Raw genomic sequence first — 56,857 nt, forward strand, 5'->3', positions numbered from 1 at the left:
CGGGAGTGCCGTCCAGGGTCCAACTGCCGTCGCCGGGGCGCAGATGGCCGCCCTTGGTGGCGACCAGCACGTCGGCGCCCCGGGGGTGGGAGGCGAGCGCCTTGGCGATCAGGGACTCGTTGTGGCCGACCTCGTCGGCGTCCCGGTGGTAGGCGTCCGCGGTGTCGATCAGGGTGACACCGGCGTCGAGGGCGGCGTGCAGGGTGGCGATCGAGCGGGCCTCGTCCGGGCGCCCCTCGATGGACATGGGCATTCCGCCCAGTCCGATGGCGCTGACATCGATGTCACCAATACGGCGGGTCTGCATGGGGTCGTGTCCTCTTCCGGTTCCGGCTCGTCCGCGGTACGGCTGGGTGGTCCCGGCCCGCCGGGGGGACGCGGCCGGGACGCACTCCAGCCTGACGGTCCCCGGCGCCGCGGGTCCAATAGAGGAACGAGAACGCATTCATCGGCGGCGGCGCTGAATCGACAGCGGCGCTGAATCGACGGAGACCCGCGGCGCCGGTGCGGCGCCGCGGGTCGGGTGACCCGCCGTCAGGCGGGCCGTCGGACCGTCCGGGTCACTTCGAGGCCAGGTACTCCTCCACTCCGGGCGCCTCGTGCGCGTCCTCGACGATCACCATGGCGCCGACCGCCTTGGCGTCGGGCTTGAGCACGTAGGTGGAGGAGCTGGCGGGCTTGGCCTTGTCGGAGAAGTTCTGCGGGGTGCCGAGACCGGCGTCGGCGTCGCTCTGCGAGCGGTGCGCGGCGACCACGTCCTCCCGGGCGAGGCTGCCGTCCTCGCAGGCCTTCTTCAGGTCGGCGCCGATCAGCTGGGCCGCGTTGTAGCCGGAGAGCACACCGGAGTCGACCAGGGCCCCCGGGAACTTCTTCTGGTAGGCCGCCACCATCTTCTTCACCCCGGGTATGTCCGAGGAGACCGCCGGGGCCGCGCTCACCACGCTCAGCATGGCCTCCAGGGCCTTGGCGGCGGGCGTCTCCATCAGCTGCGGGGCGTAGCCGGGGGCGCTGCTGACGACGGGCACCTGGAGTCCGCGCGAGGCGGCGACGCCGACCAGCGAGGCCGTCTGGGCGGGGCCGGCGCTGATCAGGATCGCCTTGACGCCCTCCTTGCGCAGCGCCGAGACCTGCGCGGACAGGTCGGTGTCGGTGGCCTTGATCTTCTGGTCGACGACCGTCAACCCGGCCTTCTTCGCGGCCCATTCGGAGCCCTCCAGGGCGTTCGCCCCGTAGTCGCCCTCGAAGTAGACGTGGCCGATCTTGTCGCCCTTGGCCACACCCTTGGTGCGGGTGAGGAAGTCGACGGCCGCGATCATGTCCAGGTCGTAGGTGGTGCCGAGGACCTGCACGGAGTCCTTGCCGAGCAGCGAGGCGGCCCAGGCCTGCGGGAAGGTGAGCACCTTGTCCCGCTCGATGTCGTCGAGCAGCGCGGCCACCACCGGCGAGCCGATGACCTGGGGCAGCGCGACCACGTCGGGGGCGATGTCGGCGTAGGCGGTGACGGCCTTCTGCACGTCGTAGCCGTGGTCCTTGACGACGATCTCGACCTTGCGGCCGCAGATGCCGCCCTTGGCGTTGGTCTCGTCGGCCCACATCTGCTGGGCCTGCACGATGGACTTGCCGAGGGTCGCGTACGGGCCCGTCAGGTCGGTCAGCGCGCCGAGCTTGATGGCCTTGTCGGTGACGCCGGGCCCGGCCTTGACGCCGTCGGCGCCGTCCGCGGCGCTGTCGCTGTCCGCCTTGGAGCTGCATCCGGTGCCTGCGAGGAGCAGGGCGGTCAGGGCGGCGGCCAGGACCGTCCTGGTGCGGTGCGTGGGGTGGTTCACGGTGTCGGCTCCTTGGCTCGTACGGCTGAGGCGGATGTGAGGGGCTGGGTCGCGGGGTCCGCGCCCGTGGGGGTCTTGCGCCGGCCCTGGAGGCGGGCGCGGGTGCGCCGGACCAGGCCGTGCAGTCCGTCGGGGGCGAAGAGCAGGATCAGGACGATCGCCGCTCCGTAGAGGTAGCGGGCGGCCTCGGTGGGGCCGACCGCGCCGTCATTGGTGCCGGGGGTCGCCACCAGCGGCAGCTGGTCGGCGTACCGGGTCATCAGCAGCGGCAGCGCGGTGACGAACACGGCTCCCGCGGTGGCTCCGGCCACCGAGCCGAGGCCGCCGATGACGATCATGGCGAGGTAGTCCACCGAGAGGGCGAGCCCGAAGTAGTCCGGGACCACCCGGCGGAAGGCGAGCGCGAGCATCACCCCGGCGAGGCCCGCGTACATCGAGGACACCACGAAGGCCGCCGAGCGGTAGCGGGCGACGTGCACGCCCATCACCGCGGCCGCGGTCTCGCTGTCGCGCAGGGCGACCAGGGCCCGGCCGGGCCGTCCGCGCAGCAGGCCGCGGGCGGAGAACCAGGTGAAGGCGAACAGGGCCAGGCTCAGGTACCAGAGGCGTTCCTCGGCACCGAACGGGATGCCGAGCAGGGTCAGTTCGGGGTCGGTCTCGGTGAAGGTGAAGCCGCCCAGTTCCAGCGGTGGCACCGAACTGCCGTTGAAGCCGCCGGTGACGGAGTCCGCGGTGAGCAGGACGTGGTGGCCGAGGAAGACCAGGGCGAGGGTGGCGACGCCCAGGTAGATCCCGCGCACCCGGCCCGCGACGGGGCTGAAGAGTCCGCCCGCGGCTCCGGCCAGCAGGACCGCGAGGACCATGGCGACGGCGGGCGGCAGGCCCGGACCCGGCTCACCGGCCAGCCAGACGTAGCCGTAGGCGCCGACCGCGAGGAAGAAGGCGTGGCCGAGGGAGAGTTGGCCCGCCGTGCCGGAGAGCAGGCCGAGGCCGACGGCTCCGACGGCCGCGGCCATCGAGAACAGGCCGATGCGCAGCCAGAAGGCGTCCAGGTAGAAGGGCAGGACGCACAGCACGACGACGAGCAGGACCGACCAGACGCGGTAGCGTCGCAGCAGCTCAGACACGGGCCGCTCCCTTCGCGCCGAACAGCCCGTTGGGCCGCACGAGAAGGACCAGGATCATCACGGCGTAGGGGGCGACGTCGCCGAAGCCCTCGCCGAGGACGTGCAGGTCGGACTGGTAGCCGGCGACCAGGGCCTCGGTCAGGCCGATCAGCATGCTGCCCGCGAGGGCGCCGGGCGGCGAGGCCATGCCGCCGAGGATGGCGGCCGGGAACGCCTTCAGGGCGATCTGTCCGGTCGTGCGCTCCAGGCCCGGCGCCGGGAACGCGGCGAGGAAGACCGCGGCCAGCGCGGCCAGCGCGCCGGCCAGGCACCAGGCGAGGGTACGGATCCGCACCAGGCGTACGCCCATCAGCGCGGCCGCCTCCATGTCCTCGGCCGAAGCCCGCAGCGCCAGGCCCCAGTTGGTGTACCGGAAGAGGGCGAAGACACCGCCGATGACGACGGCGGAGACCACGATCGCGGCCAGCCGGCTGTCTGCGACGGTGATGGGTCCGAGGCCGCTGACCGAGTCGCCCCAGGGGTCGCCGAGGGAGAGCAGGTCTCCGCCGATGCGCCGGGACAGGTCGGTGAGCAGGACGATGTCGACCCCGATGGTGACGATGGTCTGCACATGGGAGGAGTGCGCGTCCTGCCCCCCGGCCTGGAGCAGGAACCGGTCCATGAGACCGGCCACGGCGGCCGTGACGAGGACGGCCACCGCGAGGGCGCCCGCGAAGCCGAGGTCCTCGTGGAGCACGGCGGTGAGGTATCCGCCGAGCAAGAGCAGGGAGCCGTGGGCGAAGTTGATGACGCCCGAGGCCTTGAAGATGATGACGAACCCGAGGGCGACCAGGGCGTAGACGGAGCCCAGGGCGAGGCCGTTGAGGACGTTGTCGAGGAAGCCGGTCATGCCGCGTCCTCCCCGTTCGCCCCGTTCGTCGCGGTCGTCTTTGACGTCTCGGACGTCTCGGACGTCTCGGTGCCGAGGTAGGCGCGCAGCACCTCGGGGTCGCTGCGGACCTCGTCGGGGGTGCCGTGGGCGATGACCCGGCCGAAGTCGAGGACGGTGACCTCGTCGGCGAGTCGCATCACCAGTCCCATGTCGTGCTCCACCAGCACCACGGACAGGCCGAGTTCGGCGCGCACGGCGCGGATCGTCTCGGCGGTGCGGGCCCGTTCGGCGGCGTTCATGCCGGCCACGGGTTCGTCGAGCAGTAGCACGGAGGGCTCCAGACAGAGGGCGCGGGCGAACTCCACGCGCTTGCGGTCGCCGTAGGACAGCAGGCCGACCGGGGAGTCGAAGTGGGCTCCCAGGCCGGTCAGTTCGGCGATCTCCCGGGCCTTCGCGAGGTGCTCGCGCTGTTCGCGCACGGCGTGCGGCAGGCGCAGGGCGCTGGCGGCGAAGCCCGCGCGGGAGAGGAGGTGGCGGCCGAGCATCAGGTTGTCGGCGACCGTGCCCTGGGTGGTGACGATGTTCTGGAAGGTGCGCGCCATCCCCAGGGCGGCGATGCGGTGCGGGGCCAGGCGGGTCAGCTCGGTCTCCCCGAGGCTGACGGTGCCGGAGGCGGGGCGGTACAGGCCCGACAGCACGTTGAAGCAGGTGGACTTGCCCGCCCCGTTGGGTCCGATGATGGCGTGCGCGGTGCCCGGGGCGACCGTGAAGGACACGGAGTCCAGGGCGGTCAGCCCGGCGAACCGGACGGTGACGTCCCGTACGGCGAGCACCGGCGGAGTGGTGGTGCGGTCGTTCACGCGGCCCCCTGACCGTCGGCGGTCTCGCCCAGGTACAGACGGCGTACCGCGTCGGTCCGGGCGAGTTCGTCGGCGTCACCGGAGAGCCGGACCTCGCCGACCTCCAGGACGTAGGCGCTGTCGGCGAGGGACAGCGCCATGCCGGCGTTCTGTTCGACCAGCAGCACCGCCGTGCCCTGGCCGTTGATCTCCTTCACGACCTCGGCGATCCGGGCCACCATCTGCGGGGCGAGGCCGAGGGACGGCTCGTCCAGCAGGAGCAGCCGCGGGGCGGCCATCAGGGCCCGGCCGATGGCGAGCATCTGCTGCTCGCCGCCGGAGAGCAGGCCGGCGGCCTGTCCGGTCCGTTCGGCCAGCCGCGGGAAGAGGGAGAACACCCGGTCCCGGGACTCGCGCACCAGGGCGGGGCTGCGCCGGCTGAGCCCGAGGCCGCCGGTGCGCAGGTTCTCGTCGACGGAGAGTCCGGCGAACACCCGCCTGCCCTCCGGCACCTGCACCACACCGGCGCGCACCGCGGCGACCGGGTCGCGGCCGTCGAGTGCCGTGGTTCCGTAGCGGATGTGCCCGGCGGTGATCGCGCCGCGGTGCAGGCGCAGGGTGCCCGACACCGCGCGCAACAGCGTCGTCTTGCCCGCGCCGTTGGCGCCGAGCAGGGCGACCACGCCACCGTGCGGGACGCTCAGCGACACGGAACGCAGGGCGGACAGGGCACGGCCGTAGGTGACGTCGAGTCCCTCGACGTGCAGGGCCGGATCCTCGTCCGGTGGTGCTTCGGGCATCACGGCTCCTCGGGTCCGTGCCGCTCGGGCACGGCGCGTTTGGGGAAGGGGAGCCCACGACAGCACGTGCGCGGGCGGGCGGAACAGGTCTGCGGGCGGGGTCGCTGCGCGGTCCCAACAGGTGCGGGCGGGGTTTGTGCGGCTGCCCAGGTCTCACCGGCGCGAAGGTTCCGCACCGGGCGCGCGGGAAGTCAGGGAGGCGGGGCGTACCGGCTGGGGACGCGGGGCGTAGCGGCTCGGCGGGACGCCTCCCGCCCGCGGTCCGCGCGCCCGGTCCGCGCGCCCGGCCCGGCGCCCGCGCCCGCGGCGGACAGGGCGCTGGGAGTGGTGCCGTTACGCGGAAGGGCCCCGGGACATGAGTACGGCGCCCGGGTGGGGGCCGGGCGCCGTAGGGGCGTGCGGTGAGGAGGGAGGGGTCAGCGCAGGAGTCTGCGGGCCGTCAGGGCCAGGCTGATCTCCACCACGTCCAGGGGGCGGGCCAGCGAGCGCCCGGTGAGCTGCTCGCAGCGGCGCAGCCGGTTGAGCACCGTGTTGCGGTGGCAGTACAGGCGCTCGCCCGCACGCTGGGCCGAACCGTCGCAGACCAGCCAGGCGGAGAGCGTGTCCAGGAGGACGTCGCGGTCGGCCGGCTCCAGGCGGAGCAGGGGGCCCAGGACCCGGTCGGCGAGGGTCGCGCCCAGCTCGGGGCAGGACACGACGAGGGCCGCCGGGAGGTGCTCGGCCAGCCGGATCGTGCCGCCCTCCGGCGGGCACATGGTCAGGGCGAGGTCCGCCAGCCGGCGGGCGTCGCCCACGGTGGCCAGGCCCGAGACCACGTTGCCGATGCCGATCCTGCCGCCCGGGGCGGACAGGTCCAGGGCCTGAACGGGGTCGTCGTCGCCCTCCGGGTCCTCGTCGCCGACCAGGACGATGCCGTAGTCCACTTCCCCTCCTGGGTGCCAGTGCACGCGGGTGCCGGGCGGTACGGCGACGGCGCGGGCGCCCGCGGGGCCCGTGGGCCGTCCGCCGGTGACCGCGACGACCACGTACCGGCCGTGTTCGGGCAGGTCCAGGGCGTCGGCGGCCTCGGGCAGGTCGGCGATGCGGCTGGTCCCGTCGAGCAGGGCCGCGGCGAGGAGCCGTACCCGGTTCTCGCGCCGCCAGGCCAGTTGCCGTTCGGCCTGCCGGTAGGCGTCCGCCACGAGGGTGCAGTGCTCGTCGACGAAGTCCCACACGTCGGTCGCCACATGGACCAGCAGCCGGACGTCCTCGGGCGCGGAGCGGGAGGTCTCCTCCACCAGCCGCTGCCAGACCAGCGAGCCGCCCAGCCGGTAGGCGTGCAGTACGGCGTCGAGCGGCAGGCCCTGCTCCGCGCGGCGGATGCCGATCTGCCAGGAGCAGCGGTGGGCCGCGTCCCGGTTGCCGCGCGGGTCGAGCAGCGAGAGCACACTGTGCCGCAGCGAACGGTTCACCTCCTGCCAGGTGGCCGCGTAGTCGCCCTCCATGGCCGTGCGGTAGGCGGCCTCCTGCTCGCGCAGCAGCGCCACCAGCCGTTCGGTGAGGTCCGGCAGACAGTCGAGAAGCACGCGCGCGGCCCGGTGCAGGACGACCAGTGCGTCGGCGTCGATGAGCGACCGGCCGCGCCGCCCCCCACGCGGCTGCGCAACGGGCGTGGGCCCGGTGCGGATCATCGCGCGTGTCCGTACGGCAGGATGCATCGCGGTCCTCCCCCAACCTCGGACTCCCGGCGGTGCGCCCGTACCGGGAGGCTCAACGGTGTCCGGTCGCCCGCGTCGCCCGTACGGCGGCGGCGGCCGCCCGACTCGTCCTGCCCCGAAGGATGACATACCGTCCGGTCGGTCCCTAGGGTCGTGCACCGGTCTTTTTTCCCGCCCCCACTCCCGGTTCCGCATGCCGGCCGTCACCGGCCCTGCTGATCGACCATGCGCGCCAGCTCCATCCGGGACCGCACCCCGAGCGTGGCGAAGACATTGCGCAGGTGGTAGTCGACCGTGCGGGTGCTGACGGCGAGGCGCTGCGCGACCTCCCGGTTGGTGGCGCCCTCGGCGACATGCCGGGCGATCCTCAGCTGCTGCGGGGTGAGCCGCCCCAGCTCGCCGCCCGCGCACTCCGGTCCGGCGGCCCCGTTGGCCCGCAGTTCGCCGCGCGCCTGTTCCGCCCAGGCCCGCGCGCCGCACCGCTCGAACCCGACCAGGGCGGCCCCGAGGCGGGTCCGGGCCTCCCGCAGCCGCCGCCGGCGCCGCAGCCATCTGCCGTAGAGCAGCTCGGTGCGGGCCCGTTCGAAGTCGCCGCCGGTCGCGTCGTGCCGGGCCAGCGCCCGCGTGTACAGGGCGTCGGCGCGGTCCCCGGGGGCCAGCAGGGCCCGGCAGCGGGCGAGTTGGGCGTGCGCGTGCGGATCGGCGCCGAACTCCGCCCACAGCGCGAAGTCGGCCACGACGGACCGCGCGTCGTCCCCCCGTCCGCCGAGGACCGCGGCCTCCACGAAACAGGGCACGGCGAGCATCCAGACCGCGAAGTGACCGCGCCTGACCCCGGGGAGCACGAGCGGGCCGAGCCGGTCGGCGGCGTCCAGGGGCCGTCCGCAGCCCAGGTCGGTCCGGGCCAGCGCCCATTCCGCCAGCGTCGCCGCCTGCGCCAGGCCGTGCCGGCGGGCGGTGGCGAGGGCGGCCGTGGCGTGGACCGCGACGGTGGCGGTCTCCCCGCCGATCGAGGCGGCCAGCGCGAGCATGGCCCGGTGGTGCGCGGCCGTGTTGCGCCGCCCGGCGCGCTCCGCGGCCCGTACGCCCTCCTCGGCGTGCGCGCGGGCCTGGGCGTGCCGTCCGGCCCGCAGTTCGGCGTAGGCGAGGTATTCGAGGGCCCGGGACCGCAGCGCGGCGGAGTCCTGGTCCCGGGCCACGGCGAGGGCGCGGGCGCCGGCCCGGCGGGCGGCGACGACGTCCCCTAGGAGCAGGGCGGCGGACACCGCCCGCAGTACGTCCTCGGGGCCCTCCCCGGTCTGGTCCGTCACCCGGCGGAGCGGGCCCGCCGCGCTCTCGGGGCGCAGCTCCATCAGGGCCCGCATGCCGACGCCGTAGTCCCCCACCACCGGGGCCAGGGCCTTCAGACATGCCTCCGGGTCGCCCGCGGCCCAGGCGGCGTCCGCCGCCGACAGCCGCGCGGCCTGGGCCTGTTCCGGGTCCTCGGCCGCCAGCAGGGACGCCGCCAGCAGCAGCGTCTCACGGGCGTCGTCCACTGGTCCGTCCGCCAACTGTGCTCTGCCGCGCGCGAGTTCGGATCGCCCGCGCTCGGCGGTCGACACGCTCCGGTCACCGCTCATTCCCGGGACGTTACTTGGGCGTAACGCAAGGCGGAAGGATGTCGACGAAGCGGTTCCGGTCCGGCATCCGGCCTGTGACCTGCGGTTCTCCATCATGTGACGGCTCAACGAAATGTGCCGCCGCCCAGTGGAACCGGGCGGCGGCCGTGCGGGGGCACAACGGGGTCAGGAGTGCGGGCAGTTGCCCCGGTACTCCTCGATGGTCAGGCTCGGGCGGGGCAGCGGGCACAGGAACTGCTCGTAGCGGGTGTCATTGTCGATGAACCGCTTGAGCCAGGAGATGCTGTACTTCGCGATCGTCGTGTTCGACGAGTTGGGCGTGAAGTGGGTGGCCCCGTTCAGCTCCAGATAGGCGCGGTCCGTGCTGGACGGCAGGCTGGAGTAGAAGGGTTCGGCGTGGCTGCCGACGGAGGCGATCGTGTCGCCGTCGGCGCCGAAGATCAGCGTGGGAGTGGTGACCTCGGGCCAGGTCTTGTCGAGGTTCCACGGGGTGAGCGGGATCGCCGCCTGGAGCGACGGCCGGGACTTGGCCGCCTCCAGGGTGCCGCCGCCGCCCATGGAGTGGCCCATCACGCCGAGCCTGCTGCTGTCGACCCGGGTCCGCACCGAGCTGCGCTCCGTCAGGTAGTCCAGCGCGGCCAGCAGCTGGCGGCCGCGGGAGTCGGGCTGGTCGAGGGTGGTGAGGGTGTCGATGGTGAAGACCACGAAGCCCTGGGAGGCGAGGCGCGGGCCCAGCCAGGCGATCGAGGACTCGTAGGCGGTGTACCCGGGCGAGATCACCACGGCGCCGAAGGTGCCGTCACTGGTGCTGGTCGGGTAGTAGATCGTGCCGCCGCCGAACCCGCTGACGAGCAGGGAGGAGACGGACGTCTGGGAGACGGAGTACGAGCCGCGCGACGCCTCGATGCTGGCGTTGGTCGGCGCGGGGCCGCGCTCGTAGGGGTTGTCGGCGGCCTGGGCGCCGGGTCCGGCGAGGGTGCCGAGGCCGAGGACCACGGCGAGCGCGGCCGCGGCCGTCGCGAGGCGGCCGGCCCCGCGGGGCCGGGTGTGGGGGTGGTGGGACTGCACGACGAGTCGTCCTCTCTGTCGTGGCGGAGGTGCGGCACGGGAGCACCGCGCCGGCGGGCACCGCCGTTGAACGGGCGGTGCCACTGTGGGCGCGCGGCCCGGCCGCGGGGACCGGCAATGTCACCGGTCTCCGCGCGACCTCTTTCGGACGGACCCGGGCGGCCCGCCCTGCCCTCGGTCCGCACCGGTGTGAAACGCTCGTAGTCCCGCGACGGCGACATGGAGAGGCGGCGGTATGCGCATCGGACTGCTCGGCACCGGCCCGTGGGCCACGATGGTCCACGCCCCGGCCCTGGACGGGCACGCGGAGGTGGACTTCGCCGGGGTGTGGGGCCGCCGCCCGGACGCGGCGAAGGACCTCGCCGGCCGGTACGCCGTCCCTGCCTACGACGACGTGGACGCGCTCCTCGCCGACGTGGACGCGGTGGCCGTGGCCCTCCCCCCGGCCGTGCAGGCCGAGCTGGCGGTGCGGGCCGCGCGGGCGGGCCGCCATCTGCTGCTGGACAAGCCGCTGGCGACGACCGCCGAGCAGGGGCGCGCGGTGGTCGCGGCGGCGACGGAGGCGCAGGTGGCGTCGGTGGTGTTCTTCACCAGCCGGTTCCAGCCGGAGACGCACGCGTGGATCACCGAACAGGCTGCCGCGGCGGGCTGGTTCACCGCGCACGCGCAGTGGCTGGGCTCGGTGTTCAGCGGCGGCGACAGCCCCTTCGCGAACTCGCCGTGGCGCCGGGAGAAGGGCGCGCTGTGGGACGTGGGGCCGCATGCCCTGTCGGTGCTGCTGCCGGTCCTCGGCGAGGTCCGGCGGGTGGCGGCGGCCGCGCACGGTCCCGGGGACACCGCGCATCTGGTCCTGGAGCACACCGGTGGGGCGTCCAGCACCCTGGCGCTGAGTCTGACCGCGCCGGCCGCCGCCGCGGGGACGGCGGTGGAGCTGCGGGGTGCGGCGGGCGTGACGCGTCTGCCGGTGAACGGGCAGGGGGCGCTGCCGGCCTTCGCGCGGGCCACGGATGCGCTGCTCGCCGCGGTTCGCAGCGGGCGGCCGCATCCCTGCGATGCGGGCTTCGCGCTGCGCGTCACGGAGATCCTCGCGGAGGCGGAGGGACTGCTCGGGGAGCGGGGCTGAGGCGGGCGGAGCCCGTCGAGTGGGGTGCGGGGTAGTGGGGCGGGTGCGGCGGCGTCGTGGCTTGTCGCGCAGTTCCCCGCGCCCCTGAGAGCAAAAAAGCTCACTCCTCGTTCCAGCGGAACCAGGCCCGGTCGCCCTCGATGTGCAGGAGGAACTCGGCGACCGGGCCGTCCGGTGAGCACAGGGTGACGCGTCGCTCGATCTCGCCGTAGGCCGCCTCCCACTCCTCCACGTGTTCGTCGACCCGTTCCAGCAGGGCGAGTTCACGTGCGAAGAGGTCGCGTACGGAGGCGTAGCCGGGGCCCGGGGCGAAGTGGCCGGACAGCCAGGGGAAGTCGGCCTCGTCGATCGTGATCCTTCCGACCGACTCGTCCCCGCTGCGGACCTGCCACACCGTGCCGTCGAATCCCACCGTGCCTCCGTACGCCGTCCCGTGCCGTCAGTGCCGGATCAGCATGTCACCGGGCACCGACAGCGCGCGGGTCACCGGGTGACGCCGGGGATGTGGAAGTTGATCCGTTCCTTGACCACCGGGTGGCCGGCCTTGGCGAAGTTCGCGGCCATCGGGAAGTTCCCCTGGTCGGTGGCTCCGCTGATGAACTCGGCGCCCTGCTCGACCAGGAAGCGCGTGCACTCCACGAGCAGGTCGTAGGCGTAGCCGTGTCCCCGGTGCTCCGGCAGGACGCCGATGAACCCGATGACGGGGGAGGTCAGGTTGCGGGCCGGGATGTGGATACCGGCCAGCTCGCCCCGTTCGGTCCGGGCGACCTGCCACCACTCGCGCGGGGAGGGGCACCAGTGGAAGAACTCCATCTCCTCGCGGGCGGCCTGGTCGACGCCGCCCTCCTTGATCGCCTTCAGGGCGTGCGCGTCCAGCGTGACGGAGTGGATGCGGCGCAGGGCGTCGTGGAACACGGCGTCGTCGGCCTCGGGTTCGAAGACGAGCCGGCCGGGCCGCTCGGGGAGCCCGCACTCCGGGGTCCAGCGGTACAGATAGCGCTCGACGAGGAGTTCGTAGCCGGCCGCGCGGGCGGCCGCGAAGACGGTGTCGGCCGCCGCGCGCACGGCCGGGTTCTCCCGGCCGCGGGCGGGCAGGTTGATCTCCAGCTCGACCTGCCACGGGGCGGAGCGCAGGAGTTCGGCTCCGGCCTCCTCCTCCCCCTCGGCCACGTCGAACCAGTTGATGTTGAGGGGTTCGGTGTCGTCGGGGCCGCCCCACCAGGCACCGCGGGCGACGACCTTGCCGTCGCGCAGGGCCACCCGCTTCCACTCGGGGCGGTGAACGGTGGCGCGGTGCCCCTCGGCCGCGCCCAGCGGATCGGGCAGGGCGTCGAACAGGTGCGCGTCGTGGGTGTCGAGCGTACGGATGACCAGATCGGTCATGGGTGAATCCTCCGGTACGAGCTGCGAGAAGCGCTCCCGGTCGGATCAGCCGAAGCACGCCGGGACAGCGGTGAAGGGAGCGCTGGAAAGGGTGAACTGCACGGCACTCGCCTCCTTCCGTCGTCTCAAGGCGTGATGATCACACCGTAGGCGATCATCCCCGGGTGCGTCCACGGCTTTTCCCCGGCGGGCCCCGGTTAGGGTCGGCCCCATGACCGACACCTCCCTGCGCTCCGTCTCCGTCGAGCGGACCTCCACCGGCCACTTCACCGCCGTCAACGCCCGTGGCGGCACCCTCGCGTTCGGCACCGAGGGCACCGAGTTCACGCCGGTGGAGCTGCTGCTCGCCGCGATCGGCGGCTGCTCCATGGCGGACGTGGACGTCGCCACCGCCCGGCACTCCGAGCCGGACCGCTTCACCGTCACCGTCAAGGGCCACAAGGTGAGCGACGAGCAGGGCAACCGGATGACGGACCTGGAGGTCACCTTCTCGGTCGCCTTCCCGGAGGGCGAGGGCGGCGACCGTGCCCGCGCGATCCTGCCCCGCGCCGTGAAGTCCTCCCACGACCGCCTCTGCACGGTCAGCCGCACGGTCGAGTCGGGCACCGCCGTCCGTACGGTCGTCGAGGACGTCTAGGACGCGCGAGCCGCGCCGATAACCCGTTGCGGCCGCCCCGCCCGGCACCCGACCCTGTCCGCATGCCCTACCTCGTCCGCCCCGCCGGCCTCGCCGACGCGCCCGCCGTCACCGAACTGCTCAACCAGGTCGACGTCTTCGAGATCGGCCGCCCGGAGACCGACCTCGGCACCGTCGAGGCCGATCTCAAGCACCCCGAGACCGATCTGTCCCAGGACTCCTGGCTGGCCTTCCACGAGGGCCGGCTGGTGGCGTACGCGCTGCTGTGGGACGAGTCGGGCGGGGAGCGGATCGACGCCGACCACTACGTCCTGCCCGACCACCAGGAGGCGGGACAGCGGCTGTTCACCGCGCTGGAGACCCGGGCGCTCGCCAGGGCCCGGGGGAACGGCGCGGAGCGTGCCGTGGTCCATCTCCATCTCAACATCGCGCCCACGCTGGACACTTCGCTGATAGAGAAGCGCGGCTGGTCCGTCGTCCGGCGCTACCACGTGCTGCACCGGCCGGTGGACCCGGCGGCGAACCCGGCTCCGGTTCCGCCGGCCGGCGTGCGGCTGCGGGCCTGCTCCGACGAGGCCGACCGCCGGCGCGTGCACGAGCTGTACCAGACCACCTTCGCCGAGCACTTCGACTTCCAGCCCCGCGGCTACGAGCAGTGGCTGCACGACATCGACGCCGAGGCGCTCGACTGGTCCCTGGTGTGGATCGCCAGCACCGAGGAGCACGGGGACGCCGGATTCCTCCTCGCCCGCGACGACCGCGAGGCCATGGGCTGGATCCGTTCGGTCGGGGTGCGGAGCGAGGCGCGCGCCCTGGGACTCGGCGGACTGCTCCTGCGGCACGCGTTCGCCGCGTTCGCCGCCCGTGGAAGGGACACGGTGGGCCTCGGGGTGGACACCGGCAACACCACGGGCGCGCCGGGCCTGTACGCCCGGCACGGGATGACGGTCCGCTACGCGGTGGACACCTGGGAGGCGGTTCTCACCTGACGGTGCCCCGCACCTCGGTCTCAGTACGAGCGGACCGGGTAGTGCGGGTCGGACCAGCGGTCGGGTCCGGAGAGACCGATCAGCCGTACGCGGTGCAGGAGTTCCTCGGGTACGTCGAGGGCGCGCAGCCGGTCGGGGGCGTGCCGGACGAGCCAGTCCGCGAGTTCGGCCCGCAGGGGCTCCGGGTCGTCGTGCCAGTGCGGGTCCCAGGGCAGTTCGTCCCCGAGCAGCTCGTACTCCCACGCGGCCGCCGCCGTCGCCAGGTGACGGGAGGCGACGGGGTGGTCGAGGGCGGCCCACACGTCCAGCCACGGGGTGAGCGTGCCGGACGCCTCCGCGCACAGGGCGAACAGCTCGTGCGCGGGGACGGCGGGCTCGGGGTCCAGGAGGCAGGCGGCCCACCAGGCGTACAGGAACTCCCACACGGCGTCGCTCTGCCGCACCGGCCACGCGCGCCAGTGGCCGCGGGCGAAGGACCGGCCGACCTCGTACATGCCGGACATCGGCTCGACCCGGCCGGCGACCAGTTCCCTGCCGAACTGGGGCAGGACGCGGCGCAGCACCGCGCCGTGGTCGTGCCAGTCGGGGGCGTCCCAGGTACGGCGGAGCAGGTCGGCGTCGAGTTCCACGTCCGGCGTCTTGAGCAGGCGCAGTTCCTCGTCGCTGCCCCAGTGGCACCAGCACTGGGTCTCGTCGGCGGCGGCGGTCATACCGCGGAAGGTGACGGCCAGGCCGTCCAGCGCGCCGCGCAGCCGGAGACGGGCGGGCGTGTCGTCGGGGTTCATACGTGCGGTCCTCGGGGGACTCCGGGCGGCTACCGCCGGCCGAAGATCGCGACCTTACCCTCTGGACGGCCGTGCGGCACCCCCTTTGTCCACGGGCGGGCCGCGTCTGTTCACGGGCGGGCCGCGTCGGTCCGCCCGTGCTCCTCCTCGCCCTCCACGTTGATGTGCGGGAGGATCCGGTCCAGCCAGCGGGGGGTCCACCAGGCGTGCGCTCCCAGCAGGGTCATCACCGCGGGCACCATCAGCAGCCGTACGACGGTCGCGTCGATCAGCACGCTCACGGCGAGGCCGAGGCCGAGCATCTTGACCACGATGTTGTCGCTGACGATGAACGCCGCGAAGACGCTCACCATGATCAGCGCGGCGCAGGTGATGACGCGTGCGGTGATCTCCAGCGCGTGGGCGACCGACGCCTTCGCGTCGCCGGTGCGCAGCCAGGCCTCGTGCACGCGGGAGAGCAGGAAGATCTCGTAGTCCATGCTCAGCCCGAAGATGATCGCGAACATCATCATCGGCACATAGCTCTCGATGGGCACCGTGCCGTTGACGCCCAGCGCGGGTCCGCCCCAGCCCCACTGGAAGACGGCGACGACCACGCCGTAGGAGGCGGCGATCGACAGGACGTTGAGGACGGCCGCCTTCAGGGCCACCAGGATGCCGCGGAAGACGGCCAGGATGATCAGGAAGGCGAGCGCGACCACCACCGCGATGATCAGGGGCAGGCGTTCGGCCACGATGTCGCGGAAGTCGACCTGGGCCGCCGTCGTGCCGGTGACGTAGCCCTTGGCGTCGGTGCCGGACAGCGCGTCCGGGAGCGTGTCGTCGACCAGGCGGTTGGTCAGGTCGGTGGTGCCGGCGTCCTGCGGGGAGGTCTTGGAGTAGACGGTGGAGATCAGGACGTCGCCGTCCGAGGTCGCGGTGAGCGGGGTGGCCACGGCCGCCCCGGACACTCCGTCGAGGCTCTTCTGCACCGTCGAGGACAGGTCCGAGCGCTGGGAGTCGGGCACCTTCGTCTGGTCGACCACGACGGTCAGCGGGCCGTTGGAGCCGGGGCCGAAGGAGTCCGTCATCAGGTCGTAGGCGCGCCGGTCGGTGAAGGAGGTGGGGTCGGCGCCGTCACCGATGTGCCCGAGCTGGATGGAGAAGAGGGGGATGGCGAGGACCGCGACGGTCACCACGCCCGCGGTCAGGTAGCGCAGCGGGTGGCGGGCCACCCGCTGCGCGTAGCGGTGCCAGGTGCCCTGCGGCGCGGCGCCCGGTTCGGCGTCGGTCTCGGCGACCGGCTTGCGCACCCGGTAGCGGTCGATGCGGCTGCCGATGAGGCCCAGCAGGGCGGGCACGAGGGTCAGGGCGCCCACGACCGCGGAGACCACTGTCACGGCGGCCGCGACCCCGAGTTTGCTGATGAACGTCACTCCGGACGCGGACAGCCCCGCGAGGGCGACGATCACCGTGCAGCCGGAGACCAGGACGGCCCGGCCGCTGGTGGCGGTCGCCCGGCCCGCGGCGCGGACCGGATCGGCGCCGTCCATGAGGTTCTGCCGGTGACGTGTGATCAGGAACAGCGCGTAGTCGATGCCGACGCCGATGCCGATCATCGTGGCCAGGGTCGGGGAGACGGTGGCGAAGGTGAACGCGGCGGCGAGCAGTCCGAGGAGGGCCAGCCCGCCGACGACGCTGATCAGGGCGGTGACCAGGGGGATCCCCGCGGCGATCACACTGCCGAAGCCGATGAGCAGCACGACGATCGCCACCGCGAAGCCGATCAGCTCGCTCACCCGGTCGTCGGGCTCCGGCCGGGCCAGCTCGCCGAGCGGTCCGCCGTACTCGACCTCGGCCCCGGCCGAGCGCAGGGGCTGGACCGCCTTGTCGACGCCGTCGAGGTAGCTGTCGCCGAGGGTGGAGGGCTGCACATTGAAGCGGATCGTGAGGTAGGCCGTCTTGCCGTCCGTGGAGACCGGGCCGACGTTGGGCTGCCCGCTGGGCGTGGGCGGCGCGCTGAGCGGGTTCTGCACGGACAGGACGTGGGAGAGCTTGCCGAGGTCGTCGACCGTGGTGGACATCTGCGAGTCCAGCGAGGTCAGGGCCTTGTCCTTGTCGTGCACGACCACCTGGCTGCTGTAGCCGCCGGCCTCGGGGTCGTGCGCCTGGAGCACGTCCAGGCCCTTCTGGGCCTGGGACTGGGACGAGGAGAGCGAGAAGTTGTCGGAGTACTCACCGCCGTGCAGGTGGTTCAGCGTCTGGAGGGCGACCAGCGCCACCAGCCAGGCGACGATGACGATCACGAAATGCCGTGCGCAGGCCTCCCCGATCCTGCGCAGGCCGCGTGCGCGCGGTGCCCCCTCCTGCTCCCCCGTCGTGTCGCGAGTCGGTGACATGAGCTCCGTGTTTCTGCGTAGCCCGAGAGATGCCTTTTCCCCATTAGACGCCGTCGCGATCAGCCGGGCATTTCAGAATCACGGGCTCCTCCGGATGCACGCCGCGCCGAGGCGTTGAATGGTGATAACTGACCCGTTCGCGCGCCAGCGCCCGGGCCGCCCCCAGCGACCGGACCCGAGGAGCAGAGATCATGCCGACGTCACAGCCCGCGTCCGGGCCGTCCGAGAACCGTGCCACCCCCGACGACCTGCTCCACGCCCGCACCGGCACCGAGGTGTCACCGGAGGACCTGGTCCTCGCCTCGGGCAAGGACATCACCCCGCGCAACATGGAATGGGCCCGGCGGAAGCTGGAGGCCGAGGGACCCGCGGCCCTCGACAAGATGCTCCCCTGAGGCTCACCGAAGCCCGTAGGAGTCCGGGAACCCCGCACGGACCCGGTGGTCGGGGCGGCCTTCCGTCGCCCGACCGCCGGGTCGGTGAAGGGTGTTCGCAAGCGGGCGTTTCCCGGGCCGCCCTTCCGGAAACGGTCGTGCGGCTGCCAGACTCCGGAGGATGCCCGACTTCGACTTCGACATGCTCGTCCTCGGATCCGGTCCGGGTGGCCAGAAGGCCGCCATCGCCGCGGCCAAGCTGGGCCGCAAGGTGGCCGTCATCGACCGCCCGGACATGGTCGGCGGGGTCTCCATCCACACCGGCACCATCCCCTCCAAGACCCTGCGCGAGGCGGTGCTCTATCTCACCGGCCTCACCCAGCGCGACCTGTACGGCCAGAGTTACCGGGTGAAGGAGGACATCACCGTCGCCGACCTGATCTCGCGCACCCAGCACGTGGTGGGACGCGAGGTGGAGGTCATCCGCAGCCAGCTCTCCCGCAACCAGGTGGTCCTGTACGCGGGAACCGGCCGTTTCGTCGACGACCACACCGTCGCCCTGCGCGACGCCGACGGCAAGGAACAGCTTTTCACCGCCGAGCACATCGTGATCGCGACCGGCACCCGGCCGGCGCGGCCCGACACCGTCGCCTTCGACGGGCGGACGATCATGGACTCGGACAACGTGCTCACCCTGGAACGGGTCCCGCGCTCCATGGTCATCGTCGGAGCGGGGGTCATCGGCATGGAGTACGCCTCCATGTTCGCCGCGCTCGGCAGCAGGATCACCGTGGTGGAGAAGCGCGCCGCGATGCTCGACATGTGCGACGTGGAGATCGTGGAGTCGCTCAAGTACCACCTGCGGGACCTGGCGGTGACCTTCCGCTTCGGGGAGACCGTCGCCTCCGTCGAGCGGCATCCGCGGGGCACCCTCACCGTGCTGGAGAGCGGCAAGAAGATCCCGGCCGACGCGGTGATGTACTCGGCGGGCCGGCAGGGCCTCACCGAGGACCTCGATCTGGACAGGGCCGGGCTCTCCGCGGACAAGCGGGGCCGGATCTCGGTCGACGAGCACTACCGCACCGAGGTGCCGCACATCTACGCCGTCGGCGACGTGATCGGCTTCCCCGCGCTCGCCGCGACCGCCATGGAGCAGGGCCGAACGGCCGCATACCACGCCTTCGGTGAGCCGGTGGGGCGGATGCACCACCTCCAGCCGATCGGCATCTACACCATCCCGGAGATCAGTTTCGTCGGCCGCACCGAGGATCAACTCACCGAGGAGCGCGTGCCGTTCGAGGTGGGCATATCCCGATACCGGGAACTGGCCCGCGGGCAGATCATCGGCGACTCGCACGGCATGCTGAAGCTGCTGGTCTCGCCGGAGGACCGCAAGCTGCTCGGAGTGCACTGCTTCGGCTCCGGGGCGACCGAACTCATCCACATCGGCCAGACGGTGATGGGCTGCGGCGGCACCGTCGACTACCTGGTCGACGCGGTCTTCAACTACCCGACCCTCGCCGAGTCCTACAAGGTCGCCGCACTCGACGCCACCAACCGGCTGCGGCAGCTCGACCGGATGGACGACTGACCCTCCGCCCACCGCATCGCCCGGCCTTCGCGCCCGGCCCTCACGTCCGCCCCCTGGAACCGTCCGTTCCAGGGGGCGGACGTTTCTCAACGCCCCTGCTGGCGACGGCGTTTCGCGGTTCCGGGGGAGCACGCCCGCACCCGCTCCTGCACGGTCCGCGGGTGGGGCTATCATCACTCATCACGTGCACACGCGGTGTGATCGTACGCCGACTCTGCGGTTGCACGCCCCCCATACGCCGTCCGGGCCCGTCCGTCGCCCCGGGTGGCGTGCACGACGAAAGCAGCACAGGCCATGCGCAACCACAGGGGCAGAGGGCTTCAGGCAGGCGCCCTCGGTACGTTCGACACGGTGGTGATGGCGGTCGCCGGCAGCGCCCCGGCGTACTCGCTCGCCGCGACCACCGCGGTCCTGTTCGGCGCGGTGGGCACGGCCGGGCCGGCCGCCCTGCTCTACTGCGCGATACCCATGCTCGGCATCGCGCTGGCCTACAGCTACCTCAGCCGTATCGACGTGAACGCGGGCGCCGGTTACTCGTGGGTGGGCCGTACCCTCCATCCCTTCCTGGGCTTCCTCAGCGGCTGGGCGCTGGTGGTGTCGGCGACCGTCTTCATGGTGGCCGGGTCGCTGCCCGCCGGGTCGCTGACGCTGGCCCTCTTCGACGAACGGCTCGCGCGGAACACCGCGTTGGCGACAGTGGTGGGAGCCGGCTGGTTCCTGCTGATGCTGCTGGTGGTGCTGGGCGGGGCCCGGCTCACGGTGCGCGCGCAGTTCGTCATGTCCGGCGTCGAACTGCTGCTGCTCGCGCTGTTCGCGGTGCTCGCCGTGCTGCACTCCGAGCACGCCCGTGCCTTCGACTGGTCCTGGCTCGGCCTCGGCCAGTTCGACGGCGTGTCGGGCTTCGCCTCGGGCGCGCTGATCGCCGCGTTCTACTTCTGGGGCTGGGACGTCACCGGCAACCTCAGCGAGGAGACCCGCAACAGCCGCCGCGCCACGGGACTGGCGGGCCTGATCGGGCTCGGTGTGGTCTTCCTGCTGTTCGAGGTGTTCACCGTCACGGTGAACGTCGTCCTCTCCGCCGAGCAGATCCGTGCCGACGAGACGAACGTGCTGGCCGTCCTCGGCGAGGAGATCTGGCCGGGCTGGGGCGGGAGGCTGCTGATGGTGGCGGTGATGCTGTCCACCGTCGCCACTCTGGAGACCACGCTCATCCAGGTCACCCGCTCGCTGTTCGCGATGGGCCGCGACCGCACGATGCCGTCCGCGCTGGGGAAGGTGCACCCCACCTGGAACACGCCGTGGGTGGCCGTGGTCGTGGTGGGCGCGGTGGCGCTGGTGATGTTCGTCGCCTCCAACGCCCTCGGAACGGTCGGCGACATCCTCTCCGCCGCGATCTCCGCGATCGGCCTCCAGATCGCCTTCTACTACGGCCTGACCGGCCTCGCCGTCGTGGTCGCCTACCGGCGGATGCTGCTGAGGTCCCCGGTCCACTTCGTCCTCGGCGGGGTGTGGCCGCTGTTCGGCGCCCTGTTCATGCTCTGGGTGTTCTTCGAGTCGCTCGGGGAGCTGAGCCCGGCCGCGATCACGATCGGGATCGGCGGGCTGGCCGCGGGCCTGGTGCCGATGGTCCGGTACTGGCGGCGCGGCAGCGACTACTACCGGCCCGCCCGGCTGGACGCGGCCCGCACCGTCGAGACGGAGTACGTGCCCACGGGCCGCCCGCCCGCACACACCCGCGTCCACGAGGGCCTCCCCACCGACTTCTGAGGGGGTTCGCGATGGCGCGAGACCGCTTCACTCCCGACTTCGACCCCGACTGCGGGGACGCCGCCCTGACCGCCGCGCGCCAGGACGTCGTCATCGGGCGCTGGCAGGGGCTGCGCGACCTGCTGCGCGTCACCGGAACCGACTGGACCTCGCGCGGGCACCGGGTGCGCACGCTGGCCCAGTACTGCGCCGACCGTTCCGCGACGGAGTCGTGGCTGGCCGCCGAACCGGCCGGCGCCGACGCGCTGGTGCTGCGGGCGGCCACCGAGACGGCCCGGGCCTTCAACCTGGCCATCGCGGCCGGCCGGGGCGTGCCGATCGACGGGCACCGGATCGACACCGCGGTCCTGGCGTGTCTGCGGGCGGCCGAGGCGTACCCGGAGGATCCCACGCCGTGGATCTCGCTGATCTCGGTGGCGCGGCTGTACCCGTCCGGGGTGCGCCGCCAGGAGCTGGCCCGCTGGTGGGACGAGCTGCACCGGCGGGACCCGTACAGCGTGGAGGGGCACCTCCAGGTGCTGCACTACTACTCGGCCCGCTGGCACGGCAGCCACGGCCTGATGTACGACTTCGCCCGGGACGCGGCCGGTGTGGCGCCGCCGGGCTGCCCGCTTCCGGTGCTGCTCCAGTACGCGCGGGTCGAGGAGTACCGCCACGTGCTGGACGCGGCCCGCGACCGGACCGCCCTGACGGGGCTCGGCCAGCACTGGGACCACGCCGTCGCGGTGGGGGACGTACGGCGCACCTGGCAGCGCTGGGTGCGGGGGCGCACCGCGCACTCGGTCGCGCCCGCCGAACTGCGCGACCTGCACTACGTGACGCACGCGGCCTGTCTGGCGGGCCTCACCGACATCGCCGGCGAGCTGCTGCGGATGAGCGGCCGCCGGGCGACCCGGACGCCCTGGTCGTACACCGGGGACCCGGTCCGGCAGCTCACCAAGTGGCACCGGGAGCTGCTCGACCGGCCCTGAGTCACAGGGCGGCGGCCGGCCCGTCCGGGCGGCCGGCGCGGTGCGCGATCATCTCGTGGGCCAGTTCCGCGGTCTCGGGCTCGGGCAGCCGCTCGAAGCCCGTCTCGGTGATCACCGAGACGATCGGGAAGATACGGCGGCCGAGGTCGGGGCCGCCGGTGGCCGAGTCGTCGTCGGCCGCGTCGTACAGCGCCTGGAGAGCGGCGAGGGCCGCCTCGCGACGGGACATGTCCCGGTGGAACAGCTTCTTCAACGCGCCCCGGGCGAACGGGGATCCGGACCCCTCGGCGTGGAAGTCCCGCTTCTCGTAGAGGCCGCCCGCCACGTCGAAGCCGAAGATGCGGCCCCGCTCGCCCTCGGGCCTCGTCGGGTCGTAGCCGGTGAGGAGAGGGACCACGGCGAGTCCCTGCATGGCCTGGCCGAGGTTCTCGCGGATCATTCCGGCCAGTCGGCGCGCCTTGCCGCTGAGGGTCATCGGCGTGCCCTCGATCTTCTCGAAGTGGGTGAGTTCCACCTGGTAGAGCTTGACCATGTCGAGTGCGAGACCGACGGTTCCGGCGAAGGCGACGGCCGTGTGGTCGTCGGCGGGGTGCACCTTCTCCAGGTCCCGCTGGGCGATGAGGTTGCCCATGGTGGCCCGGCGGTCCCCGGCGATCAGTACGCCGTCGCGGTAGGTGAGGGCGAGCACGGTGGTGCCGTGCGGGACCCGCTCGGCGTCGGCCCGCATGCCGTCGGGCAGGACACGGCGGGTGGCCAGCAGCTCGGGACGGTGGGCGGCGAGGAACTCCGTGAAGGAGGAGGACCCCGGGACGAAGAACTCCTCGCCCAGTCCCCCACCGTGCTCGGCCTGCGTCATGGCACTCCCCCTCGCGTCCGGACCGACTCCCCAGGTCCTACCTGAACGGCACACACGGGAAACGCGCCGCGCGTCACAGCGCCTCACGCCCCGACACCCCGCCGCGGATCACGCCGCCTCACGGGCGACAACTCCCCACGCGTCACAGCGCCACGCGCGCGGACAACGCGCCGCGCGTCACAGCGCCTCGCGGGCGGACAACTCCCCGCGGGTCACAGCGCCTTGCGGGCGGGAACTCCCCGCGGGTCACAGCGCCACGCGGGCGGACAACTCCCCGCGCGTCACGCCGCCTCACGGGCGGCAACTCCCCGCGGGCCACGGCACCTTGCGGGCGGGAACTCCCCGCGGGTCACAGCGCCCCGCGCGCGGACAACTCCCCGCGGGTCACAGCGCCCCGCGCGCGGACAACTCCCCGCGGGTCACAGCGCCCCGCGCGCGGACAACTCCCCGCGGGTCACAGCGCCTTGTGTCGGATCAGCGCTCCGAGGACCAGGAGCCCCGGCAGCAGCGGCAGCCATGCCGTGAGCAGCCGGTAGCCGATCACCGCTGAGGCGGCGGCCACCGCCGGCGCCCCGGCGGCGGTGAGGGCGAGGGCGAGGACCGCGTCGAGGGAGCCCAGGCCGCCGGGCGTCGGCAGCAGGGCGGCCGCACCGCTCGCGGCCAGGTAGAGCAGCGCCACCCGCTGCGGCGCCAGCGGCAGTGCGACGGCCTGGGCGACGGCGACCAGCACGGCGCAGTGCAGGACGGCGAAGGCGAGCGAGCCGCCCCACAGGGCCGCCGCCCGGCCCGGCCGGGCGTGGACCGCGCCGATGTCCGCCCAGGCGGCACCGAGCCACCGCCGGCAGCGCCTGCGCAGCGGGCCGGCCAGCAGGGCGGCGGCCACCACGACGGCGCCCGCCGCGACCGGCCCGGCCGGGAAGGTGTCCGGCGCGTGCAGCACGCCCGGGCAGGCGAGGGCGAGCGAGGCGATGAGGACCGCGCGGACCAGGACGCCCGCGGTGCCCCGCACCGCCACGGCGGTGGCCGCTCGGGCGGCGGGAACTCCGCAGCGCATGAGGAACCGCAGGTTCACGGCGCCGCCGCCGAGTCCGGCGGGCAGGACCTGGTTGGCAGCCGAGCCGGCGAACTGCGCGGCGACGAGCCGCCCCCAGGGCAGCCGGACGGGCACCGCGCCCTGCTGCGCGAGCGCGGCGCACAGCCAGGTGACGGCGGCCGCCGTCGCGGCCACCAGCAGCCACCCCTGGTCGGCCACGACCAGTCGTACCGCGCCGGTCTCCAGTACGGGCCAGTGCCGCCGGGCCAGCCATCCGGCGACGGCCAGCGCGGCGAGGCCGACCGCGCAGTGCCAGTGGACGGCCCGCCGGCGTGTGCCGGCCACCGCGACCTGTCCGGGCGTCATACGGCTCCGCCCACGGCCCGCGCGGCCCCGGCGACTCCCCCCGCGGGCACGCGCACGTCACCCGCGGCGGGCGGCGTCACCGTGCGTGGCGGGGCCAGGGCGCTGCCCGTGGCGAGGGGGGCGATACGCACGTCCAGGTTCTCCAGGCGGTGCAGTTCCCAGCCGCGGGCGTGGGCGGGGGGCCGCGCGCCGGGGACGGCGAGGTTGGCCACCGGTACCCGGCGGGCGGCCCGCAGGATCTCCGCCGCCGTGGTGTTGGCGTTGTTGCCGCTCACCGCGCCCGAGGAGCATCCGGTGTAGTGGGCCAGCGGGATGGCCTGGTGCCCGGTGAGCAGGCAGGGGGCGGTCACACCGAGGGCGTGCAGCGCGTCGGCGGTGCGCTCCCAGGCGCGGCGGTCGGCGGCGGTGCGGTCGACGACATGGTCCAGGACGGCGTACTGCACGGCCAGGTGCGCGGCCAGCCCGAGGGCCAGCAGTCCGGTGGGCAGCGGGCGCCACCGGCCGCCCGGGGTGGTGACGAGGTGCAGCAGCCCGTCGGCGACGGGCACCGCCAGCAGCGCGTACGCGGGCAGCAGGAAGCGGGGGGCCGCGTAGCCGATCAGGAACAGGTAGGGGATCGCGGCGGTGGTGGCGCAGGCCAGCGGGACCAGGGTGCGTGTGGTGCGGCCGGACCGTACGGCGACCACGAGCGCGAGGACGGCGAGCAGCGGCAGCAGCACCCACCAGGCGGTGACGACGGGGTTGGGCAGGGCGCCCGTGCACGGGCGGCACAGGGTGCGCCCGATCAGGCCGCGCATCTGGTCGTCGACGGCGAGGTGCCAGCCGAGACCGCCCTGCACCCGGGACGCCTCGGAGAGCCGCTCGCGCAGTCCGCCGTAGGAGGTGTACGCCTCCACCACCCAGGGGAGGGCGCCCGCCGCGAGCCCCGCCGCGGTGACCAGGCCGAGCCGCGCCCGCCGCAGCAGCAGGGCGCCGGCGAGCAGGGGCAGGGCGGTCCAGACGGCGTCGGTCGGGCGCATCAGCGCCATGAGGGCGGCGCCGGCGGCCACGCCCCACAGGGCCCGCCGGCCGGGGCGGGCCTCGGTGAGGACCCGCAGGAAGCTGCCGACGGCGAGCAGCGCGCCGAGGGCCACCCAGAGGTTGGGCATGGCCTGCGGGGCGTAGAAGAGCGTCACCCAGAGCGAGGCGAACAGCGCGCCGCCGAGGGCCAGGACGCGGGCCGGGAAGAGGCCGCGCCAGGCGCGCAGGGCCAGGAAGAGGGCGAGACCGGAGAGCACGGCGAGCCAGACACGCAGCAGGACGACCGAGGAGGACCAGGACACGACCGGCGCCACCAGCAGGGACACGCCCCGGGCCCGGGGCGCGCTGTAGAAGGCGGCGGGGTCCGGGCCGTCGACCTGGCTGACGTAGACCACCTCGTCCCAGCCGAGGCCCAGGTCCAGGGGGATCAGGAGGAGTTGGGCGGCGGTGAAGGCGCCGGCCAGGCCCGCGAGCAGCGCGGTGTCGCGGGTCCGCCAGGACCGGCCGGACACGGCCAGGGTCTCGCTCCGTCCCCTCCCGACGAGCATCGCGTTGGTGCCGTGGGCCATCGTCCACCCCTTACCGCTACACGCCGTGGAGCCGCCGGCAGCGGGCGGGGACACGGAGAACCGAGGGACACAGAGTCAGGGAAACGCAAGAAACACGGACAAATTAACCCGGGGTCGGCGGGCGTGCAGCGCCGGTGCGCCCGAGCGCCTGACGACGGGCGTACGGCCGCCGCCGCGACCGTATGCCGTCCCGCGCGGCGGGCTCATCGACGGACGGAGCCGGGGTGGCGCCCGGATGGCAGACTCGGCCCGTGCCGCAGACCTTCGACGACCTCCTCGACCGCGCCCGCGCCCTCACCGCCCGCGGGCACCGCGCGGTCCTGGGCATCGCGGGCAGCCCGGGTGCCGGGAAGACCACTCTCGCCGAACATCTCGTACGGCGGCTCAACGGCACGGCGGAGCCGTGGGCCGCCCATGTCCCGATGGACGGCTTCCACCTGGCCGACGTCGAACTGGACCGGCTGGGCCGCCTCGACCGCAAGGGCGCCCCGGACACCTTCGACCCGGCGGGGTACGCGGCCCTGCTCCACCGCCTGCGCACGGAGCCGGACGCGTCCGTGACGGTGTACGCGCCGGGCTTCGAACGGGTCCTGGAGCAGCCGCTCGCGGGGGCGATCCCGGTGCCGTCCGGGATCCGCCTGGTGGTGACCGAGGGCAACTACCTGCTCCTGGAGACGGGCGCCTGGGGCCGGGTGCGGCCGGAGCTGGACGAGGTGTGGTTCTGCGAACTCGACGAGGACGAGCGGCTGCGCCGGCTGATCGCCCGGCACGAGGAGTTCGGCAAGAGCCACGCGGAGGCGGTCGCTTGGGTGATGAGGTCGGACCAGCGCAACGCGGAACTCGTGGCCGGGACCCGGGCGCGGGCCGACCTCGTGGTCCCCGCGTCGGCGGTGCCGTCGCCGGGCGCACCGACATGCGAAGAGCGCGGGCCGGTGCTGCAATTGAGGAGAGGGGGCGTCACCGAGCGTAGCCGTGAGTAGCAGGAGTGACACTGTGAGCGACGCACACGAAGCTGTGGGCCCGATCGACTACCTGGTCGTCGAGTTCCCGGGCAACCGGATGACGGGCGAGGGCTTTCCCCTGCTGGTCGACCTGGTGGACCGCGGGATCATCCGGATCCTCGACCTGATGTTCGTCCGGAAGGAGACCGACGGAACGGTGAGCGGCATGGAGATCGCCGACCTCGACGGCGACGGTTCGCTCGACCTGTCGGTCTTCGAGGGCGCCTCGTCCGGGCTGCTCGGCCAGGACGACCTGGAGGAGGCCGCCTCCGCGCTGGAGCCGGGCAGTTCGGCGGGCATCCTGATCTACGAGAACAGCTGGGCCGCGCCCTTCGCCGCCGCGATGCACCGCAGCGGCGCGCGGCTCGTCGCCTCCGGGCGCATCCCGATGCCGGCCGTCATGGCCGCGCTCGACGCGGCCGACGCCGCGTCCTGAACGACCACCGATCACGTCCGACGGGCCGAAAGGGGTCAGTCATGCCAGGTCTTCTGCGCGGAGTCGCGCGCACCGCAGTCGTGGCCGGAACGGCGACCGCCGTGTCGAACCGGGTGAGCCGCCGCCAGCAGGGCCGTTGGGCGGCACAGGAGCAGAACCGCTACGAGTCGGCACCTCCGCAGGCGGCGTACGCGGCGCCCGCGGCGCCGCCGCCCGCCCCCGACATGTCCGACAAGATCGAGCAGTTGCAGCAGCTGGGCGAGTTGAAGGCCCAGGGCGTGCTCACCGAGGCGGAGTTCGAGGAGCAGAAGCGCCGGATCCTCGCCGCCTGACGGACGCCCGGCTCACTCCTCCACGGTCAGCTCGGGCTCGCCCGCGGGGTCGCCCGCCGGGTCGCCGATGAGCGCCGTGAAGGACTCCGTGCGCACCCGCAGCCCCTTCCGCGTCTGCTCGAACTCCGGCTCGAACTGCCCCAGTCCGCCGTAGCGCACCGCGAACACGTGCAGGGCGGCGGGGGCTTCCGGGGCGGGCGACGCCTCCAGGGCGGTCGACGCCAGCAGATGGCGCCAGCCCTCGTCGGGGTTGCCGTAGCCGCGGGGGTCCGCCGCGAGCGCGAAGGCGGCCTGTTCCTGGGTGGTCTCCGCGCGGGCGTCGAAGTGGTCCGGGCGGCCCGATTCCGGGTGGGTCAGGCGCAGTTCGCCCGCCGCGGTCACCGGCGCGGACGCGGTCCTGCGCACCCGGTCGCCGTCGTCGGCCGCGTAGGGCAGTCCGGCCAGCAGGTACGGCGTGCCGGGGAGCCGCTCCACGGCGACGGCCGTCCACAGGGCCGTGCCGTCCGTGACGTACAGGGACCGTACGTGGCGCAGGACTTGGTCGCGGCCGACGACGGGCTTGGTCACCAGCTTCGCCGTCAGGCTCCCGGCGCGCACGTCCCGGACGCGGACCTCGCCCATCGGCCGGCACAGCAGGAAGCCGTCGACGACCGGACCGAAGCCGTGCTGCCGGTCGACCGCGGCGGGCAGCAGATACGTCCCCGCGGCCTCCACCAGTGACGGGGTCATCCGGCTGTCGAAAGCCACCGACACGCTGCCCGACCGCAGTTGGTGGCGGACCGGGTTCCGGCTCGGGGTCCGGTGCCAGGGGGTCGTGTCCTGGATCTGCCAGACCAGCATGAACGCGAAGTGACCGTCGACGCCGCCGTCCGCCTTCACCGCGTGCCGGCCCCAGCGGGTGTCACCCCGGTAGCGGCCGAGGTCGGCGCCGATCCGGTGGCCGAACCAGCGCAGTCCCAGCACGGCCTCGAAGCCCGAGTGCTGTTCGCTGTAGCGCGGGCCGCCGACATCGAAGCCCCCCGTGGTCAGGCGGGCGTCGAGATAGCGGGCGAGGGCGTCGCCGTCCTCGGCGAAGACCTCCTCGCCGCTCACCCGGTGGGCCTGGGCGAGGAACGACAGGGAGATCGGGCCGTAGTTGTTGTCGTACGCGCCGCCGTGCTCGGGCGGCAGCAGCGCGCCCCGGTCCGAGACCCGGTGGGCGCGGATCCGCTCCTCGTACAGCGTGAGGGCCGCCCGCCGCACCTCGGGGCCGTCCGGGTCCGGCAGGTGCCGGGCCAGCATCAGTCCGCCGACGACACAGCCGATCGCCTGGTTGCCGGCCTCCTGCGGGTTGAAGAAGGTCGCCTCGGTCAGCCAGCGCCAGTATCCGTGGCCCAGCGCGACGAGTTCGGCGCGCAGGCCGTCGTCGACGAGGTCGCCGTCCGCGGTCTCCAGGACGTTCACCAGCTGGAGCAGCGCCCACACCGTGCTCGGCCAGTCGCCGATCGGGTGCGCGCCGGGCTCCAGGACGTAACGGGCGTACGGCAGACCCGAGTCGCGGACCCGCAGGTTCGGGTAGCCCGGGTTGTCCCGCGTGTACACGCGCTCACGCAGGTGGAAGCGGAGGCTGTCCAGGACCGCCCGCGGCAGGCGGGGGTCCTTGGTGCGCGTGTGGGCCAGGACCAGGAGCGCCGTCACACCGAGCGAGGTGTCACCGATGTCGTCGGCGCAGTCCGGGTGTTCCAGACCGCCCTCGGGGGTGAGGCGGGCCAGGGCCTGCTCCGTGACATCGGCGAGGACGGCGTCGTAGTCCTCCGGTGCGGACGGCAGGTCGTGCAACGGGCCGCGCTGGTGCGGAAGCCGCATGGGTTCTCAGCCCTTCATTCCGGACGTGGCCATGCCTTCGACCAGCCTCTTCTGGAAGACGAGGAAGCAGATGAGCGTGGGCAGGAGGGCGAGTGTCGACATCGCGAACATCGCCCCGTACGACGAGCCGCTCGTCTGGTCCAGGAACAGGGTCAGGCCCAGCGGGACGGTGAACCGGTCGTTCTGCTGGAGGTAGACGAGCTGGTGCAGGAAGTCGTCGTAGGTCCAGATGAAGGTGAAGATGGTGGTGGTGATCAGGGCCGGCTTCATCAGCGGCAGGATGATCTTCCAGTAGATCTGGAGGGGGTTGGCGCCGTCCATCATCGCCGCCTGGTCCAGCTCGCGCGGGATGGAGCGGATGAACTGGACCATGAGGAAGATGAAGAAGGCGTCCACCGCGAGGAACTTCGGCACGATCAGCGGCAGGAACGTGTTGATCCAGGTCAGGTTGTAGAAGATCGTGTACTGCGGGATCAGTACCGCCTGGGTGGGCAGCATCAGCGTGCCGAGCATCAGGCCGAACCAGAGCCTCTTGCCGCGGAACTCGAAGCGGGCGAAGGCGTAGGCGGCCAGTGAGCAGGAGACGACGTTGCCGATCACCGCGCCGATCGTGACGATCAGCGAGTTGGTGATGTACAGGGAGAAGGAGTTGCCGGAGCCGCTCCAGCCCTCGGAGTAGTTCTCCGGGCGCAGTCGGGAGGGGACGAGACCGGGGTGCGTGAAGATCTCGGTGTCGGGCTTGAGGGAACTGCTGAGCATCCACAGCAGCGGGTAGAGCATGACGACCGCGACGCCGATGAGCAGGGTGTGGGCGAAGATGCGGCGCGGGCCGGTGAGCGAGCGGAGCCGGCGCAGCGGCGAGGCGCTCGGGGTGATGGCGGACATGGGTGAAGGACTCCTCTCCCGGACGTCAGTCGTCGTAGTGGACCCAGTAGCGGCCGGCGACGAAGTTGACCGCCGTGAAGCCCGCGATGACCAGGAAGAGCACCCAGGCCAGCGCCGAGGCGTATCCCATCTGGAGGTCGGTGAAGCCCTTCTTGTACAGGTAGAGCGAGTACAGCATCGTCGAGTTGAGCGGTCCGCCGGAGCCGTTGCTGATCACGAACGCGGGGGTGAACGTCTTGAACGCGTCGATGATCTGGAGGACCACGTTGAAGAACACGATCGGTGTGAGCAGCGGGAGCGTGATGCGGAAGAAGCGGGTGACCGGGCTCGCGCCGTCGATCGCGGCCGCCTCGTACACGTCCTGGGGCAGTTGCTTGAGTCCGGCCAGGAAGATGACCATCGGGGTGCCGAACTGCCAGACCGCGAGCAGGACGAGGGTGTACAGGGCGGTGTCGGGGCTGGAGATCCAGTCCTGGCCCTCGATGCCGAACCAGGCCAGGAAGTCGTTGAACAGGCCGTCCCCGCCGAACACCTGCCGCCACACGATGGCGATGGCGACCGCGCCGCCGAGCAGCGAGGGCAGGTAGAAGGCGGCCCGGTACAGGCCGATGCCCCTCAGGTCCCGGTTGAGGAGCATCGCCACGCCCAGCGCGAGCGCCAGCTTCAGCGGTACCGACACCACGACGTAGACGAGGGTGGCGTGGACGGAGTCCCAGAAGACCGGGTCGTCGGTGAACATCCGCTCGTAGTTGTCCGCGCCGACCCAGCGTGCCGGGGTGAGCAGGTCGAAGTCGGTGAAGGACAGATAGAGCGAGTCGAGCATCGGATAGACGGTCAGCCCGAACAGCCCGACGAACCAGGGGGCCAGGAAGAGGTAGGGCCACCATCCGCCGCCCCGCCGTCTGGCGAGGCGCCTGCGCATCCGTTCGCGCTCCCGCTGGTCGGAGGGTGCGGCGGCGGCCACCGCCTCCTTCACGACCACGTCACTCCGCGTGGTGGTCACACTCATCTCCCTGGCCCGACTTCCTTGTACTCGAATCGCGCGGCCGGTCGACTCCCCAGGGGCGCGGGGAACCGCGCGACCAGCCACAACACACCAGCGGACAGGCGACGGCCTAGCCGCCCAGAATCCCCTCGGCCTGATCGAAGAACTCCCCGAGCTGCGCCTTGACCGACTTCTTCCCGAAGGCGACCGCGAGGTTGGACTGGAACAGCAGGTCCCAGATCTGGTCGGCGCCCTGCGGCGGCGGCGCCGGTGCCGGCAGCGCGTCGGCGGCCCCGGACACCCGCTGCGCGATGTAGTCCGCGTTCTCCATGTTCAGCTTGTCCGTCTCGGTGAGGCCGGAGGCGATCAGATCGCGGGCCTTCGCGGTCGGCGGGATGCCCCGCAGCAGCTGCATGTCCTTGATCGCGGTCTCGTCCTGGGCGAAGAAGTCCATGATCTTCGCCGACTCGGCGACCCGCTTGCTCGCCTTGGTCGCGCTGAGCAGCACTCCGCCGTTGACGAAGTTCCCTTCGACGGCGCCGGAGAAATCGCCCTGCGGGGTGGGCAGGAAGTCGAGTTGGGCGTCGGTGATGGAGCCGCCCGCGCCGTAGACGCCGGAGTCGAAGGTGAACAGGGCCTTGCCGATGACGACCGCGTTCTTGGTGAGGTCGTTGTGCGCGGCGGAGGTGACGGCGGGCGCCGGGCAGGCGTTGGCCTTGCGCAGCTCCGCCCAGTACTCCCACCACTGCTGGAGGGTGTCGGCGGTGAAGCCGAGCTTCGTGCCGTCCTCGGAGAAGAAGGTCTCGCCGTGCTCGCGGGCGTAGACCTCGAAGGCCTGGAGGGTGCCGCCGCCTCCGTCGTCGACGCCGTGGGTCTTGCCGCCGCTCTTCTTGTACACCTGGGTGGCGATGTCCCTCAGGTCGGCCCAGGTCCATTCGCGGTCGGGGAGTTCCAGGCCCAGCTCCTCCAGGCCGCTGCGGTTGACGGTGAGCTGGTTGACGCCGATGCCGGAGGGGACCCCGTAGAGCTTGCCGTCGACGGTGCCGGCGGCGAGGAGCGTCTTGGAGAAGCCGGTGAGGTCGAGCGAGGTGCCGACGTAGGAGTCGAGCGGGGCGAGGACGCCCTTGCGCGCGTACTGGGCGACCAGCGCGGTGTCCATCTGGAGCAGGTCGGGGGCGCTGCCGCCGGCGATGTTGGTGTTGAACTTGTCGAAGTACCCGTCGTAGCCGGAGTAGGTCTCCCGGATCTTGATCTTCGGGTTGTTCTTCTGGAAGGAGGCCAGCGCCTTCTTGTAGGCCGCGTGCCGGTCGTCGCTGCCCCACCAGGTCATGGTCAGTTCGCTGCTGGTGCTGCCGGCGCCGGTGCCGCCGCCGCAGGCGGTGAGGGCGCCGCCGAGCGTGCCGGCGACGGCGAGGCCGCTCGCGGTGCGGAAGAGGGTTCTGCGCGAGATCTGGTGACCCACCGGGTCCTCCCTGGATGTGCGTGACGGATTGCCCGCGGGCCGGTGCGGCCCGGAATCCTCGTGGATGGCGCCTTCCGGCTCGCCGCGACCTCGCCCGGTCGCGCGGCCCTGAGAGGCGGGGGTCACGGGCCGTCGTCGCGGCCCGGTCCGGACGAGCACGCCCTCGTCCGGCTCGCCGTAGCTGAGGTACGGCGCGCAGCCCCGCCCCGAACCGGGTCCCGCCGGTTCAGAAAGCGCTTGTCCGGACATTGGCAGAAGCGGCCGGAGTCCGTCAATGGCTGCTCCGGTCCGCACCGGTCACGGTTTGGATTCCGCGGGCCACGGCGAGCCGGGCGGCGCCGACGACGGTGCCGCTGTCGCCGAGGGCGCTGCTCACGACGTCGGTGGGCCAGCTCAGCGCGGCCAGTTCGGCGCGGACGCCGGGCAGCAGCCGGGGATGCGCGCCGACCGCGCCGCCCAGCACGATCAGGCCCGGGTCCAGGACGGCGGCGACGGCGGCGGCGAGCCGGCCGATGTCGGCGGCGTGCCGGGCGAGCACCCGGTCCGCGGTGGCCGAGCCCTCGTCGGCCAGGGCGAACAGCCGCTCCGCGGTGCGCGGGCGGGGCCCGTCGGCGTCCCGCCACGCCTCGGCCGCGCGCCGCAGCAGGGACGCCACGCCGATGTGCTCCTCCAGGGCCTCCCGGCGCGGCGCGCGGCCGTCGTCCCAGGGGTAGGGCAGCCGGGCCACCTCGCCGGCCGCGCCGTTGGCGCCGCGCAGCACCCGGCCGCCGATGACGATGCCGAGGCCGATCCCGACGCCGATGCGCAGGTAGCCGAAGGTGTCGCGGCCGAGGGCGGCCCCCTCGTGGAGTTCCGCGAGGGCCGCGCAGTTGACGTTGTTCTCCAGGTGGACGGGGACGCCCGGCGGCAGCGCCACGGCCATGGCGTCGAAGACGGGGCCGGCCTTGGCGGTCGCGGGCCGCATCCCGGTGCCGTCCCGGCCGAGGGTGGTGACATCGCCGACGGCGACGACGATGGCGCGCAGCGGAGCATCCGCGGGCAGTGCGGCCAGGGCGCCGCGTACGGTGTCGGCGGCCTCGGCGCGGGAGCCGTCGCCCTCGGCGAGCAGGGTGCCGTCGAGGGCGCAGCCGCGTACCCGGGTCCGGTCGGGGCCGAGGTCGACGGCGAGGACGGCACCGGAGGCCGGGCCCAGCCGGTAGACGGCGGCGGAGCGGCCGACGGCACCGGCGGCGGTGCCGGAGTGGGCGGCGAGTCCGACGGACTCCAGCTCGGCCACGGCGGAGGACACGGTCGGTTTCGACAGTCCCGCGTCCGCCGCGAGCCGGGGCCGGGTGGCGGCGGACGCCCCGGCCAGCACGGCGAACACCGCACGCGCGCTCTCGCTCAGGTCCATGGTCTCCCCCAGGTCGTGCCGTGGCCGTCCGGTGTGGATCGTCCGGCCGCAAGGATCGTCTGGCTGTGGGCCGAGGGGAATCCCCGGCCCGTCGGCACCGGGATTTCCGCGCCTCTTGACGCACTCTACTTCGTTAGTTAACTTCCTAACGAACTCGGCGGTACTCGCCTGCCGCACTCCCCCGAGGCCTGTCCCGAGGCTTCCCGACCGGCTTCCCCCCTTCTGTCCAGGCACGGTTCGCCCGCCGTCGCCGCTCCTCGCGACGACGAAAGAGAATCCGTGCAGGACGCACCCCTCCGGTCCCCGCTCGTGGTCGGTATCGACGTGGGCGGGGCCAAGACGCATCCGCGCGCGGTCGCGGGCGCCGACCTGGTCGCCGACCGTGTCCGCAGCGGCTCCGACTGGCGGCCGCACGACCCCGTGGCGGCCGCCGCACGGATCGCCGGTCTCGTCGCCGGGGCCCTGCCCGACGGACGTCGGCCGGACGCCGTGGCGGTCGGCGGCCACGCCTGCGAGACCGCGCGCCAGTGCGAGCTGATCCGCACCGAACTGCGCCGCCTCCTCGACGTGCCCGCGCCGGCCGTCGGCGACGCCGAACTGCTCGTCCCGGCGGCGGGCCCGACCCGGGGCGTAGGCCTGGTCGCCGGCACGGGTTCGGTCGCGGTCGGCCGGACCGCCGACGGCCGCCCGCTCCAGGTCGGCGGGTGGGGCGCGGCCCCAGGGCGGCGCGGCCGGGATCGCGCGGGAGGCCGTACGCGCGGTGTGGGCGGCGCACGACCGGGGCGAGGCCCCAGATCCGCCGGCCGAGGCCCTCCTCGGCGCCTTCGAGGTGCCCGAGGTGCCCGCGCTGAGCGCCGCCCCTGGAGTCCGCCCGCGACCTGTCCGCCGAGTGGGGCCTGCACGCGCCCGCGGTGTTCACGGCGGCCGGGGCCGGCTCCGCGCCCGCCCGGTCCGTGATCGCCGAGGGCGGCCGGTCGCCGGCCGCGCTGGTCGGACGGCTCGCCTCGCGCGGGGTGCCGGTCGACGACGTGACGGTCGCGGGCGGCATGATCCTCGCCCAGCCCACGCTGTACGCCTCCTTCGTCACCGCCCTCGCCGAAAGCGCTCCACAGGCCATGCCCAGACGCCTCACAGCGCCACCGGTCAACGGGGCGACAGCGCTTTCCCGTTCACTTCTGCGACAGCGACCGGTCGCCGGATGATCCCGCGACCGACACAACTCGCCCGTAGATCTTCGCTGGTACGACTCGACCCTCCGTGAACGCCCCTGGTGCGGTTCGCCGTCGCACCCGGCCACGGGGTGCGCGGATCCGTCGAGTCGCTCCCCTTGTCCCCCTCCCGGCCGCAGCGCCGAAGAGCTTCAGAGAGGCAGTCGTATGCCGTCCACCGCCGGGCCCCGTCCCCTCCCCTCGGTCCGCGAAGTCCCGCTGAACAGAAGGGGTTTCCTCCGGACCTCCCTGGGCGCCACGGCCGGAGTGCTGGCCGCGCCCACGTTCGTCACCTGGCTGGCCGCGGCGGACGCCAAGGCCGCGGCCGGCGCCGCCGCCCTCGTCGACGACTACCGCACCAACGTCGTGGCCAACCTCACCGCCGACACCAACGCGGTGGTCCGCGTCCTCGGCGGCTTCGCCGAGATGTGGCGGACCGGGGACGCCTGGAACACCGGCACCCCGCTGACGCGTGAGGTGCTGCGCGCCAACGTCCGCCACTGCGTGCGCGTGACGACCACACGGACGGCGGAGCAGGCGAAGGAGGCCTTCGTCGTCGACCGTCAGCACCAGAGCTACGCGATGATCGCCGGCCTCGGCCCGCTCGCCGGGCTCTACCGCGAGGGCGCCAGGGCGGTCACCTCCATCACGACCGCCCCCGACTCCACTCCGGCCACCACCGTCAGCGACGCGATACCCGCCGACGCCCCGGCCGGATCGGCGCTCGGCGCCGGCTCGTACTCCTCCGAACTGGGCAAGGTGGCCCAGCTGGTGGACACCCTGCGCGGCCCGTTCGCCTCCGGCAACCCGTCCAAGTTCGCCTACCAGTACCCGCGTCCGTGGCGCATGAACGAGGACAGCCAGGTCGTCGACACCGGGCGGAAGGACGCCCTCGGCTACCCCGTGTACGACTCCGAGGTCGTCGTCGCCCCGCAGCTGCTGCGGCAGCGCGGCACCAACCCGGCGGAGGACGGCGGCTTCCCGAGCGGTCACACCAACGCCCTGCACCTGGCGGGGCTGGCCTACGCGTACGCCGTACCGGAGCGCTTCCAGGAGCTGGTGACCCACGCCCTGGCCCTCGCCGACACCCGCATCACGGCCGGTATGCACTCGCCGGTCGACGTGATCGGCGGCCGGGTCATGGCGACCGCGCTCGCCGCCGCCGCGCTCGCCGACCCCGCGAACGCGGAACTCAAGGCCGCGGCCCGCGCCCAGGCGCTGGCCTGGTTCCAGCAGCGCACCGGCCGTACCGCCGACGAGCTGTACGCCTACGCGCACTCCGCCGACCGCGCCACCGACCCCTACGCCGACCGGGCCGCCAACGCCCGCTCGGTGCGCCCGCGTCTGACCTACGTCCTCCCGCGTCGCGGCCGTGACCTCCCGCTGACCGTCCCCAAGGGCGCCGAGGTGCTGCTGGAGACGCGGCTGCCGTACCTGGACGCGGCGCAGCGGCGCGCGGTGCTGGCCGGGACCGCGCTGCCCTCCGGGTACGTCCTGCTGGACGGGCCCGAACAGTGGGGGCGGCTGAACCTGTTCGCCGCCGCCGACGGGTACGGCACGTTCGACACCGATGTGACGGTCACACTGGACGCGGCGGCCGGCGGCTTCCACGCGGCCGACAGCTGGCGCAACGACATCGACGGCGAGGGCGGCCTGACCAAGCTCGGCACGGGCACGCTCACCCTGACCGGGGACAACGACTACCGCGGCGGGACCGTCATCGCCGGCGGTGTGCTGGTGGCCGCGTCGTCCCGGGCCCTGGGCCGGGGCGAGGTGCGGGTGACGGCGGCCGGCACGCTGGAGGTGGCCGAACCGGCCCGCGTCGAGGGCGGTTACGTCCAGGACTCCGGCACTCTCCGGGTCGCGCTGCGTGCCGGACGCACGCCCGCCCTGCGGGTCCGGGGACGCGCCCGGCTGGAGCGGGGCGGCACGCTCGCGCTGCGCCTGGACGCCGAGCGGCCGCCGGCCGCGGGCAGCACGGTTGTGGTGCTGCACGCCTCGGCGCTGCGCGGCCAGTTCGACCGGATCGAGCTGAACTCCGCCTCCCTGCGGGCCGTACCCGTCTACACGGCGGAAGGTCTGTCGGTACGACTCCTGAAGCGGTGACACCGTCGGTGGCGGGAGCTGGTGCACAGTAGGCCCATGAGGCACCGCACCACCGCTCCCGCCGTCCTCGGACCGTGTCCACCGCGGGGCGGATGATGGCGAGCGAACTGGACACCCGGCCCGGCCCGCCCGCCGTCCGCGCCGGCCCCGGGCGGCACCGCCCGCGGTGGGCGGTACCGCTCCTGGTGGCCCTGCTGCTGGGCCAGATGGCGGTGGCGATGGTGACGACCGCGGTCCGGCAGACGCCGACCATCGACGAGCCCGTCTACGTGGGCACGGCCGCCTCCTACCTCCACGAGCACCGGCTGCGCCTCAACCCCGAGCATCCGCCGCTCGGGAAACTCGTCGTGGCCGTCGGTGTGGCGCTCGCCGATCCGCGCTACGACGCCTCCTTCGAGGGCGACCAGGGGCAGGTGGGCCGTCATCTGCTGTACGGGTCCGGCAACGACCCCTGGCGGCTGATGCTGCTGGCGCGCCTGCCGATGATCGTGCTGACCCTGCTGTTCGGGCTGGCCGTGTTCGCCTTCGCCCGTGAACTCGCCGGTCCCGCGGGCGGTCTGACGGCTCTGGCCCTGTACTCCTTCTCCCCCGACCTGATCGCGCACGGCTCGCTGGCGACGCTGGACGTCCCCGCGGCCGGCTTCCTGCTGACCTCGGTGTGGCTGCTGTGGCGGGCCCGGCTGCGGCCCCGGCTGTGGCTGCCGCTGGCCGGGGCGGCGCTGGGCGCGGCCCTGGCCACCAGGATGAGCGCGCTGGCCGCGGTCCCGGTGCTGGCGGGGCTGGCCGCGGCGTCGGCGTGGTGGGCGGCGAAGGGGACGGACCGGCACGGGGCGGCGCGGCGGGCCGCCGTGGGCGCGGGCGTCGTGCTGCTGACCGCCGTCGCCGTCGTCTGGGTCACGTACCTGGTGGTGGACCCCCGGCTGCGCTGGGCGCCGGAGCAGCCGGTGCCCGCCGTGCGCGGGCTGCGCGGACTGGCCGTGGAGGCGCTGCCGCTGCCGGAGGCGTACAGGGACGGGATGCGGATCCAGTTCGCCTTCGAGAACCACCCCTGGCAGGGCTTCCTCTTCGGGCGGGTCTACACCGGCTCGCTCTGGTACTACCTGCCGGCCGCGCTGCTGGTGAAGACACCCCTGGGCATGCTCGCGCTGTGGGCGGCGGGCACGGTGGCGGTCCTCGCGGTACGGCGGCTGCGGCCGGCGGCACCGTATCTGCTGGTGCCCACCGCCGTGCTGCTGGCCGCGGCCATGCAGGGGGCGCGGGACTTCGGGACGCGGTACGCGGTGTTCGTGCCGATGTTCCTGGCGGTGGCGGCGGGCTGCCTCACCGCGGTGGGACACGGCCGCCGGGCGCGGGCGCGCACCGGGGCCGTGACGGCGGCGCTGACGGCGTTCGTGGCGGTCAGTTCGCTGCGTGCCTTCCCCTACTACCTGCCGTACTCCAACGAGGCGTTCGGCGGTCCGGCGAAGACCCATCTGCGGCTGCACGACGCGGCCGTGGACTGGGGCCAGGATCTGGGCCGGCTCGCGGACCGGCTGCGGGAGCGCTATCCGGGCGAGCGGGTCTGGCTCGTGTACAAGGGCAGCGGAGTGCCGTCCTTCTACGGCATCGACGCCGCCGACCCCCGGACCGTGCCCGCGCGGAGGGTGCGCGGGCTGCTGGTGGTGTCCGACACCTCGGTCGCCAAGGCGACCGGCCCACTCGCCGAGTTGATCGACACCAGTCGTCCGATCGATACGGTCGGCCATTCGATCACGATCTTTCGCCGATGATCGAAGTGCGCCCTTGCCTGCACCGCCGCCTTCAACCTCCTGACCAGCACAGTGTGTGAGCTATGTTGAGGCACTGTGGAAGACAAAGGAGGCGCACCCGTGCCATCGCCGCAGCAGGCACGCGCGCAGGCATCCGCCATCACCTCGGGGAAGACCGCTCCGGAGACGGAGGCTTCTCCCACTTCCCAGCTCAGAACGGTCTTCGACGGCCCCCATCTCTCCCCGGGCCAGCGGCGGATCGCCCAGTACCTGATCGAGAACATCAACGAGGCCGCGTTCCTGTCGATCACCGATCTCGCCGAGCGGGTGGGGGTCAGCCAGCCCTCGGTGACCCGGTTCGCCGCCGCGGTCGGCTTCAGCGGTTACCCGGCGCTACGGGAGAAGCTCCAGTCGGTCGCGCTGGGCGCGCTGGCGGGCGGCCCGGCGGCCGAGGAGAACGGCAGCAACGAACTCCAGGCGGCGGTCGACGCCGAGATCGACAACCTGGAGAACCTGCGCCGCGACTTCGGCGACCCCGACCAGCTCATCGACCTGGGCCGCAAACTGTCGGAGTCGACCCCGCTGACCGTCCTGGGCCTGCGCATCTCGGCCTCGCTCGCCGAGTACTTCGCCTACGCGGCACGACGGATCCACCCCGACGTCAGGCTGGTGACGCGGGGCGGCAGCGTCGCCTACGACGCCCTGTTGCAGTCCCGCGAGGCCGGCGGCACCTGGGTGCTGGCGTTCTCGATGCCGCGGCACGCCCAGGAGACGCTCACGGCGGTGCGGGTGGCGCGCAGCGCGGGCCTGCGGATCGCCCTCGTCACCGACCTGGCGCTCGGACCGGTGGCCGACTCCGCCGACGTCGTCCTCGCCACCGGCACCGGGTCCCGGCTGGTCTTCGACTCCTACGCGGCACCCGGCGTGATGGCCGCCGCGCTGCTCCAGGCCATGACCGACGCGGACCCCGAGCGCACCCAGGCCCGGCTGGAGGAGTACGAGCACATCTCCGACCAGCACCAGTTCTTCCTCAGGGACTGAGGCCGAGGGCCGGTCAGCGGGACCGGCAAGCGCTTGCGCGACGGATACCAAACCCGGTCACACGGAACCCATCCGCCACTTTTCGAGCATGAATGTTTTCATACGCCTTGCAAAGCGGACGGCATATATAAATACTGCTCCACGCCGCACCCGCCCGTAGCAAGCCGTCGGTTCCGCTCTTGCGCACGTCACCCCATCCGTCGTGCGCTCTCCGTCGGCCCCGCGGGCACCGCGACGGGCACCCTCAGCCGCCGTCTCCTACCCGCGTCGGCGCCGAGGGCGCTCACCCGGGCGGCCCCGGTCATCCCCTAGGCCGGGGCCGCCCCGCCCCCGTCGGACCACCCTCCCGACGCCGCAGACCCGGAAGCGATCACCATGACCCTGATGACCATGCGCACCACCTCGGACTGGCCCTGCCAGGTCAAGGCCCCGGGCACCTACGACTGGGAGCGCTCGGCGGCGAAGTGGCTGCGGGAACTGGTTCCGGCGCGCTACGCCAGCTATCCGGCCCTGCTGCGCCACCCGGTCCTGCTCGCCCGTCACGCACAGCTCCAGGTCCAGCAGGAGATCCGGGTCGCCCGCACCGCGCTCCAGACCGCCCGCGCCGACCTGCCCGGGCTCGGCATGCCCGAGGCGGTCATCGAGCACACGATCAAGATGTACGCGGCCGAGGTCATGCAGTTGCAGCACATCGCCCGCAGCGTGCGGGTCGTCACCCAGGCCCTGGTCGAGCGCCGCTGACCCCCCGCCGGTCAGTCGTCGTGCCGGTGCCACCAGTACCAGACGGCGCCCGCGACGAGGGCCAGCAGGAACACGACGGGCAGCACGAGGCCGGGGACACGGGAGCCGTTCATCGGGGAGGGGCCTTCGGGTAGGAGCGGGCCGGACGCCGGTCGCGCGGCCCCGGCAGCCAGGGTGACGCACCGTGACACACCGTCCGACCGGTTTTCCCCGCCCCTTGCCCGGTGTTCGAAGAGCCGTCCGGGACGCGTCAGCCGCCCGCCGCCGTGCGGGACTCCAGGGCCAGCCGGGTGTCGTCGCCGTAGACCCCGTCCTCGTCGCCGCGGACTCCGTACCAGAGCTGGAAGCGGGCGACGGCCTCGGTGAGGGTGGTGTCGTACCGGCCGCTGGTGGAGCCGGGGACGTAGACGTCCGGGACGCTCAGCAGGCGCCGCTGGAGCTCGGCGACCTGGGGGCCGCTGTCCCCCTCGCGCAGGATGCCCGGCGCCTCGGGATCCGGGGCGGCCGAGCCGTCCGGGGCCGGCGAGGCGGCCGCGGGTGGAGCCGGCGCGGCGGCGCCGCCCCGGCCCTCGGCCCCGTCCCGCGGCACGAGGAGAGCGCCGCCGAATCCGGCCAGCGCGGCGACCGTCACGGCCGCCGCGATCACGACGCGGGACACCGCGGGCCCCGAGTGCGGCCGCCCGGGTGGGGCCGCCGGGACGACGGGCAGCTCCTGGGTGTCGTCCTCGGCGCCGGATTCCGGGGCCGGCGGGGCGACGGACTCGTAGCCGTCCGACCTTCCGTGCGGCTCGTCCGGTTCACGGAAAAGGTCGGCGAGGGCGTCGGTGCGGCGGGGGCGCAGGACACGGGCCGGTTCGAGGGGCGGGCCGTCGTTCTCCACGTTGCGGTTTCCTTCCGTCCCGTACGCGGGGGCGAAAACACTCCGCCGAGTGATACGGCTCCCCCACCTCCAGGGTTCACCCCACCCCCACACCAGCAAACGATCGATACGCTCAATTGGGCCGAATATGTTGAGCGTTTGATCGAATCCATGCTAGAAACCGCCGTCATGACGACTCGTTGGTCACGACGCGGCTTTCTGACCGTGAGCACCGCTACCGCCCTCGTCCTGTCCCTTCCCGCTCCGAACGGCGCCGCCGCTGCCACTGCCGCTGCCGCTGCCGAGGAGGCGGACGAGTTCGCGACCCTGCGCGCCAGGTGGCGCACGCTGATCCTCGGCGAGGGCTACAGCCCCACCGCCGAACCGTTCAGGACCCGGCTCGCCGAACTGGGCAGCACCGCCGAGCAGTTGCGCGCAGCGATGGCGCCGGCCACCGGCTCCCTGTGGCCGGACCTCGTGTACGCGGACCCCGAACCCGACACCGACCAGGAGTCGTACGGCTACTCCGGCAATCTCAACGCCAGTTACAACCGGCTCAACGCACTCGCCCAGGCGTACAGCCGGCCCGGCACGGGAGTCACCGGCGACAGCGCGCTCCGCGACGCCGTCCTCACCGGCCTCGACCACCTGCACACCGAGGTGTACAACGCGAACCAGACCCGCTACGGCAACTGGTACAGCTGGCAGATCGGCGCCCCGCAGGCCCTGCTCGACATCTGCGTCCTGATGTACGACGCGCTCACCCCGGCGCAACTGGCCGCCCACTGCGCGGCGGTGGACCACTTCGTGCCCGACTCCGCGGTCGCCCAGTACACCGGCACCAGTACCGGCGCCAACCGGGTCGACCTGTGCCGGGTGCTGGCGCTGCGCGGCATCGTCGGGGACAGCGCGGCGAAGGTGGCGCTGGCCCGGGACGCCCTGTCCCCCGTCTTCCCGTACGTGACCTCCGGGGACGGGCTGTACACCGACGGCTCCTTCATCCAGCACACCACCGTGCCCTACACCGGCACCTACGGGTCCGTACTCCTCGGCGGACTCGGCCTGCTGTTCGCGCTGCTCAACGGCTCGACGTGGGCCGTCGCCGACCCGGGGCGGCAGATCGTGTTCGACGCCGTGGAGAACGCCTGGGCGCCGTTCCTCTACAACGGGCTGGTCATGGACGGCGTGTCGGGCCGCGCCGTCAGCCGGGGCCTGTCCGCGTCGGACACCCAGCAGGTCCAGCAGGACGACCACCTGCGCGGCCATCCGATCCTCGCCTCGATCCTGCTGCTCGGGCAGGGCGCGAGCGCGACGGAGAACGCCCGCTGGCGGGGCCTGGTGAAGGGCTGGCTGCAACGCGACTACTACAGCCCGCCGATGAACAACCGCTCCCTCGGCCTGCCGCAGCTGGCACGCCTGAAGTCGGTCCTGGACGACACCGCGGTCACGGCCGTCGCCGAGCCGACCGGGCACCGTCTGTTCACCAGCATGGCCCGCGCCACCCACCGCCGCCCCGGCTGGGCGGCCTCGCTCAGCATGGCCGACCGCAGGATCACCTACTACGAGACCGGAAACGGCGAGAACCTGCGCGGCTGGCACACCGGCTCCGGAATGCTCTACTGGTGGGGCGACACCTTCGGCAACGGCCAGTACAGCGACGCCTTCTGGCCCACCGTCGACCCCGCCCGGCTGCCCGGCACCACCGCCTCGCGCAAGGTTCTCGCGGACGCCGCCGGCGGCGACTGGGGTGCCTCCCTGCCCGACGTGAACTGGGTGGGCGGCACCACCGACGGACAGCGGGCATCGGTCGGGCAGTACCTCAAGGGCCTCCAGTCCACGCTGCTGGCGAAGAAGTCGTGGTTCTTCCTCGACGACACGGTCGTCTGCCTCGGCGCGGGCATCCGCTGCTCGGACGGCGCGGCGGTGGAGACCACCGTCGAGAACCGCAACCTCGGCCCCACCGGCAACACCTCCTTCTCGGTGGACGGCGTCACCAAGCCGCTCGCCCACCCCTGGTCGCAGACGCTCACCGGCGCCCGCTGGGCGCACCTCGGGGGCCACGGCGGCTACGTCTTCCCGGGCGGCGCGACGGTGAAGGCGCTGCGCGAGGCGCGCGACGGCCGCTGGAGCGACATCAACAAGGGGGGCTCCACGACCGTACTGAACCGCAAGTACCTGACCTTGTGGTTCGACCACGGCACCGACCCGGCCGCGGGCTCCTACGCCTACCAGCTGATGCCGGGCGCGACGGCGGCGCGGACCCAGGAGCGGGCCGCCGACACCGGCTGGCTGACCGTCCTCGCCAACACCGACCAGCAGCAGGGCGTGGCGGTGCCCTCGCTCGGCTTCACCGCCGTGAACTTCTGGTTCGCCGGGACCGTGGGGGGTGTCGTGGCGAGCAACCCGTGCAGCGTGCTGATCAACGAGCGGGGTGACGGCACCGCGGTGATCTGCGTCAGCGACCCCATGCGGATGCAGGCGGGTCTGGCCCTGACCTGGAACCGCCCGGTGGCCGAGGTGCTCTCCCGGCCGGACACCGTCACCTCGACGGCGACCGGCTCCTCGCTCCGGCTCACCTTCGGGGACCTGAGCGCGACGGCGGGCGTCACCCAGCGCGTGACCGTCAGGCTCGGCTGAACATCCCGTGCAGGGACGCCTTCATCGCCGTCACGAAGGCGTCCCGCACCTGCGGGTCCACCGCGTCCAGCGACAGATACGGGTTCAGGTCCTCCAGCTCCACCAGCAGCAGCTCACCGCCCGGGGCCCGGCAGGCGTCGACGCGCTGGACGCCGTGGCCGAGGCCGTTCCAGTCCACGAAGCGGCGGGCGAACTCCAGGTCGGCCCCGGTCGGCTCGTAGGGCCGCAGCTCCCAGCGCCGGGCCGGGTCGGGGGTGTGCAGGGCGTACTGGAAGTGGTGGTCGACGAAGTAGAAGGAGACCTCGTAGGCGAAGTCGACGCGGGGCTGGACGAGGACACCGCCGTCGGCCAGTTCGCGGGCCCGGTCCGCCGGGACGATCTCCAGTCCTCTGGAGTCCGCGCCCAGCTTGGGCTTGACGACGTAGCGCTCGGCCGCGGGCAGCAGGGAGAGGTCCTCGGGCCGGTCGACGGTCGGGATGACCGGGAAGCCCTGCGCGGTGAGGTCCAGCAGGTACTGCTTGCCGGCCATGTCGCCGCGCCCGGAGAGTTCGTTGTAGACGAGCGCCCCGGTGTCGGCGGCCCGGCCGCGGAACGCCTCGTACGCCTCCGGGTAGTCCAGGACCGGCCCGCTGTTGCGGACCACGACCGCGTCGAAGCCGTCCATGAGCGCGACCGCCTCCCGGGGATTGCACAGCGCGAGGTCGAAGTCCTCGCGCAGCCGGGAGGTGAGGAGGATGTCCTCGTCGCAGTAGCGGCGCCCGCGCGCCGGGTAGGCGAGGTCGGAGACGTACAGCAGACGGCGGCGGGCGGACGGCATACGGGCTCCTCGGGGCGTGCGGGAGGCGATCGTAGACAGACCGCCGCGCCCCGAACAAATGTCCGCTCACGGCGTCACAGTCCGGCCGCCCACAGCTCCCGCCTGTCGATGCCCGCGAGCCCGCGCCGCACCGTGCGCCGCGGCCCCGGCTCGATTCCCGCGTACGAGGGGACGGCGAGGACCCGGCAGCCCGCCGCCTCGGCGGCGGTGACGCCGGTCGGCGAGTCCTCCACGGCCAGACAGGCGGCGGGGTCGACGCCCAGGGCACGGGCGGCGGCCAGGTAGGGGTCGGCGGCCGGCTTGGTGCGCGACGTCTCGCCCGCGGCGACCGTCACCCGGAACCGGTCCGCGCCAAGCGGTTTCAGCGCGGCGTCGACGACCGGACGGGTGGACGCCGAGACCACCGCTGCGGGGATCCCCTCCCCGGACAGGAGGTCGAGGAGTTCCGGCGCGCCCGGGAGGACGGTGGCCTCCAGTTCGACGGCCGCGAGGAAACGGGCCTCCAGTTCCTCGGCGAGCCGCTGCGGCCGCTCGGGGTCGAGCAGCGCCGCGGTGTCGGCGGCCGAGCGGCCGAGGGCGCGGTAGATGTCGTCGGCACCGAGGCCGGGCGCGGCCTCGCGGACCGTGCGCAGCCAGAGCGACTCGGTGTCGACGAGGGTGCCGTCCAGGTCGAGCAGGACGGCGTGCGGGGCGGCCGCGAACGGCCGTCCGTCGAGGGCCCAGTGCCGGTCGGGGTGGCGGCCGAGCGCGGCGAACACCTGGGCGGCGACGTCGGCGTGGCCGAGGGGGCGGGCCGGCGGGCCGATCCCGGGGCCGGACGCGGCGAGCCACGCCGTGCGCTCCTCGGGGGTGCGGCTGCCGTGGCCGCCCGCGTCGGCGTGGCCGTGATCGGTGACGACCAGCACGGTCCAGCGCTCGTCCGCGTACGAGGGCCGGGAGCGGACCGCGGCCAGCAGCCGCCCCAGCCGGGCGTCGGCCCTACGGATCGCGGCCTCGTACTCCGCCCCGCAGCCGAGGACGTGCGCGGTCTCGTCGGGCGCGCCGAGGTAGACGAAGGAGGCCGCGGTGTCGTCGCGCGCGTCGGCGAGGACCCGCGCGGCGGCCTCGGTGATCCGTTCGTCGCACTCCTCCCACGCCTCGGGCGTGTCCGCGGCCGGCGAGACGTACACCGAGTGGGAGGGGGCGGCGAACAGCGGGCCGCCGTCCCGGGCCTGCATCAGGGGCTGCCAGCCCGCCGCGACGAAGGTCCGGCGGCCGTCCTGGACGGCGAGCCGGGTCGCGAAGTCGGGGAAGACACCCAGGCGGTGGCCGGTGAGGTCGTTGCTCCACACGCCGTGCCGGGCGACGGTGACACCGGTGGCCGCGGTCGCCCAGCAGGGGCCCGACAGGGTGGGCGTGTCGGCGTCGACCTCGACCGGGACGAGGAAGCCGTCCCCGGCCAGCGCGTCGAGGTGCGGGGTGGGCAGCCGGGTCAGGGTGTCGAGGCGTACGCCGTCGATACCGACGACCAGGACGCGGTGTGCTGCGGCTGACATCGAGGTCCTTTCCCGCTGCGGGGGTTCATCAGGCCGAGCGGTTCAGTTCGTCGGGGGCCACCGGGTGTGCCAGGGGCTGTCCGTGGGCGATGCGGGCCACCTCGTCGACGGCGCGGTCGGTCATCCGGCCGAGTTCGTTGCCGAGGGAGCCCGCGATGTGCGGGGTCAGCAGCACATTGGGCAGGGTGTACAGCGGGGAGTCGTGCGGGGGGAGTTCCGGTTCGGTGACGTCGAGCACCGCGTGGATCCGGCCGGTCGTCAGGTGGGCGAGGAGTGCCTCGGTGTCGACCAGGTCGCCGCGGGAGGTGTTGACGAGGGTGGCGCCGTCCTTCAGCAGGGCCAGGAGGCGTCCGTCGAACATGTGCCGGGTCTCGGGGAGTTGGGGCGCGTGGATCGACACCACGTCGCTTCCGCGCACGAGTTCGTCCAGACCGACGCTCCGGACGCCGAGCGCCTCGGCCTCACCGGCGTCGACGTAGGGGTCGTACAGGAGGACGTCGAGGTCGAACGGGCGGAGCAGTTCGATCACGCGGCGCCCGATGCGGGAGGCGCCGACGACGCCGACGGTGCGATGGTAGTTCCCGTGGCCGCTGTAGTCGGTCAGCAGGTCGGGGTGGGTGCGGGTGGCGGCGTAGTCCCGGGCGGCCGCCAGGACGCGCTTCCCGGCGAACAGGATCGCGGCCAGGGTGAATTCGGCGACCGGCAGGGCGTTCGCGGCGGCCGCGGAGGAGACGACGATGCCGCGGCGCCAGACGGCGTCGGTGACATGGTGCTTGACGGAGCCCGCCGCGTGCACGACCGCGCGCAGCCGGGGCATCAGGCGCAGCGCGTCCTCGGTGAGCAGAGGGGCGCCCCAGTGGGTGAACAGGACTTCGACTGGGGCCAGTTGACGAGGGTCGGCGGTGGCGAAGTCGTTGACCGCGGTCGCCGTGTCGACCCGGGCGACGGAGCGCAGACCGTCCAGCGCCGACTCGGCGAGGAGCCGGCGGTGGATCCCCTCACCCATGGCGAGGACGGTGTGGGGTCGGGCGTTGCTGTTCAGGGGGGTTCCTTCCGGTGCGGGCATCGTCACTTCACCGCGCCAGCGGTCAGCCCGGAGCGCCAGAAGCGCTGGAGGCAGACGAAGGCGACGATCAGCGGGACGACGGCGACGAGGGAGCCGGTGATCACGAGCGAGTAGAACTCGGGCTGCTGCTGGGTGACGCTGTTCCACATGAACAGGCCGAGGTTGACCGGGTAGAGCTGTTCGTCGTTGAGCATCACCAGGGCGCCGAAGAAATTGTTCCAGCTCGCGGTGAAGGAGAACAGGAAGATCGTCATGAAGCCCGGTGCCAGCATGGGCAGGCCGATCCGGGCGAACAGGCGCAGTTCTCCGGCGCCGTCGACCCGCGCGGCCTCCAGGACCTCACCGGGGACGTAGCCCTCGGAGAAGACCCGGGCGAGATAGACGCCGAAGGGGTTGACGAGGGCGGGCAGCAGCAGCGCCCAGTAGGTGTTGACGACGCCCGCCTTGGTGGCGAGCAGGTACATGGGCAGCTGGATGACCGTGGTGGGGACGAGGACACCGCCCAGCACCAGGGCGAACAGCTTCTCCTTGCCGCGGAAGTCGTACGTGTCGAAGGCGTATCCGGTGGCCACGCAGAGCAGGGTGGAGACGGCGGAGCCGACGACGGAGTAGAGGAGGCTGTTGCCGAACCAGCGCAGATAGATGCCGTCGTTGAAGGTGAGGACGCGTTCGAGGTTGGCGAACAGGTTGAAGTCGCCGAACGAGAAGCCGGCGGTGGCGAAGAGGTCACGGTGGTTCTTGGTGGCGGCGACGAGCAGCCAGCTGACCGGCATCAGGGTGTAGAACGCGGCGACGACCAGGAGTCCGTTGACGACGGTCCGGGAGAGCAGTGCGTTCGGGCCGGGGCGGCGGGCCGTGCCGGTGCGGCGGGCCCGAGCGAGGCTCGGTTGGGGGGCCGTTGCCGTGTCGGCGTCGGTGTCGGTGTCGGTGTCGGGGGTGAGGGTGCTCATTGCGCGGCCTTCCAGCGGTTGCCGAGCCGGGTGACGAGGTAGGAGAGGGCGACGCCGAGCGCGGCGAGCATCAGGGACGCGGCGGCGGCCAGGCCGTAGTCGTGCTGCACGAAACCGGCCTTCCAGATGTAGAGGGTCGGGGACCACTCGGTGTCGATGGAGGGTGCCCCGCGCTGGTTGAGGAGCTTGGGCTCGGTGAAGATCTGGATCGCGCCGACGCAGGTGAACAGCACGGTCATCACGACCGCGGAGGCGATCATGGGGATCTTGATCCGGAGGGCCGTGCGCAGGGCGCCGGCGCCGTCCACGACCGCCGCCTCGATCACTTCGCGCGGAACGGCCTGGAGCGCGGCGTAGAAGATGACCATGTTGTAGCCGGTCCACTGCCAGGCGGTCAGGTTGACCAGGGACGTGAGCACATGATCGCTCCGGTAGAAGTCCCAGGACCCGCCGAGCGCGCCGATCCAGTCCAGCACCGGGCTCAGGCCCGGTGTGTAGAGGTAGATCCAGATGATCGAGGCGATCAGTCCGGGGATCGCGTGCGGCAGGAACAGGGCGAGCTGGAAGAAGCGCTTGGCGCGGGCGAGCGCGGAGTCCAGGAGCAGCGCCAGGGCCAGCGAGCCGCCGATCATGACGGGGATGTACAGGGCGCAGTACAGGGCGATGTGCCCGAAGGAGGCCCGGAAGCCCGGCTCGGACAGGGCCTTGGCGTAGTTGGCGAACCCCGCGAACACCCGCTCGGTGCCGCCGAAGCCGAGCCCGGAGGAGCGTTCCTGGAACAGGCTCATCCACCCGGCGTAGGCGATGGGTGCCGCCATCACCGCGGCGAACAGGACGAAGAAGGGGACGATGAACAGGGCCGCGGTACGGCGCTGACTGCGGCGCAGCCGGGAGGCGCCGGAGGTGCGGGGCGCGGGAGCGCGTGCGGCCCGGGGGCGCACGGCTGGGGCGGACGGTGCTGCCACGGGTACTCCTTGGCGGGGGCGGGGCGGGGCAGGGCGGAGGCGGTGGGCGCTGGTGGGCGCGGGGCCGCCGGTGCGGGTGGGGCTCCGTCCCTCCCGGCGGTCCTGCTGTCGTCGCTTCGGCTCGGTCGCCGCGCGACTACGGGGCGAGCTTCAGCCCGCGCTCGGTGATGCCCGACTCCGCCTTGCGCTGGCCGGCCTTCACGCCCTCGGTGAAGCCGGACTTGGCGGTCTCGTCCTGGACCGCGGTGTAGACGTCCATCTGGTTCGGGCCCCAGGTCCAGCCCGGGACGATCGACTCGGCCTGCTCGGAGGCGAGCCCGTAGAGGTCCTGGCCGCCCAGGTAGGCGGTGTCGAACTCGGCGGCCGCCACCGCGCGCATCGCGGGGTCGGCGGGCAGGGCGCTGCTCGGGGACTCCAGGTCGGCGAGGCGGGCCCGGACGCCGGCCTCGTCGGTGGTGAGCCAGGTGATGAACTCGGCGGCGGCCTCGGCCCGGTCGCTGCCCTTGAGGACGCCGTAGGAGGTGCCGCCGTAGTTGCCGGCGGCGGCGGTGCCCCAGTTCGGCAGGGGTGCGGCGGCCCACTTCCCGGCGAGGTCGGGCATGGCGGTGCTCATGCCGCCCGCCGACCAGGAGGCGCCGAGGAAGGACAGGGTCCTGCCGGAGGTGCGGGCCTTGGTCTCCTCGGGGCTGTACCCGGTGTAGGACTGCACCAGGTCGTCGTCGATCAGTCCGTCCCAGTAGGTGGTGACCTTGTTGGTCGCCGCGTCGTCGACGGCGGGCTTCCACGCGTCGCCCTCGACGGAGAACCACTCCGCGCCGGCCTGCCAGGACAGCGCGGCCAGCAGGGCCGGGTCGTTCTTCGGCATGGAGGCGAGGCGGACGCTCTTGTCCTTCTTCTTCACCTCGACGGCGGCTTCCCCGAACTCCTCCCAGGTCGTGGGGACTTCGATGCCGAACCTCTCGAAGAGGTCGGTGCGGTAGTAGTACAGCTGGGGTGCCGCGTCGTAGGGGACGGTCCAGGTCCTGCCGCCGAAGGTCACCAGGTCCTGGATGGACTGCGGGAACTTCGTTCTGACCGTTTCCCCTGCGTATTCGGTCAGATCGATCAAATGACCTTGGCTGGCGAATTCGGGGACCATCTGGTACTCGATCGTGGCCACATCGGGGGCGTTGCCCGCCTTCACGGCGTTGGCGAGCTTGCTGTAGCCCTCCGTGCCGCTCGGTATCTCGGTCAGCTCGACCTTGATGTCCCGGTGGGTCCGGTTGAACTCCTCCACGGTCGACTTCGCACCGAGGGTCCAGGTCCAGTAGGTGAGGGTGACCGGCTTGCCGTCGGCGGCGGAGCCGGTCGCGTCGCCGCCCCCGCCGCAGGCCGTGGCGAGCAGGCCGAGCGCGGTGGCGGCGGCGAGGGTGGCGGTGGTGCGGAACGAACGTGAGGTGCGCGTCATGGGCACGTCTCCTACGGGACCTCGTACGGGAAGAGGCGGTCGCAGGACATCTTTTGTGCCAGGACGATCGACGTCAAGAGCGTTCGACCAAGACAATCAAAACGATCGCGCTACGAAAGGAACGCTCACTCGGCGATCGGTTCGCCGCCGCAGGAGGAACGGACCCTCAGGACCGGGAGCAGATCCAGGTGCTGACCGGGTCCCGGGCGCCGTCCGTCGCGGCGCTCCGCGAGCCGCTGGAGCAGCAGCTTGGCGGCGAGTTCACCCACCGAGCGCTTGGGCGGGGCCACGGCGGTGAGCGGCACGTCGGACAGCCCCGCGACCTCGTCGTCGTAGGCGATCAGGGCCAGGTCGCCGGGGACCCGCACCCCGGCGGCCTGGAGCCGCGGCACGAGGACGATCGCGTCCTCGTCACTGTGCACCAGTGCCGCCGTGACCCCGCGCTTGCGCACCGCGTCGACGAGGTGGTCGACGCTCGCCTCGTAGTCGCCGTGCTCCCGCACCGACGGCGCGTCGATGTCGACGTCGAGGCCGAGTGCCCGGACCGCGGCGCGGAAGCCGGCGGAGATCTGGTCGGCGTGCGGTCCCTCCTGGAGCACCGCGGTGACCTTGCGGTGGCCGAGGGAGGCGAAGTGCCCGACGGCGACGGCGGCGCCGTGGGCGCGGTCGGTGCGGACCCGGTCCAGGACGGCGGCGGGGTTGCCGGGCGGCGCCGAGCGTTCCACCAGCACGGCCGGCACGTCGTGCGCCAGCAGCCACTTCTCCTGGCCGTCCTCCGGCACCCCGCCGAACCAGCTCGGCGCGACGAGCAGCCCCTGCGCGCCCCCCGCGACCAGGTGCTCGGCCTGCACGGCGTCCTCCGCGTCGACGTACCCGGACACCCCGAGCACCAGGCGCCCGCCCTGGGCGGTGACGGCCTCCCGGGCGCCGCGGACGATGTCGGCGAAGATGTAGTTGGTGGTCGGGACGATCATTCCGATCACCGCGCCCCCGGCGCTCTGAGCGCGCTCGCGCGGTTCGGCCGCCGCCTCCTCCGGCCACACCACGGCCCCGTGCAGGCGCTGCACGCGCCCCTGGGCGGCCAGCGCCTCCACGTCCCGGCGCAGGGTGACGGCCGAGACACCCAGTTCGGCGGCGAGCTCGGCGACCCGGATACTGCGCCGTTCCCGGACGAGTTCGAGCACCCGCTCATGGCGCTGGTCGACGTGGAGCCGCATGGTTCCCCCTGGTCCGCAACGTGAGCCCGGGCAGAGGCGTGATCCCGGAGCGCTTACTCTACGCCCATAATCGTATCGATCGTTTGCGCTCAATACGATCGCCATGTGGGCGTGATGCGGCCCCGCCGAGCGGCTGTTCAGTACAGGGCGGGTGTTCAGTGCCGGGCGAACTGCACCCCGGTCGGTTGCAGGACGTCCGGGCGGACGGGGAGGGCGCGGACGGTCAGCCGTTCACCGTGGATGTCGGTGATCCTCAGGGCGCCGCCGCAGCCGCGGCCGTCCTCGGCGAGGAAGTAGTTGTACTCGGCGCGGGGCAACTGCCGCCAGCCGCCGTCCGCCTCGACCTCCAGCCGGGCGATCGGGTTGCGGTGGTCGACGGCCTGGATACCGCACCAGTACGCGCTGGACCCGGTCTTGTACCGGATCGAGACCGTGTCGTCCGTGGCGGGGCTGAGCAGGGTCCAGGTGATCCCGATGAGGCCGGCGTCGAGGTCGGCGAGCTTGGCGAACGCCTGCTTGCTGAGGTCGAGCTGGCCCGGCTCGCACGGCGCCGGGCACTCGTTGGTGACGCGGACCGTGACGGAGGCGCCGCTCTCCGCGCGGACCAGCACGTAAGCGCCGCACGCCCGGGACGTCTCGTAGTCGGCGGTGTTCATCGCCGCGATCATCATGTCGTCGCTCGGGCCCAGCATGCAGGCCCCGTCGCCGTCCCCGGCGTCGTAGTGGGTGGCGACGCCCTCGTAGGTGGTCCCGGGCCGGATCCGTCCCGCCGGAACGGCCACCGGTGCCGCGGCCTTCGGCGCCTTGGTCGCGGAAGGCCGTGCCGTCGCTCCGCCGCTCTCCCGGGCCTTGGCGGTGGGGGTCCGCGACGCACTCGCGCTCGTGCTCGGTGTCGGGCTCGGCGCGGGCGTCGTGGGGGTGGGAGCGTCCGTACGGGTGGCGGCGACGGAGTCCGACGCGGCGGACGGGGCGTCGGCCGTGCCGTCGGAGGGCGCCACGACCAGGTAGAGGAGTACGCCCGCCACGGCGGTCAGCGCCGCCGCTGTCACCGCTGTCAGCCGCTGTCTGCGCCTGCGCTGCCGTGCGGCCTGTCTCGGTGTCTTCATGCCTGTCCGTTCCGGGGTTCGGGTCGACGCTGCTCCTCCCAGTGGCCACAGAACAGGAAAAGGTTGCCGTCCGGTCGTGGATTGCCGAAACAGGTACGGAAATCCGCGGGTCCGGGCGCGGTGGGACGCCGGTCGTCACGTCCCGTCAGGCGGGCGCCGGCCCGCTGCGCACCCAGCCCAGCAGCACCACCGAGCAGACGGCGGCGAAGGCGCACCACGTGGAGACGAACTCCGCCCGCCACAGCACCACGCAGATCAGCGCGCCCACGGCCACCAGCACCCCGAGAAGGGTCAGGCCGCGGTCCCCGCACAGCAGCAGCGAGCCGATCGTGGCGAACAGGTATCCGGCGACGATCAGCGAGGAGTGGGGCAGGTCCAGCACGTAGCCGACCGTGTGGCCGCGGATCTCGGCGCTGACGGGACGGGTGGCGAGGGCGTACGTCAGCGCGGCGGCGGTCAGGACCCCCGCGGCGGCCGGGAGGAGGAGCGTGCGCCGGCCGGGCACGGCGAGCAGGACGCCCAGCGGGACCCAGAGCGGCAGCAGCGGGAGCGCGATGACCGCCCAGGCGACGGTGGCCGGGCCCGTTCCGCCGTCGCCCGCCCACACGGCGGCCTCGATCATCTGGTGGGCGCCCAGCAGCAGGGGGAGCGCGGCCAGCGGCAGGAGGCGAGGGGTGGTGCGGGCGCGCGCCACACAGGCCACACCGACGGCGACGATCCCGGCGCCCGCGACGAGGTCGGCCTCGGCACTCCAGCACATCGGTCCACCCGGGGGTCGCACGGCAGGGATCTCCATCCTCTCCCGTACACGCCCGTAGCACTCGGTTCCCACCGAGCGTGCACTCAGTGCCATCCCTGGTGGTCAGGTGCTACGTTCCCGACCATGAGCTCCAGCAGTGCGGCGCCCCGCCGCGGAGAGAGGGCGGTCGCCTCGGGCGCGTGGCCGCCGATGCGGGAGGCGCTGGTCGCGGCGGCCTTCCAGCTGTTCCTGGAGCGGGGGTACGAGCGGACCACCGTGGACGACATCGTCGCGCTGGCCGGGGTGGGGCGGCGGTCGTTCTTCCGCTACTTCCCGTCCAAGGAGGACGTCGTCTTCCCCGACCACGAGCGGTGCCTGGCCGACATGACGGCGTTCCTGGCCGCCGGTACCGTCGGCGAGGAGCCGGTCCGGCGGGTGTGCGACGCGGCCCGCCTGGTGCTGCACATGTACGCGGAGAACCCGGACTTCTCCGTGCAGCGCTACCGGCTCACCAAGCGGGTGCCGGGTCTGCGGGCCTACGAGCTGTCGGTGGTGTGGCGCTACGAGCGGGCGCTCGCCGCGTATCTGCGGGCGCGCTTCGCGGGCCGGCGCGACGGGACGCTCCAGGCCGACGTGATCGCCGCGGCGGTGGTCGCCGCGCACAACAACGCGCTGCGCTCCTGGCTGCGTTCGGGCGGAACGGCCGATCCGGGCGCGACCGTGGACCACGCGCTGGCCTCCGTGCGGGCGGCGTTCGGCGCCCCGGACCCGGCCCCCGCGGACGCCCGGCCCGAGGACGTCGTCGTCGTGGTGGCCCGCCGGGGCGCCCCCTTGTGGCGAATCGTCCAGGAAGTCGAGTCCGCGCTCGGCCGCTCCGCAGATTGAGGGTACGGAGTGCCTTTACCGCTGACACTCAGTGCCATACGCTGCCCGTGTGCACGGTGGCACGGCGACCGGGCACAGGTGTGCGCGGGCGTCCCGCGCGCGGGATTCCGGCCGAGCGCAGGGAGTTGACCAGCGTGTACCACCACTCAGGAAGCGTGGCCCACGGGACCGCCGGCTCCGCGGTCGGTGTCCTCGAAGCCTCGGGCGCGGCCCGGGAGTCCGACGGCATGCTCTTCCAGCGCTGCACCTGGTGCGGCACCGCGATGTACCACCGGCTGCTGTGTCCGGTCTGCCAGGGCAGCGACCTGCGCACCGAGCGCAGTGAGGGCGTCGGGACGGTGCGGCACTCGACGGTGGTGCACCGCAACACCCCGGCCGCGCGCAATGTGTCGCTGATCGAGTTGGCCGAGGGGTTCGTCGTGCGCGGCCGGGTGATGGGCCCGCCGATCGGCATTCACAGCGGGGACCGGGTCCGCCTGTCGCAGGCCAAGGACCCGGTGCGGGGCGAGCCCGTGTTCCAGCTGGTCGACGAGCCCTACCGCGCCTGGACCTGACGGCTGCCCGTCCCGGCGCTACGGGGTCAGGGTGACGCGGATGCCGACCGTGCCCTCGGTGCGCCGGCGGATGCGGCTGCCGAGCAGGGTGAGCCGGCCGACGATGCCGTACTTGCGGGCGATCAGTTTGCGGTAGCGGGCGACGGTGGCCTGGCCGGTGATCTCCGCGGTGGCCGGGACCTGCTCACCGGTGGGCCTGCCGCGCAGGTCGCAGGGGCCGACCAGGACGTCCGCGCGGGCCCGGATCCGCTTGACCTTCCAGGAGTCGGCGACCGTCCACACGCCGAGCGCGTCGCCGTCGCGCACCACCCACACGGGGGTGGGAACGCCGGTGCCGTTCTTCCGGTAGCTGGTGATCAGCAGGTACTGGCCGGATCCGAGGCGGTCCAGCAGCGTGTCGTCCATGAACGCCAGTCTAGGGCGTGCAGGGCCGCCCGCCGCGCGCGGTGAACGCCCCGGGCCCGCGCCGCGTATGGACTGGGGGCGCTCAACTCCGGCAGTGCCCCGCGGTGTTGCCATCGCGCGTTCGGGTTCGGGAGCCAGGCATGAGGCACGTACGACGACGGACTCTCCGGCGAGCTGCACGGGTGGCCGCCGTCGGAGGACTGCTCCTGGGCTCGGTGATGGTGACGCGCGCGGTGGCGAGCGAGCCGGCCGGTCCGCCGGCGCCGTCGGACGTGTCGGTGCGCTCGGCCGTGGACACCGGGTCCGGACTGGTGGAACGGCTCGGCACGGCCCGTACCGCGGGCAGTTGGGTCGGTGCCGACGGCCGGCCGGTCGTCGCGGTGACCGACGAGGAGGCGGCCGCAGAGGTGCGCCGGGCGGGCGGCGAGCCGAAGGTGGTGTCGCACAGTATGAACGAGCTCAAGTCGGCGACGTCCACGCTCGGTTCGGCCCCCCGGGTGCCCGGTACGGCCTGGTCGATGGACTACCGCAGCAACGAGGTGGTGGTGCGGGGCGACAGCACCGTGTCGTCCGCCGACTGGTCGAGGCTGACCCGGGTCGCGGGCGGTGTGGGCGCCTTCGTCCGGATGGAGCGGACCGAGGGGACCTTCACGACGCGGCTGAACGGCGCGCAGCCGATCCTGTCCACGGCCGGCCGCTGTTCGGCCGGGTTCAACGTCACCGACGGGCGGCGCGACTTCATCCTCACGGCCGGGCACTGCGGTCCGGACGGCTCGCTCTGGTTCGCCGACAGCGCCGGCCGC

49 protein-coding genes and 2 pseudogenes (2 of these 51 only partly in view) are annotated in these 56,857 nt (G+C 73.1%); 19 read left to right on the top strand and 32 right to left on the bottom strand.

Annotated elements, in window-relative coordinates; translation table 11 throughout:
* The 9 genes and pseudogenes from AB0E07_RS16625 to AB0E07_RS16665 form a co-directional block, all read right to left on the bottom strand.
* On the bottom strand, positions 1–307 hold the 5' portion of the coding sequence (locus AB0E07_RS16625; protein WP_362251556.1) for an aldo/keto reductase. It extends 566 nt beyond the left edge of the window; only the first 307 of its 873 coding nucleotides appear in the window; the start codon lies at positions 305–307; its stop codon lies beyond the left edge, outside the window.
* Positions 308–560: 253 nt separating this feature from the next.
* The gene (locus tag AB0E07_RS16630; protein WP_362251559.1) at positions 561–1,826 is read right to left on the bottom strand and encodes an ABC transporter substrate-binding protein; all 1,266 of its coding nucleotides are present in this window, start codon (positions 1,824–1,826) and stop codon (positions 561–563) included.
* The gene (locus tag AB0E07_RS16635; RefSeq protein ID WP_362251562.1) at positions 1,823–2,953 is read right to left on the bottom strand and encodes a branched-chain amino acid ABC transporter permease; all 1,131 of its coding nucleotides are present in this window, start codon (positions 2,951–2,953) and stop codon (positions 1,823–1,825) included. The genes AB0E07_RS16630 and AB0E07_RS16635 overlap by 4 nt, the downstream gene beginning before the upstream one ends.
* Positions 2,946–3,842 (bottom strand): branched-chain amino acid ABC transporter permease, encoded by an 897-nt coding sequence (locus AB0E07_RS16640; protein ID WP_362251565.1) that lies wholly within the window; start codon positions 3,840–3,842, stop codon positions 2,946–2,948. Before AB0E07_RS16640 ends, AB0E07_RS16635 begins: the two co-directional genes overlap by 8 nt.
* Entirely contained in the window at positions 3,839–4,684 is an 846-nt protein-coding gene (locus AB0E07_RS16645) for an ABC transporter ATP-binding protein (RefSeq protein WP_362251568.1), read from the bottom strand. The genes AB0E07_RS16640 and AB0E07_RS16645 overlap by 4 nt, the downstream gene beginning before the upstream one ends.
* Positions 4,681–5,463 (bottom strand): ABC transporter ATP-binding protein, encoded by a 783-nt coding sequence (locus tag AB0E07_RS16650; RefSeq protein WP_362251571.1) that lies wholly within the window; start codon positions 5,461–5,463, stop codon positions 4,681–4,683. The genes AB0E07_RS16645 and AB0E07_RS16650 overlap by 4 nt, the downstream gene beginning before the upstream one ends.
* 416 nt (positions 5,464–5,879) lie before the next feature.
* Entirely contained in the window at positions 5,880–7,160 is a 1,281-nt protein-coding gene (locus tag AB0E07_RS16655) for a helix-turn-helix domain-containing protein (protein WP_362251574.1), read from the bottom strand.
* Between the two features lie 203 nt (positions 7,161–7,363).
* A pseudogene (locus AB0E07_RS16660) lies at positions 7,364–8,746 on the bottom strand (helix-turn-helix transcriptional regulator); the annotation flags it as partial.
* Between the two features lie 198 nt (positions 8,747–8,944).
* Entirely contained in the window at positions 8,945–9,847 is a 903-nt protein-coding gene (locus tag AB0E07_RS16665) for a dienelactone hydrolase family protein (protein ID WP_362251576.1), read from the bottom strand.
* Positions 9,848–10,082: 235 nt separating this feature from the next.
* On the opposite strand from AB0E07_RS16665, the gene AB0E07_RS16670 reads away from it, so the two are divergent.
* The gene (locus tag AB0E07_RS16670; RefSeq protein ID WP_362251579.1) at positions 10,083–10,970 is read left to right on the top strand and encodes a Gfo/Idh/MocA family oxidoreductase; all 888 of its coding nucleotides are present in this window, start codon (positions 10,083–10,085) and stop codon (positions 10,968–10,970) included.
* Positions 10,971–11,070: 100 nt separating this feature from the next.
* Here the strand turns inward: AB0E07_RS16670 and AB0E07_RS16675 are convergent, their stop codons facing one another.
* Entirely contained in the window at positions 11,071–11,382 is a 312-nt protein-coding gene (locus AB0E07_RS16675) for a hypothetical protein (RefSeq protein ID WP_362251581.1), read from the bottom strand.
* Between the two features lie 71 nt (positions 11,383–11,453).
* The gene (locus AB0E07_RS16680; RefSeq protein WP_362251583.1) at positions 11,454–12,353 is read right to left on the bottom strand and encodes a GNAT family N-acetyltransferase; all 900 of its coding nucleotides are present in this window, start codon (positions 12,351–12,353) and stop codon (positions 11,454–11,456) included.
* Between the two features lie 211 nt (positions 12,354–12,564).
* On the opposite strand from AB0E07_RS16680, the gene AB0E07_RS16685 reads away from it, so the two are divergent.
* Complete coding sequence (locus tag AB0E07_RS16685; protein ID WP_362251585.1) at positions 12,565–12,990, top strand: OsmC family protein; 426 nt, start codon at positions 12,565–12,567, stop codon at positions 12,988–12,990.
* Positions 12,991–13,052: 62 nt separating this feature from the next.
* Complete coding sequence (locus tag AB0E07_RS16690) at positions 13,053–13,979, top strand: GNAT family N-acetyltransferase (RefSeq protein WP_362251588.1); 927 nt, start codon at positions 13,053–13,055, stop codon at positions 13,977–13,979.
* A 20-nt stretch (positions 13,980–13,999) separates the two neighbouring features.
* On the opposite strand, the gene AB0E07_RS16695 is transcribed toward AB0E07_RS16690, so the two are convergent.
* Both AB0E07_RS16695 and AB0E07_RS16700 read right to left on the bottom strand, forming a co-directional pair.
* Positions 14,000–14,764, bottom strand: coding sequence for a hypothetical protein (locus tag AB0E07_RS16695; protein WP_362251591.1), 765 nt, complete (start codon positions 14,762–14,764; stop codon positions 14,000–14,002).
* A 110-nt stretch (positions 14,765–14,874) separates the two neighbouring features.
* Positions 14,875–17,142, bottom strand: a complete 2,268-nt coding sequence (locus tag AB0E07_RS16700; protein WP_362251594.1) for an MMPL family transporter — start codon at positions 17,140–17,142, stop codon at positions 14,875–14,877.
* 191 nt (positions 17,143–17,333) lie between these two features.
* Between AB0E07_RS16700 and AB0E07_RS16705 the strand changes: the two genes are divergently transcribed.
* The 4 genes from AB0E07_RS16705 (at position 17,334) to AB0E07_RS16720 (ending at position 21,845) form a co-directional block, all read left to right on the top strand.
* A complete protein-coding gene (locus tag AB0E07_RS16705) occupies positions 17,334–17,537 on the top strand; it encodes a hypothetical protein (protein WP_362251597.1) in 204 nt (67 codons plus the stop codon).
* A 160-nt stretch (positions 17,538–17,697) separates the two neighbouring features.
* Positions 17,698–19,107: a Si-specific NAD(P)(+) transhydrogenase gene (gene sthA, locus AB0E07_RS16710; protein ID WP_362251600.1), complete on the top strand. Its 1,410-nt coding sequence runs from the start codon at positions 17,698–17,700 to the stop codon at positions 19,105–19,107.
* A gap of 294 nt (positions 19,108–19,401) precedes the next feature.
* Positions 19,402–20,874, top strand: a complete 1,473-nt coding sequence (locus AB0E07_RS16715) for an APC family permease (RefSeq protein WP_362251603.1) — start codon at positions 19,402–19,404, stop codon at positions 20,872–20,874.
* Between the two features lie 11 nt (positions 20,875–20,885).
* Positions 20,886–21,845 (top strand): hypothetical protein, encoded by a 960-nt coding sequence (locus AB0E07_RS16720; RefSeq protein ID WP_362251606.1) that lies wholly within the window; start codon positions 20,886–20,888, stop codon positions 21,843–21,845.
* Position 21,846: 1 nt separating this feature from the next.
* Here AB0E07_RS16720 and prcB read toward each other — a convergent pair whose 3' ends face one another.
* The 3 genes from prcB to AB0E07_RS16735 all read right to left on the bottom strand — a co-directional run bounded on the left by prcB (position 21,847) and on the right by AB0E07_RS16735 (position 25,689).
* Positions 21,847–22,701 carry a proteasome subunit beta gene (gene prcB / locus AB0E07_RS16725; RefSeq protein ID WP_362251609.1) on the bottom strand — a complete coding sequence of 285 codons (855 nt, stop codon included), beginning with the start codon at positions 22,699–22,701 and terminating at the stop codon, positions 21,847–21,849.
* 454 nt (positions 22,702–23,155) lie between these two features.
* A complete protein-coding gene (locus AB0E07_RS16730) occupies positions 23,156–24,100 on the bottom strand; it encodes a lysylphosphatidylglycerol synthase domain-containing protein (protein WP_362251612.1) in 945 nt (314 codons plus the stop codon).
* Positions 24,097–25,689: a hypothetical protein gene (locus AB0E07_RS16735; RefSeq protein ID WP_362251615.1), complete on the bottom strand. Its 1,593-nt coding sequence runs from the start codon at positions 25,687–25,689 to the stop codon at positions 24,097–24,099. The genes AB0E07_RS16730 and AB0E07_RS16735 overlap by 4 nt, the downstream gene beginning before the upstream one ends.
* 251 nt (positions 25,690–25,940) lie before the next feature.
* Here AB0E07_RS16735 and AB0E07_RS16740 point away from each other — a divergent pair, with 251 nt between their 5' ends.
* Genes AB0E07_RS16740 through AB0E07_RS16750 form a run of 3 tightly spaced genes read left to right on the top strand, consistent with a single transcriptional unit; the run spans position 25,941 to position 27,458 of the window.
* Complete coding sequence (locus AB0E07_RS16740) at positions 25,941–26,669, top strand: nucleoside/nucleotide kinase family protein (protein WP_362251618.1); 729 nt, start codon at positions 25,941–25,943, stop codon at positions 26,667–26,669.
* 13 nt (positions 26,670–26,682) lie between these two features.
* Positions 26,683–27,126, top strand: a complete 444-nt coding sequence (locus tag AB0E07_RS16745) for a DUF6325 family protein (protein ID WP_362251621.1) — start codon at positions 26,683–26,685, stop codon at positions 27,124–27,126.
* Between the two features lie 41 nt (positions 27,127–27,167).
* Positions 27,168–27,458, top strand: a complete 291-nt coding sequence (locus tag AB0E07_RS16750; RefSeq protein ID WP_362251624.1) for an SHOCT domain-containing protein — start codon at positions 27,168–27,170, stop codon at positions 27,456–27,458.
* Between the two features lie 12 nt (positions 27,459–27,470).
* On the opposite strand, the gene AB0E07_RS16755 is transcribed toward AB0E07_RS16750, so the two are convergent.
* The 5 genes from AB0E07_RS16755 to AB0E07_RS16775 form a co-directional block, all read right to left on the bottom strand.
* The gene (locus AB0E07_RS16755) at positions 27,471–29,303 is read right to left on the bottom strand and encodes a hypothetical protein (protein ID WP_362251627.1); all 1,833 of its coding nucleotides are present in this window, start codon (positions 29,301–29,303) and stop codon (positions 27,471–27,473) included.
* Between the two features lie 6 nt (positions 29,304–29,309).
* Positions 29,310–30,188 carry a carbohydrate ABC transporter permease gene (locus tag AB0E07_RS16760; RefSeq protein WP_362251630.1) on the bottom strand — a complete coding sequence of 293 codons (879 nt, stop codon included), beginning with the start codon at positions 30,186–30,188 and terminating at the stop codon, positions 29,310–29,312.
* 25 nt (positions 30,189–30,213) lie between these two features.
* Positions 30,214–31,191, bottom strand: a complete 978-nt coding sequence (locus tag AB0E07_RS16765; protein WP_362251633.1) for a sugar ABC transporter permease — start codon at positions 31,189–31,191, stop codon at positions 30,214–30,216.
* A 112-nt stretch (positions 31,192–31,303) separates the two neighbouring features.
* Positions 31,304–32,635 (bottom strand): extracellular solute-binding protein, encoded by a 1,332-nt coding sequence (locus tag AB0E07_RS16770; protein ID WP_362251636.1) that lies wholly within the window; start codon positions 32,633–32,635, stop codon positions 31,304–31,306.
* Between the two features lie 271 nt (positions 32,636–32,906).
* Positions 32,907–34,028 carry an ROK family transcriptional regulator gene (locus AB0E07_RS16775; RefSeq protein ID WP_362251639.1) on the bottom strand — a complete coding sequence of 374 codons (1,122 nt, stop codon included), beginning with the start codon at positions 34,026–34,028 and terminating at the stop codon, positions 32,907–32,909.
* A gap of 279 nt (positions 34,029–34,307) precedes the next feature.
* On the opposite strand from AB0E07_RS16775, the pseudogene AB0E07_RS16780 reads away from it, so the two are divergent.
* From AB0E07_RS16780 to AB0E07_RS16800, 5 genes and pseudogenes are all read left to right on the top strand, one after another.
* Positions 34,308–35,230 (top strand): annotated as a pseudogene (locus AB0E07_RS16780) (BadF/BadG/BcrA/BcrD ATPase family protein).
* Between the two features lie 174 nt (positions 35,231–35,404).
* Positions 35,405–37,342: a phosphatase PAP2 family protein gene (locus AB0E07_RS16785; protein WP_362251642.1), complete on the top strand. Its 1,938-nt coding sequence runs from the start codon at positions 35,405–35,407 to the stop codon at positions 37,340–37,342.
* 95 nt (positions 37,343–37,437) lie between these two features.
* Positions 37,438–39,111, top strand: a complete 1,674-nt coding sequence (locus AB0E07_RS16790) for a phospholipid carrier-dependent glycosyltransferase (protein ID WP_362251926.1) — start codon at positions 37,438–37,440, stop codon at positions 39,109–39,111.
* Positions 39,112–39,210: 99 nt separating this feature from the next.
* The gene (locus tag AB0E07_RS16795) at positions 39,211–40,131 is read left to right on the top strand and encodes a MurR/RpiR family transcriptional regulator (protein ID WP_362251645.1); all 921 of its coding nucleotides are present in this window, start codon (positions 39,211–39,213) and stop codon (positions 40,129–40,131) included.
* Positions 40,132–40,506: 375 nt separating this feature from the next.
* A complete protein-coding gene (locus tag AB0E07_RS16800; protein ID WP_362251648.1) occupies positions 40,507–40,872 on the top strand; it encodes a hypothetical protein in 366 nt (121 codons plus the stop codon).
* 250 nt (positions 40,873–41,122) lie between these two features.
* Here AB0E07_RS16800 and AB0E07_RS16805 read toward each other — a convergent pair whose 3' ends face one another.
* The gene (locus tag AB0E07_RS16805) at positions 41,123–41,752 is read right to left on the bottom strand and encodes a peptidoglycan-binding domain-containing protein (protein ID WP_362251652.1); all 630 of its coding nucleotides are present in this window, start codon (positions 41,750–41,752) and stop codon (positions 41,123–41,125) included.
* 168 nt (positions 41,753–41,920) lie between these two features.
* Between AB0E07_RS16805 and AB0E07_RS16810 the strand changes: the two genes are divergently transcribed.
* Positions 41,921–44,368, top strand: a complete 2,448-nt coding sequence (locus tag AB0E07_RS16810; RefSeq protein ID WP_362251655.1) for a polysaccharide lyase 8 family protein — start codon at positions 41,921–41,923, stop codon at positions 44,366–44,368.
* On the opposite strand, the gene AB0E07_RS16815 is transcribed toward AB0E07_RS16810, so the two are convergent.
* The 9 genes from AB0E07_RS16815 to AB0E07_RS16855 form a co-directional block, all read right to left on the bottom strand.
* A complete protein-coding gene (locus tag AB0E07_RS16815) occupies positions 44,355–45,185 on the bottom strand; it encodes a hypothetical protein (RefSeq protein WP_362251658.1) in 831 nt (276 codons plus the stop codon). The two genes, AB0E07_RS16810 and AB0E07_RS16815, sit on opposite strands and share 14 nt — an antisense overlap.
* Before the next feature lie 74 nt (positions 45,186–45,259).
* Positions 45,260–46,720 carry an HAD-IA family hydrolase gene (locus AB0E07_RS16820; protein ID WP_362251661.1) on the bottom strand — a complete coding sequence of 487 codons (1,461 nt, stop codon included), beginning with the start codon at positions 46,718–46,720 and terminating at the stop codon, positions 45,260–45,262.
* 28 nt (positions 46,721–46,748) lie between these two features.
* On the bottom strand, positions 46,749–47,726 hold the full coding sequence (locus AB0E07_RS16825; protein WP_362251664.1) for a hydroxyacid dehydrogenase: 978 nt from the start codon (positions 47,724–47,726) through the stop codon (positions 46,749–46,751).
* Between the two features lie 62 nt (positions 47,727–47,788).
* On the bottom strand, positions 47,789–48,559 hold the full coding sequence (locus tag AB0E07_RS16830) for a carbohydrate ABC transporter permease (RefSeq protein WP_362251929.1): 771 nt from the start codon (positions 48,557–48,559) through the stop codon (positions 47,789–47,791).
* 173 nt (positions 48,560–48,732) lie between these two features.
* A complete protein-coding gene (locus AB0E07_RS16835; protein WP_362251667.1) occupies positions 48,733–49,701 on the bottom strand; it encodes a sugar ABC transporter permease in 969 nt (322 codons plus the stop codon).
* Positions 49,702–49,837: 136 nt separating this feature from the next.
* Positions 49,838–51,148 (bottom strand): sugar ABC transporter substrate-binding protein, encoded by a 1,311-nt coding sequence (locus AB0E07_RS16840; protein WP_362251670.1) that lies wholly within the window; start codon positions 51,146–51,148, stop codon positions 49,838–49,840.
* A 125-nt stretch (positions 51,149–51,273) separates the two neighbouring features.
* Positions 51,274–52,365 carry a substrate-binding domain-containing protein gene (locus AB0E07_RS16845; protein WP_362251673.1) on the bottom strand — a complete coding sequence of 364 codons (1,092 nt, stop codon included), beginning with the start codon at positions 52,363–52,365 and terminating at the stop codon, positions 51,274–51,276.
* A gap of 155 nt (positions 52,366–52,520) precedes the next feature.
* Positions 52,521–53,471: an expansin EXLX1 family cellulose-binding protein gene (locus tag AB0E07_RS16850; RefSeq protein ID WP_362251676.1), complete on the bottom strand. Its 951-nt coding sequence runs from the start codon at positions 53,469–53,471 to the stop codon at positions 52,521–52,523.
* 145 nt (positions 53,472–53,616) lie between these two features.
* Positions 53,617–54,231, bottom strand: coding sequence for a DUF6629 family protein (locus AB0E07_RS16855; protein WP_362251679.1), 615 nt, complete (start codon positions 54,229–54,231; stop codon positions 53,617–53,619).
* Positions 54,232–54,354: 123 nt separating this feature from the next.
* Between AB0E07_RS16855 and AB0E07_RS16860 the strand changes: the two genes are divergently transcribed.
* Both AB0E07_RS16860 and AB0E07_RS16865 read left to right on the top strand, forming a co-directional pair.
* Positions 54,355–55,095 carry a TetR family transcriptional regulator gene (locus AB0E07_RS16860; protein ID WP_362251682.1) on the top strand — a complete coding sequence of 247 codons (741 nt, stop codon included), beginning with the start codon at positions 54,355–54,357 and terminating at the stop codon, positions 55,093–55,095.
* A gap of 134 nt (positions 55,096–55,229) precedes the next feature.
* Positions 55,230–55,649, top strand: a complete 420-nt coding sequence (locus tag AB0E07_RS16865; protein WP_362251685.1) for a zinc ribbon domain-containing protein — start codon at positions 55,230–55,232, stop codon at positions 55,647–55,649.
* 18 nt (positions 55,650–55,667) lie between these two features.
* Here AB0E07_RS16865 and AB0E07_RS16870 read toward each other — a convergent pair whose 3' ends face one another.
* Positions 55,668–56,054: a PPOX class F420-dependent oxidoreductase gene (locus AB0E07_RS16870; protein ID WP_362251688.1), complete on the bottom strand. Its 387-nt coding sequence runs from the start codon at positions 56,052–56,054 to the stop codon at positions 55,668–55,670.
* 140 nt (positions 56,055–56,194) lie between these two features.
* Here AB0E07_RS16870 and AB0E07_RS16875 point away from each other — a divergent pair, with 140 nt between their 5' ends.
* On the top strand, positions 56,195–56,857 hold the start of the coding sequence (locus AB0E07_RS16875; protein ID WP_362251691.1) for a S1 family peptidase. The gene runs 714 nt beyond the window's last position; 663 of the gene's 1,377 nt are visible here — the first part of the coding sequence; it begins with the start codon at positions 56,195–56,197; its stop codon lies off the right edge, out of view.

This window comes from Streptomyces sp. NPDC048002 (genome assembly GCF_040653275.1).
Taxonomy (GTDB): domain Bacteria; phylum Actinomycetota; class Actinomycetes; order Streptomycetales; family Streptomycetaceae; genus Streptomyces.

Excerpts from the sequence above, each read along its gene's own strand:
- AB0E07_RS16640 (WP_362251565.1), bottom strand. The coding sequence starts at position 3,842 with ATGACCGGCTTCCTCGACAACGTCCTCAACGGCCTCGCCCTGGGCTCC.
- AB0E07_RS16650 (WP_362251571.1), bottom strand. The coding sequence starts at position 5,463 with ATGCCCGAAGCACCACCGGACGAGGATCCGGCCCTGCACGTCGAGGGA.
- AB0E07_RS16655 (WP_362251574.1), bottom strand. The coding sequence starts at position 7,160 with ATGCATCCTGCCGTACGGACACGCGCGATGATCCGCACCGGGCCCACG.
- AB0E07_RS16670 (WP_362251579.1), top strand. The coding sequence starts at position 10,083 with ATGCGCATCGGACTGCTCGGCACCGGCCCGTGGGCCACGATGGTCCAC.
- AB0E07_RS16680 (WP_362251583.1), bottom strand. The coding sequence starts at position 12,353 with ATGACCGATCTGGTCATCCGTACGCTCGACACCCACGACGCGCACCTG.
- AB0E07_RS16685 (WP_362251585.1), top strand. The coding sequence starts at position 12,565 with ATGACCGACACCTCCCTGCGCTCCGTCTCCGTCGAGCGGACCTCCACC.
- AB0E07_RS16690 (WP_362251588.1), top strand. The coding sequence starts at position 13,053 with ATGCCCTACCTCGTCCGCCCCGCCGGCCTCGCCGACGCGCCCGCCGTC.
- AB0E07_RS16695 (WP_362251591.1), bottom strand. The coding sequence starts at position 14,764 with ATGAACCCCGACGACACGCCCGCCCGTCTCCGGCTGCGCGGCGCGCTG.
- AB0E07_RS16700 (WP_362251594.1), bottom strand. The coding sequence starts at position 17,142 with ATGTCACCGACTCGCGACACGACGGGGGAGCAGGAGGGGGCACCGCGC.
- AB0E07_RS16705 (WP_362251597.1), top strand. The coding sequence starts at position 17,334 with ATGCCGACGTCACAGCCCGCGTCCGGGCCGTCCGAGAACCGTGCCACC.
- sthA (WP_362251600.1), top strand. The coding sequence starts at position 17,698 with ATGCCCGACTTCGACTTCGACATGCTCGTCCTCGGATCCGGTCCGGGT.
- AB0E07_RS16715 (WP_362251603.1), top strand. The coding sequence starts at position 19,402 with ATGCGCAACCACAGGGGCAGAGGGCTTCAGGCAGGCGCCCTCGGTACG.
- AB0E07_RS16720 (WP_362251606.1), top strand. The coding sequence starts at position 20,886 with ATGGCGCGAGACCGCTTCACTCCCGACTTCGACCCCGACTGCGGGGAC.
- prcB (WP_362251609.1), bottom strand. The coding sequence starts at position 22,701 with ATGACGCAGGCCGAGCACGGTGGGGGACTGGGCGAGGAGTTCTTCGTC.
- AB0E07_RS16730 (WP_362251612.1), bottom strand. The coding sequence starts at position 24,100 with ATGACGCCCGGACAGGTCGCGGTGGCCGGCACACGCCGGCGGGCCGTC.
- AB0E07_RS16735 (WP_362251615.1), bottom strand. The coding sequence starts at position 25,689 with ATGGCCCACGGCACCAACGCGATGCTCGTCGGGAGGGGACGGAGCGAG.
- AB0E07_RS16750 (WP_362251624.1), top strand. The coding sequence starts at position 27,168 with ATGCCAGGTCTTCTGCGCGGAGTCGCGCGCACCGCAGTCGTGGCCGGA.
- AB0E07_RS16755 (WP_362251627.1), bottom strand. The coding sequence starts at position 29,303 with ATGCGGCTTCCGCACCAGCGCGGCCCGTTGCACGACCTGCCGTCCGCA.
- AB0E07_RS16760 (WP_362251630.1), bottom strand. The coding sequence starts at position 30,188 with ATGTCCGCCATCACCCCGAGCGCCTCGCCGCTGCGCCGGCTCCGCTCG.
- AB0E07_RS16775 (WP_362251639.1), bottom strand. The coding sequence starts at position 34,028 with ATGGACCTGAGCGAGAGCGCGCGTGCGGTGTTCGCCGTGCTGGCCGGG.
- AB0E07_RS16785 (WP_362251642.1), top strand. The coding sequence starts at position 35,405 with ATGCCGTCCACCGCCGGGCCCCGTCCCCTCCCCTCGGTCCGCGAAGTC.
- AB0E07_RS16790 (WP_362251926.1), top strand. The coding sequence starts at position 37,438 with ATGGCGAGCGAACTGGACACCCGGCCCGGCCCGCCCGCCGTCCGCGCC.
- AB0E07_RS16800 (WP_362251648.1), top strand. The coding sequence starts at position 40,507 with ATGACCCTGATGACCATGCGCACCACCTCGGACTGGCCCTGCCAGGTC.
- AB0E07_RS16810 (WP_362251655.1), top strand. The coding sequence starts at position 41,921 with ATGACGACTCGTTGGTCACGACGCGGCTTTCTGACCGTGAGCACCGCT.
- AB0E07_RS16815 (WP_362251658.1), bottom strand. The coding sequence starts at position 45,185 with ATGCCGTCCGCCCGCCGCCGTCTGCTGTACGTCTCCGACCTCGCCTAC.
- AB0E07_RS16820 (WP_362251661.1), bottom strand. The coding sequence starts at position 46,720 with ATGTCAGCCGCAGCACACCGCGTCCTGGTCGTCGGTATCGACGGCGTA.
- AB0E07_RS16825 (WP_362251664.1), bottom strand. The coding sequence starts at position 47,726 with ATGGGTGAGGGGATCCACCGCCGGCTCCTCGCCGAGTCGGCGCTGGAC.
- AB0E07_RS16830 (WP_362251929.1), bottom strand. The coding sequence starts at position 48,559 with ATGCCGGTCAGCTGGCTGCTCGTCGCCGCCACCAAGAACCACCGTGAC.
- AB0E07_RS16840 (WP_362251670.1), bottom strand. The coding sequence starts at position 51,148 with ATGACGCGCACCTCACGTTCGTTCCGCACCACCGCCACCCTCGCCGCC.
- AB0E07_RS16845 (WP_362251673.1), bottom strand. The coding sequence starts at position 52,365 with ATGCGGCTCCACGTCGACCAGCGCCATGAGCGGGTGCTCGAACTCGTC.
- AB0E07_RS16850 (WP_362251676.1), bottom strand. The coding sequence starts at position 53,471 with ATGAAGACACCGAGACAGGCCGCACGGCAGCGCAGGCGCAGACAGCGG.
- AB0E07_RS16855 (WP_362251679.1), bottom strand. The coding sequence starts at position 54,231 with ATGTGCTGGAGTGCCGAGGCCGACCTCGTCGCGGGCGCCGGGATCGTC.
- AB0E07_RS16860 (WP_362251682.1), top strand. The coding sequence starts at position 54,355 with ATGAGCTCCAGCAGTGCGGCGCCCCGCCGCGGAGAGAGGGCGGTCGCC.
- AB0E07_RS16870 (WP_362251688.1), bottom strand. The coding sequence starts at position 56,054 with ATGGACGACACGCTGCTGGACCGCCTCGGATCCGGCCAGTACCTGCTG.